This is a genomic window from Pseudorhodoferax sp. LjRoot39, from assembly GCF_964253035.1.
Classification (GTDB): Bacteria; Pseudomonadota; Gammaproteobacteria; order Burkholderiales; family Burkholderiaceae_C; genus Pseudorhodoferax.
Window position 1 is genome coordinate 6,110,052 of record NZ_CAXUQL020000001.1, and the last position, 54,740, is coordinate 6,164,791.

56 protein-coding genes, 1 tRNA gene and 2 pseudogenes (2 of these 59 cut by a window edge) are annotated in these 54,740 nt (G+C 69.5%); 15 read left to right on the plus strand and 44 right to left on the minus strand.

The genetic code is table 11. The features are described 5' to 3' along the window. Together ACSQ4M_RS28500 and galU are read left to right on the plus strand one after the other, a co-directional pair. Positions 1–1,426, plus strand: partial view of a valine--tRNA ligase gene (locus tag ACSQ4M_RS28500; protein ID WP_436192754.1) — the final stretch only. The gene continues 1,454 nt to the left of window position 1, outside the view; 1,426 of the gene's 2,880 nt are visible here — the last part of the coding sequence; the start codon falls outside the window, past its left edge; its stop codon occupies positions 1,424–1,426. A gap of 103 nt (positions 1,427–1,529) precedes the next feature. Continuing rightward, positions 1,530–2,432 (plus strand): UTP--glucose-1-phosphate uridylyltransferase GalU, encoded by a 903-nt coding sequence (galU, locus tag ACSQ4M_RS28505; RefSeq protein ID WP_436192755.1) that lies wholly within the window; start codon positions 1,530–1,532, stop codon positions 2,430–2,432. Between the two features lie 36 nt (positions 2,433–2,468). On the opposite strand, the gene ACSQ4M_RS28510 is transcribed toward galU, so the two are convergent. The 3 genes from ACSQ4M_RS28510 to cysM all read right to left on the minus strand — a co-directional run bounded on the left by ACSQ4M_RS28510 (position 2,469) and on the right by cysM (position 4,458). Further along, positions 2,469–2,696, minus strand: a complete 228-nt coding sequence (locus tag ACSQ4M_RS28510; RefSeq protein WP_056661115.1) for a sulfurtransferase TusA family protein — start codon at positions 2,694–2,696, stop codon at positions 2,469–2,471. Positions 2,697–2,976: 280 nt separating this feature from the next. Further along, the gene (locus ACSQ4M_RS28515) at positions 2,977–3,492 is read right to left on the minus strand and encodes an NUDIX hydrolase (protein ID WP_056661075.1); all 516 of its coding nucleotides are present in this window, start codon (positions 3,490–3,492) and stop codon (positions 2,977–2,979) included. Between the two features lie 63 nt (positions 3,493–3,555). Next, positions 3,556–4,458 (minus strand): cysteine synthase CysM, encoded by a 903-nt coding sequence (gene cysM, locus ACSQ4M_RS28520; RefSeq protein ID WP_056661079.1) that lies wholly within the window; start codon positions 4,456–4,458, stop codon positions 3,556–3,558. Positions 4,459–4,500: 42 nt separating this feature from the next. Between cysM and ACSQ4M_RS28525 the strand changes: the two genes are divergently transcribed. Beyond that, positions 4,501–4,585 (plus strand) — tRNA-Leu (locus ACSQ4M_RS28525). Between the two features lie 173 nt (positions 4,586–4,758). Next, positions 4,759–4,911, plus strand: a complete 153-nt coding sequence (locus tag ACSQ4M_RS28530; RefSeq protein ID WP_436192756.1) for an Arm DNA-binding domain-containing protein — start codon at positions 4,759–4,761, stop codon at positions 4,909–4,911. Here the strand turns inward: ACSQ4M_RS28530 and ACSQ4M_RS28535 are convergent. Continuing rightward, positions 4,881–4,985: pseudogene (locus ACSQ4M_RS28535) on the minus strand (IS5/IS1182 family transposase); the annotation flags it as partial. The gene ACSQ4M_RS28530 and the pseudogene ACSQ4M_RS28535 sit on opposite strands and share 31 nt — an antisense overlap. Before the next feature lie 114 nt (positions 4,986–5,099). Next, positions 5,100–5,710: pseudogene (locus ACSQ4M_RS28540) on the minus strand (IS3 family transposase); the annotation flags it as partial. 372 nt (positions 5,711–6,082) lie between these two features. Between ACSQ4M_RS28540 and ACSQ4M_RS28545 the strand changes: the two are divergent. Both ACSQ4M_RS28545 and ACSQ4M_RS28550 read left to right on the plus strand, forming a co-directional pair. After that, positions 6,083–6,907 (plus strand): TauD/TfdA dioxygenase family protein, encoded by an 825-nt coding sequence (locus ACSQ4M_RS28545; protein ID WP_436192757.1) that lies wholly within the window; start codon positions 6,083–6,085, stop codon positions 6,905–6,907. A 49-nt stretch (positions 6,908–6,956) separates the two neighbouring features. Beyond that, the gene (locus tag ACSQ4M_RS28550) at positions 6,957–7,718 is read left to right on the plus strand and encodes an IclR family transcriptional regulator (protein WP_436192758.1); all 762 of its coding nucleotides are present in this window, start codon (positions 6,957–6,959) and stop codon (positions 7,716–7,718) included. 2 nt (positions 7,719–7,720) lie between these two features. Here the strand turns inward: ACSQ4M_RS28550 and ACSQ4M_RS28555 are convergent, their stop codons facing one another. The 16 genes from ACSQ4M_RS28555 to ACSQ4M_RS28630 all read right to left on the minus strand — a co-directional run bounded on the left by ACSQ4M_RS28555 (position 7,721) and on the right by ACSQ4M_RS28630 (position 23,088). Next, a complete protein-coding gene (locus ACSQ4M_RS28555; RefSeq protein WP_436192759.1) occupies positions 7,721–8,431 on the minus strand; it encodes an RraA family protein in 711 nt (236 codons plus the stop codon). Positions 8,432–8,612: 181 nt separating this feature from the next. Continuing rightward, on the minus strand, positions 8,613–9,491 hold the full coding sequence (locus ACSQ4M_RS28560) for a TauD/TfdA dioxygenase family protein (protein ID WP_436192760.1): 879 nt from the start codon (positions 9,489–9,491) through the stop codon (positions 8,613–8,615). 35 nt (positions 9,492–9,526) lie between these two features. Beyond that, positions 9,527–10,753, minus strand: a complete 1,227-nt coding sequence (locus ACSQ4M_RS28565) for an alpha-hydroxy acid oxidase (protein ID WP_436192761.1) — start codon at positions 10,751–10,753, stop codon at positions 9,527–9,529. Positions 10,754–10,829: 76 nt separating this feature from the next. Beyond that, complete coding sequence (locus ACSQ4M_RS28570) at positions 10,830–11,645, minus strand: IclR family transcriptional regulator (protein WP_436192762.1); 816 nt, start codon at positions 11,643–11,645, stop codon at positions 10,830–10,832. A 60-nt stretch (positions 11,646–11,705) separates the two neighbouring features. Further along, positions 11,706–12,629 carry an SMP-30/gluconolactonase/LRE family protein gene (locus tag ACSQ4M_RS28575; RefSeq protein ID WP_436192763.1) on the minus strand — a complete coding sequence of 308 codons (924 nt, stop codon included), beginning with the start codon at positions 12,627–12,629 and terminating at the stop codon, positions 11,706–11,708. 12 nt (positions 12,630–12,641) lie between these two features. After that, on the minus strand, positions 12,642–13,943 hold the full coding sequence (locus ACSQ4M_RS28580; protein WP_436192764.1) for a TRAP transporter large permease: 1,302 nt from the start codon (positions 13,941–13,943) through the stop codon (positions 12,642–12,644). Between the two features lies 1 nt (position 13,944). Further along, the gene (locus ACSQ4M_RS28585) at positions 13,945–14,508 is read right to left on the minus strand and encodes a TRAP transporter small permease (protein ID WP_436192765.1); all 564 of its coding nucleotides are present in this window, start codon (positions 14,506–14,508) and stop codon (positions 13,945–13,947) included. Between the two features lie 2 nt (positions 14,509–14,510). After that, positions 14,511–15,506, minus strand: a complete 996-nt coding sequence (gene dctP / locus ACSQ4M_RS28590) for a TRAP transporter substrate-binding protein DctP (protein ID WP_436192766.1) — start codon at positions 15,504–15,506, stop codon at positions 14,511–14,513. 97 nt (positions 15,507–15,603) lie between these two features. After that, on the minus strand, positions 15,604–16,656 hold the full coding sequence (locus ACSQ4M_RS28595; RefSeq protein WP_436192767.1) for a ketopantoate reductase family protein: 1,053 nt from the start codon (positions 16,654–16,656) through the stop codon (positions 15,604–15,606). A gap of 15 nt (positions 16,657–16,671) precedes the next feature. Continuing rightward, positions 16,672–17,475 (minus strand): IclR family transcriptional regulator, encoded by an 804-nt coding sequence (locus ACSQ4M_RS28600; protein WP_436192768.1) that lies wholly within the window; start codon positions 17,473–17,475, stop codon positions 16,672–16,674. After that, on the minus strand, positions 17,472–18,743 hold the full coding sequence (locus ACSQ4M_RS28605) for a TRAP transporter large permease (protein WP_436192769.1): 1,272 nt from the start codon (positions 18,741–18,743) through the stop codon (positions 17,472–17,474). Before ACSQ4M_RS28605 ends, ACSQ4M_RS28600 begins: the two co-directional genes overlap by 4 nt. Continuing rightward, positions 18,740–19,234 carry a TRAP transporter small permease gene (locus tag ACSQ4M_RS28610; RefSeq protein ID WP_436192770.1) on the minus strand — a complete coding sequence of 165 codons (495 nt, stop codon included), beginning with the start codon at positions 19,232–19,234 and terminating at the stop codon, positions 18,740–18,742. The genes ACSQ4M_RS28605 and ACSQ4M_RS28610 overlap by 4 nt, the downstream gene beginning before the upstream one ends. Next, positions 19,231–20,223 carry a TRAP transporter substrate-binding protein gene (locus ACSQ4M_RS28615; protein WP_436192771.1) on the minus strand — a complete coding sequence of 331 codons (993 nt, stop codon included), beginning with the start codon at positions 20,221–20,223 and terminating at the stop codon, positions 19,231–19,233. The genes ACSQ4M_RS28610 and ACSQ4M_RS28615 overlap by 4 nt, the downstream gene beginning before the upstream one ends. A 35-nt stretch (positions 20,224–20,258) precedes the next feature. Then, complete coding sequence (locus ACSQ4M_RS28620) at positions 20,259–21,122, minus strand: amidohydrolase family protein (RefSeq protein ID WP_436192772.1); 864 nt, start codon at positions 21,120–21,122, stop codon at positions 20,259–20,261. A 65-nt stretch (positions 21,123–21,187) separates the two neighbouring features. Beyond that, positions 21,188–22,207 carry a Bug family tripartite tricarboxylate transporter substrate binding protein gene (locus tag ACSQ4M_RS28625; RefSeq protein WP_436192773.1) on the minus strand — a complete coding sequence of 340 codons (1,020 nt, stop codon included), beginning with the start codon at positions 22,205–22,207 and terminating at the stop codon, positions 21,188–21,190. Next, positions 22,204–23,088, minus strand: coding sequence for an alpha/beta hydrolase (locus ACSQ4M_RS28630; RefSeq protein WP_436192774.1), 885 nt, complete (start codon positions 23,086–23,088; stop codon positions 22,204–22,206). The genes ACSQ4M_RS28625 and ACSQ4M_RS28630 overlap by 4 nt, the downstream gene beginning before the upstream one ends. A gap of 222 nt (positions 23,089–23,310) precedes the next feature. Between ACSQ4M_RS28630 and ACSQ4M_RS28635 the strand changes: the two genes are divergently transcribed. Beyond that, positions 23,311–24,087, plus strand: a complete 777-nt coding sequence (locus ACSQ4M_RS28635; RefSeq protein WP_436192775.1) for an IclR family transcriptional regulator — start codon at positions 23,311–23,313, stop codon at positions 24,085–24,087. A gap of 1 nt (position 24,088) precedes the next feature. Here the strand turns inward: ACSQ4M_RS28635 and ACSQ4M_RS28640 are convergent, their stop codons facing one another. From ACSQ4M_RS28640 to ACSQ4M_RS28715, 16 genes are all read right to left on the minus strand, one after another. Further along, positions 24,089–24,670, minus strand: a complete 582-nt coding sequence (locus ACSQ4M_RS28640; RefSeq protein WP_436192776.1) for a cysteine hydrolase — start codon at positions 24,668–24,670, stop codon at positions 24,089–24,091. A gap of 28 nt (positions 24,671–24,698) precedes the next feature. Next, complete coding sequence (locus tag ACSQ4M_RS28645; RefSeq protein ID WP_436192777.1) at positions 24,699–25,691, minus strand: Bug family tripartite tricarboxylate transporter substrate binding protein; 993 nt, start codon at positions 25,689–25,691, stop codon at positions 24,699–24,701. A gap of 112 nt (positions 25,692–25,803) precedes the next feature. Beyond that, a complete protein-coding gene (locus ACSQ4M_RS28650; RefSeq protein WP_436192778.1) occupies positions 25,804–26,439 on the minus strand; it encodes a GntR family transcriptional regulator in 636 nt (211 codons plus the stop codon). A gap of 86 nt (positions 26,440–26,525) precedes the next feature. Next, positions 26,526–27,341, minus strand: a complete 816-nt coding sequence (locus ACSQ4M_RS28655; protein WP_436192779.1) for an HpcH/HpaI aldolase/citrate lyase family protein — start codon at positions 27,339–27,341, stop codon at positions 26,526–26,528. After that, positions 27,338–28,546, minus strand: a complete 1,209-nt coding sequence (locus tag ACSQ4M_RS28660; protein ID WP_436192780.1) for a CaiB/BaiF CoA transferase family protein — start codon at positions 28,544–28,546, stop codon at positions 27,338–27,340. The genes ACSQ4M_RS28655 and ACSQ4M_RS28660 overlap by 4 nt, the downstream gene beginning before the upstream one ends. Next, the gene (locus tag ACSQ4M_RS28665; protein WP_436192781.1) at positions 28,543–29,727 is read right to left on the minus strand and encodes a CoA transferase; all 1,185 of its coding nucleotides are present in this window, start codon (positions 29,725–29,727) and stop codon (positions 28,543–28,545) included. The genes ACSQ4M_RS28660 and ACSQ4M_RS28665 overlap by 4 nt, the downstream gene beginning before the upstream one ends. Positions 29,728–29,739: 12 nt before the next feature. Continuing rightward, positions 29,740–30,981 carry an FAS1-like dehydratase domain-containing protein gene (locus ACSQ4M_RS28670; RefSeq protein ID WP_436192782.1) on the minus strand — a complete coding sequence of 414 codons (1,242 nt, stop codon included), beginning with the start codon at positions 30,979–30,981 and terminating at the stop codon, positions 29,740–29,742. A 115-nt stretch (positions 30,982–31,096) separates the two neighbouring features. Then, complete coding sequence (locus ACSQ4M_RS28675; protein ID WP_436192783.1) at positions 31,097–32,014, minus strand: SMP-30/gluconolactonase/LRE family protein; 918 nt, start codon at positions 32,012–32,014, stop codon at positions 31,097–31,099. Positions 32,015–32,028: 14 nt separating this feature from the next. Then, positions 32,029–32,796 carry an ABC transporter ATP-binding protein gene (locus ACSQ4M_RS28680; protein ID WP_436192784.1) on the minus strand — a complete coding sequence of 256 codons (768 nt, stop codon included), beginning with the start codon at positions 32,794–32,796 and terminating at the stop codon, positions 32,029–32,031. Then, positions 32,789–33,610: an ABC transporter ATP-binding protein gene (locus ACSQ4M_RS28685; RefSeq protein WP_436192785.1), complete on the minus strand. Its 822-nt coding sequence runs from the start codon at positions 33,608–33,610 to the stop codon at positions 32,789–32,791. The genes ACSQ4M_RS28680 and ACSQ4M_RS28685 overlap by 8 nt, the downstream gene beginning before the upstream one ends. After that, entirely contained in the window at positions 33,607–34,602 is a 996-nt protein-coding gene (locus tag ACSQ4M_RS28690) for a branched-chain amino acid ABC transporter permease (RefSeq protein WP_436192786.1), read from the minus strand. The genes ACSQ4M_RS28685 and ACSQ4M_RS28690 overlap by 4 nt, the downstream gene beginning before the upstream one ends. Continuing rightward, entirely contained in the window at positions 34,595–35,473 is an 879-nt protein-coding gene (locus tag ACSQ4M_RS28695) for a branched-chain amino acid ABC transporter permease (protein WP_436192787.1), read from the minus strand. The genes ACSQ4M_RS28690 and ACSQ4M_RS28695 overlap by 8 nt, the downstream gene beginning before the upstream one ends. 4 nt (positions 35,474–35,477) lie before the next feature. Further along, on the minus strand, positions 35,478–36,401 hold the full coding sequence (locus ACSQ4M_RS28700; protein WP_436192788.1) for an NAD(P)-dependent oxidoreductase: 924 nt from the start codon (positions 36,399–36,401) through the stop codon (positions 35,478–35,480). A gap of 35 nt (positions 36,402–36,436) precedes the next feature. Continuing rightward, positions 36,437–37,183 carry an SDR family NAD(P)-dependent oxidoreductase gene (locus tag ACSQ4M_RS28705; RefSeq protein ID WP_436192789.1) on the minus strand — a complete coding sequence of 249 codons (747 nt, stop codon included), beginning with the start codon at positions 37,181–37,183 and terminating at the stop codon, positions 36,437–36,439. 33 nt (positions 37,184–37,216) lie between these two features. Next, a complete protein-coding gene (locus ACSQ4M_RS28710) occupies positions 37,217–38,086 on the minus strand; it encodes an acyl-CoA dehydrogenase (RefSeq protein ID WP_436192790.1) in 870 nt (289 codons plus the stop codon). Continuing rightward, the gene (locus ACSQ4M_RS28715; RefSeq protein WP_436192791.1) at positions 38,070–39,281 is read right to left on the minus strand and encodes an ABC transporter substrate-binding protein; all 1,212 of its coding nucleotides are present in this window, start codon (positions 39,279–39,281) and stop codon (positions 38,070–38,072) included. The genes ACSQ4M_RS28710 and ACSQ4M_RS28715 overlap by 17 nt, the downstream gene beginning before the upstream one ends. Positions 39,282–39,545: 264 nt before the next feature. Between ACSQ4M_RS28715 and ACSQ4M_RS28720 the strand changes: the two genes are divergently transcribed. From ACSQ4M_RS28720 to ACSQ4M_RS28730, 3 genes are all read left to right on the plus strand, one after another. Further along, the gene (locus tag ACSQ4M_RS28720) at positions 39,546–40,775 is read left to right on the plus strand and encodes a CaiB/BaiF CoA transferase family protein (protein WP_436192792.1); all 1,230 of its coding nucleotides are present in this window, start codon (positions 39,546–39,548) and stop codon (positions 40,773–40,775) included. Positions 40,776–40,931: 156 nt separating this feature from the next. Continuing rightward, on the plus strand, positions 40,932–41,264 hold the full coding sequence (locus ACSQ4M_RS28725; protein ID WP_436192793.1) for a hypothetical protein: 333 nt from the start codon (positions 40,932–40,934) through the stop codon (positions 41,262–41,264). After that, a complete protein-coding gene (locus tag ACSQ4M_RS28730; protein ID WP_436192794.1) occupies positions 41,261–42,274 on the plus strand; it encodes a Bug family tripartite tricarboxylate transporter substrate binding protein in 1,014 nt (337 codons plus the stop codon). Before ACSQ4M_RS28725 ends, ACSQ4M_RS28730 begins: the two co-directional genes overlap by 4 nt. Here ACSQ4M_RS28730 and ACSQ4M_RS28735 read toward each other — a convergent pair. The 5 genes from ACSQ4M_RS28735 to ACSQ4M_RS28755 form a co-directional block, all read right to left on the minus strand. After that, positions 42,243–43,382 (minus strand): AraC family transcriptional regulator ligand-binding domain-containing protein, encoded by a 1,140-nt coding sequence (locus tag ACSQ4M_RS28735; RefSeq protein WP_436192795.1) that lies wholly within the window; start codon positions 43,380–43,382, stop codon positions 42,243–42,245. The genes ACSQ4M_RS28730 and ACSQ4M_RS28735 overlap by 32 nt on opposite strands. A 6-nt stretch (positions 43,383–43,388) precedes the next feature. Next, positions 43,389–44,348 carry a Bug family tripartite tricarboxylate transporter substrate binding protein gene (locus ACSQ4M_RS28740; RefSeq protein WP_436192796.1) on the minus strand — a complete coding sequence of 320 codons (960 nt, stop codon included), beginning with the start codon at positions 44,346–44,348 and terminating at the stop codon, positions 43,389–43,391. Positions 44,349–44,391: 43 nt separating this feature from the next. Beyond that, positions 44,392–45,615: a CaiB/BaiF CoA transferase family protein gene (locus ACSQ4M_RS28745; protein ID WP_436192797.1), complete on the minus strand. Its 1,224-nt coding sequence runs from the start codon at positions 45,613–45,615 to the stop codon at positions 44,392–44,394. 118 nt (positions 45,616–45,733) lie between these two features. Then, positions 45,734–46,873 carry an FAS1-like dehydratase domain-containing protein gene (locus ACSQ4M_RS28750; RefSeq protein WP_436192798.1) on the minus strand — a complete coding sequence of 380 codons (1,140 nt, stop codon included), beginning with the start codon at positions 46,871–46,873 and terminating at the stop codon, positions 45,734–45,736. 24 nt (positions 46,874–46,897) lie between these two features. Further along, positions 46,898–48,481 (minus strand): acyl-CoA synthetase, encoded by a 1,584-nt coding sequence (locus tag ACSQ4M_RS28755; protein ID WP_436192799.1) that lies wholly within the window; start codon positions 48,479–48,481, stop codon positions 46,898–46,900. 168 nt (positions 48,482–48,649) lie between these two features. Between ACSQ4M_RS28755 and ACSQ4M_RS28760 the strand changes: the two genes are divergently transcribed. Both ACSQ4M_RS28760 and ACSQ4M_RS28765 read left to right on the plus strand, forming a co-directional pair. Beyond that, positions 48,650–49,447: an IclR family transcriptional regulator gene (locus tag ACSQ4M_RS28760; RefSeq protein WP_436192800.1), complete on the plus strand. Its 798-nt coding sequence runs from the start codon at positions 48,650–48,652 to the stop codon at positions 49,445–49,447. Then, a complete protein-coding gene (locus ACSQ4M_RS28765; protein WP_436192801.1) occupies positions 49,444–49,866 on the plus strand; it encodes a PaaI family thioesterase in 423 nt (140 codons plus the stop codon). Before ACSQ4M_RS28760 ends, ACSQ4M_RS28765 begins: the two co-directional genes overlap by 4 nt. A 424-nt stretch (positions 49,867–50,290) precedes the next feature. Here ACSQ4M_RS28765 and ACSQ4M_RS28770 read toward each other — a convergent pair whose 3' ends face one another. Together ACSQ4M_RS28770 and ACSQ4M_RS28775 are read right to left on the minus strand one after the other, a co-directional pair. Continuing rightward, the gene (locus tag ACSQ4M_RS28770; protein ID WP_436192802.1) at positions 50,291–50,773 is read right to left on the minus strand and encodes a hypothetical protein; all 483 of its coding nucleotides are present in this window, start codon (positions 50,771–50,773) and stop codon (positions 50,291–50,293) included. Positions 50,774–51,003: 230 nt separating this feature from the next. Next, a complete protein-coding gene (locus tag ACSQ4M_RS28775; protein WP_436192803.1) occupies positions 51,004–51,201 on the minus strand; it encodes a YgaP family membrane protein in 198 nt (65 codons plus the stop codon). A gap of 208 nt (positions 51,202–51,409) precedes the next feature. On the opposite strand from ACSQ4M_RS28775, the gene ACSQ4M_RS28780 reads away from it, so the two are divergent. The 3 genes in view from ACSQ4M_RS28780 to ACSQ4M_RS28790 are tightly spaced (at most 23 nt apart) and all read left to right on the plus strand, a layout consistent with a single transcriptional unit that may run on beyond the window. Further along, on the plus strand, positions 51,410–52,231 hold the full coding sequence (locus tag ACSQ4M_RS28780; protein WP_436192804.1) for a universal stress protein: 822 nt from the start codon (positions 51,410–51,412) through the stop codon (positions 52,229–52,231). A 23-nt stretch (positions 52,232–52,254) separates the two neighbouring features. Then, positions 52,255–53,607: an MBL fold metallo-hydrolase RNA specificity domain-containing protein gene (locus ACSQ4M_RS28785; protein ID WP_436192805.1), complete on the plus strand. Its 1,353-nt coding sequence runs from the start codon at positions 52,255–52,257 to the stop codon at positions 53,605–53,607. After that, a protein-coding gene (locus ACSQ4M_RS28790) for a cation-translocating P-type ATPase (RefSeq protein ID WP_436192806.1) crosses the window boundary here: on the plus strand, positions 53,604–54,740 show its 5' portion. It continues 1,371 nt past the right edge of the window; the window shows 1,137 of its 2,508 coding nt (coding positions 1–1,137); the start codon lies at positions 53,604–53,606; its stop codon lies off the right edge, out of view. The genes ACSQ4M_RS28785 and ACSQ4M_RS28790 overlap by 4 nt, the downstream gene beginning before the upstream one ends.

Here is a 54,740-nt window from a genome sequence, read left to right on the forward strand (position 1 = left end):
CAGCACCATGGGCTGGCCTGAGCAGACGGACGCGCCGACCGACGACTACAACCTGTACCTGCCCTCCACGGTGCTTGTGACGGGCTACGACATCATCTTCTTCTGGGTCGCCCGGATGATCATGATGACGACCCACTTCACGGGCCGCGTGCCGTTCAAGCACGTCTACATCCACGGCCTGGTGCGCGACGCGCAGGGCAAGAAGATGAGCAAGTCCGAGGGCAACGTGCTCGACCCGGTGGACCTGATCGACGGCATCGCCCTGCCCCCCCTGCTGGACAAGCGCACCACCGGCCTGCGCAAGCCCGAGACCGCACCCCAGGTGCGCAAGAACACCGAGAAGGAGTTCCCCGAGGGCATCCCGGCCTACGGCGCGGACGCGCTGCGCTTCACCTTCGCGGCGCTGGCCTCGCTGGGCCGCAGCATCAACTTCGACAGCAAGCGCTGCGAGGGCTACCGCAACTTCTGCAACAAGCTGTGGAACGCCACCCGCTTCGTGCTGATGCACTGCGAAGGCCGCGACTGCGGCCTGGCGGAGCACACCAAGGAGCAGTGCCAGCCCGGCGGCGAGTTCCACGGCTACATGCACTTCAGCCAGGCCGACCGCTGGATCAGCTCGGTGCTGCAACAGGTCGAGGCCGAGATCGCCAAGGGCTTCGCCGAGTACCGGCTGGACAACGTGGCCAACGCGCTCTACGACTTCGTCTGGAACCAGTTCTGCGACTGGTACCTGGAGATCGCCAAGGTGCAGATCCAGACCGGCGGCGAGGCCGAGCAGCGCGCCACGCGCCGCACGCTGATCCGCACGCTGGAAGCCATCCTGCGGCTCGCGCATCCCATCATCCCGTTCATCACCGAAGAGCTGTGGCAGAAGGTGGCGCCCGTGGCTGGCCTACCCGGCGCGTCGGTGGCCGTGGCGAAGTATCCGCAGGCCCAGCCCGCCAAGATCGACGAGGCGGCCATCGCGCATGTGGCCAAGCTGCGCTCGGTGGTCGACGCCTGCCGCACCTTGCGCGGCGAGATGAACGTCTCGCCGGCCACCAAGCTGCCGCTGTACGTTCTGGGTGATGCCGAATTCATGCGCGGCGCCGCACCGGTGCTGCAGGCCCTGTCCAAGCTGGCCGAGGTCAAGGTGTTCGACGACGAGCCCGCCTGGCAGGCAGCAGCCCAGGGCGCCCCCGTGGCCGTGGTCGGCGAAGCCCGGCTGGCGCTGTATGTGGAGATCGATGTGGCGGCCGAGAAGGCGCGCCTGGGCAAGGAGGTCGCGCGCATCGAGGGCGAAATCGCCAAGGCCAACGGCAAGCTGTCCAACGAGGCCTTCGTGGCCAAGGCACCGCCGGCCGTCATCGAGCAGGAAAAGAAGCGCGTGGCCGACTTCGGCGCCACGTTACAGAGGCTTCAAACACAACTTGTACGATTGGGCTGACAGCAGCGCACCGTTTCGGATGGCATATGCATTGCTAGCCGAACGGTATGCTGCCGCGTTTTTTGTGCTTCCCAATCCTCGATAGAAAGAGAACTGCATCACCATGTCCAGCTACCAGAAGACCGTCACCAAAGCCGTGTTCCCCGTTGCCGGTCTCGGCACGCGCTTCCTGCCTGCCACCAAGGCCCAGCCCAAGGAAATGCTGCCGGTGGTGGACAAGCCGCTGATCCAGTACGCGGTCGAGGAGGCGTATGCGGCCGGCATCCGCCAGATGATCTTCGTGACCGGACGTAACAAGCGTGCCATCGAAGACCACTTCGACACCGCCTACGAACTCGAGAGCGAACTGGAGACCGCGGGCAAGAAGGAACTGCTGGCCCTGGTGCGTTCGGTCGCGCCGGACGACATGAACTGCTCCTTTGTGCGCCAGCCGCGCTCGCTGGGCCTGGGCCATGCCGTGCTGTGCGCCGAGCACCTGGTCGGCAACGAGCCCTTCGGCGTGCTGCTGGCCGACGACCTGATGATCGGCCCGGCCGGCGGCACGCCCGTGCTGGCGCAGATGACGGATGCCTTCAGCCGCCTCGGAACCTCGCTGCTGGCCGTGCAGGAGGTGCCGCTGGAGCAGGTGCGCCGCTACGGCATCGTGGCCGGCGAGAAGATCACCAACATCGAAGGCGGCCGCCTCACGCGTGTGAGCCACATGGTGGAGAAGCCGGCGCCTGAAGCCGCGCCCTCGCGCATGGGCGTGGCCGGCCGCTACATCCTGACACCGGCCGTGTTCGGCCACATCCGCAACCAGGAGCGCGGCGCCGGTGGCGAGATCCAGCTGACCGACGGCATCGCCGGCCTGCTGAACACCGAGATCGTCCATGCCTTCGAGTACGAGGGCAAGCGCTTCGACTGCGGCAGCAAGCACGGCTTCCTGGAAGCCACGGTGGAGCTGGCCCTGCAGCACCCGGAAGTCAGCAAGGGCTTCCGCGAATACCTGAAGACCCTCGCGATCTGAACCCTGCATGCCGGCGCCCTATCCGGGCGCCGTCCTTCAGCGCCGCCGTAGCACGTGGATGAACTCGGTGCCGACGGTGCTTTGCTGCACCAGTTCGTTGCCGGTCTGCTTGGCGAAGGCCTGGAAGTCGCGCATCGAACCCGGATCGGTCGCCACCACGCGCAGGAGCTTGCCGCTGTCCATGTCGCTCAGCGCCTTCTTGGCCTTGAGGATGGGCAGCGGGCAGTTCAGGCCGCGGGTGTCGATTTCCTTGTCGATGCTGATGTCGGTGTCCATGGGGCTCCTCGCAATGCGGCGGATTCTAGTCAGCCTGGATGCGGCAGTTGGATGCACCTGGCGGTGCCGTGATCGGCGTGCCAGGCAAGGCGCGACGACGACGCGCACTCCTGTGCGCGAGGAGGAGCAACGCCGCATGGCGCGGCGAGCGCGGTGCCGGCGGGTGCACAGCGCCCTCCTCCCAGAGAGGATCGCCATCGAAGACGCGTCGTTGGGTGTTCATGCGGCTTGCCCGATGGCTGCGAGCGGTCAACTGCCGAATCCAGGCTCAACGCTCCAGGTACTGCGGCGTGATGCCGCGCGAGAGCAGCCACTTGGCCAAGGCCTGGCCGGTGCCGGCACGCCAGCACTTCACGTCCTCCAGCGCATAGAGCCGGTAGTCCACGAGCTCGGGCGACAGGCGCACCTCGCCGTGCGCCTGCGCGTGGTAGGCGATGATGACCTGGTTCATGCGCTGGAAGTCGTAGACGCCGACCAGGTCCAGCGCGCTGACTTCCAGCGCCGTCTCTTCCTGGATCTCACGCCGGATGCCCTCCTCGGGCGATTCGCCGGCCTCCATGAAGCCCGTGATCAGTGCGTACATCTTGCCGGGCCAGGCAGCGTTGCGCGCCAGCAGCACCTTGCCCTCGTACTCGATGATGGCGGCCAGCACGGGCGTCGGGTTGTTCCAGTGCGTATAGCCGCAGGAGACGCAGCGCAGGCGCTCCTTGGCGCCACCGTCCTCCAGCGAGGTGATCCACTCCAGCGGTGTCGCGCACTGGGGGCAGAACTTGAATGGCTGCATGGTGATCCTTGAATTCTCTGCGCTTGGCGCGACGGCGCCGACCGCCTTCGGACTGCCGGGCGGTCAGGCCGGAAAGACGCCGGTGGACAGGTAGCGGTCGCCGCGGTCGCAGACCACGAACACGATGGTCGCGTTCTGCTCGCGCTGCGCGATCTGCTGCGCGACCCAGCAAGCACCTGCGGCCGAAATGCCTGCGAAGATGCCCTCCTCGCGCGCCAGCCGGCGGCACATCTCCTCTGCGTCATCCTGGCCCACGTTGACCGTTTCGTCGACGCGCGAGGGGTCGTAGATCTTGGGCAGGTACTCCTGCGGCCACTTGCGGATGCCCGGGATGCGCGAGCCTTCGCTGGGCTGGGCGCCGATGACCTGGATCGCCGGGTTCTTCTCCTTGAGGAAGCGCGACACACCCGTGATCGTGCCCGTCGTTCCCATGGCGCTCACGAAGTGCGTGATGCGGCCCTGCGTGGCCTCCCACAGTTCGGGGCCCGTGGTCTCGTAGTGGATGCGCGGGTTGTCGGCGTTGGCGAACTGGTCCAGCACGCGGCCCTTGCCGTCGCGCTGCATCTGCTCGGCCAGATCGCGTGCGTACTCCATGCCGCCGCTCTTGGGCGTCAGCAGCAGTTCGGCGCCGAAGGCCTTCATGGTCTGCGCCCGTTCGATCGACAGGTCCTCCGGCATGATCAGCACCATGCGGTAGCCCTTGATGGCGGCCGCCATGGCCAGCGCGATGCCGGTGTTGCCCGAGGTGGCCTCGATCAGCGTGTCGCCCGGTTGGATGTCGCCGCGCTCCTCGGCACGCCGGATCATGGACACGGCGGGCCGGTCCTTGACCGAGCCGGCCGGGTTGTTGCCCTCGAGCTTGCCCAGCACCACATTGCCGCGGGCCTTGTTGTCCGCAGCGCCGATGCGCTGCAATGCCACGAGCGGGGTGCGGCCGATGGCATCTTCAATCGTCGGGTATTGCATGGCCGCACTGTGCCATAATTTCAGGCTGCCCATGGCGGCTATGCCCGGGTGGTGAAATTGGTAGACGCAGGGGACTCAAAATCCCCCACCGAAAGGTGTGCCGGTTCGATTCCGGCCCCGGGCACCAACCCTCCTTTTCAGGAGGGCTCACCACATCTCAAAAGTCTCTAAAAATCAAGGGCTTAGACGAAAAATGCGGTCAGACGGTCTCATGCCGTTTCATCAAATCCCGCGTTTGCGTGTACCCCAAGGTTTACCCAGAATGAAGTTCTCGAAAACTTCTGCCTCCGGGGTACACCCATGGGATCGCTCACCGACCTAAAGATCAGGACCGCCACCGCCAGTGGCAAAGAGGTACTCATTGCAGACGGCGACGGTCTGTACCTGCGTATCCGCTCCTCAAGCCGAGCCTGGGTCTATCGCTACAAACAGAACGGCATCTGTGGGCGCTGACGCGCCAGGTAGATGTCGGCCAGGCCCAGGGCGACGAACGAGCGTGTGGCGTTCTTGGCCAAGCCGCGGTAGCGTGACCCTGCCTCGTTTCCGCGTACATCAAGTAATGCAGCCAAGCGAGCGGTTTCCCAGGTCACTGGGGGCAAGAAGCCGTTGGCAGAGTGCAGACGCTGGCGGTTGTATCAGCCCTCGATCCAATCGACGATGTCTAGCCTGGCCTGCGCCCGCGTGTCGTAGCGTACTTGATGGACGCGCTCGACCTTCAGCGTTTTGAAGAAGCTTTCCATCGGCGCGTTGTCCCAAGCGTTGGCCCTCCTGCTCATGGACATCGTGATGCCCAGCTCGGCGGCCAATGCTCGGTAGCGCACGCCTGCGTACTGGGTGCCCCTGTCGCTGTGAAAGATCAGCCCGGATGGCGCTTGAACCAGGCCATGCGCAACGCATCGATGACGATGTCCCGCGTCATGTCCTCGCGCAGCGACCAGCCCACCACCTGGCGGCTGAACAGGTCGATTACCACAGCAAGGAACAGCCAGCCCTCGTCGGTGGCGATGTACGTGATGTCGCCCACCCAGACCTTATCGGGCTCGGCCACATCGAACTGCCGATCCAGCAGGTTGGGCGCCACCGGCAGGCCGTGGTTGCTGTCCGTGGTGACCTTGAAGCGGCGCTTGCCCTTGGCCCGGATGCCGTGCAACTGCATGAGCTTGCGCACCCGCTCCTTGCCCACGCGGATGCCCCTGGCCAGCAGTTCTTTCCACGTGCGTGGCCAGCCGTAGCCGCCGCGTGTTTCGGTGTGGATCGTTGGCGCAAAGAGGTGCCATCAGAAGGCACCCGGAACCGGCTGCCGCAGCAGTCGTGCACCGGTCTCGGGCGAGATCAGCATGGCCTGCCGGCTGCACACGTACCGCGACGCCCCAGGCGAACAGCGTCAGCAGCACGAGCAGGACCATGGGCACGACGCGGCCCAGCCACCCGAAGGCGGCGGCGCAATCGGCGCGGCGTCATAGGCTGACCACCCCACTGTCGACCGGCATGGCCAGAAGGGCTGCCACCTCCAGCTGCCTCGTTGACTTTCCATTCAATTTGGCCAGGCTCGTTCAGCCGGCTGAACCTCGTCGGCCACAAGCTGAACAGAATGAGTCTCTTGACATCCACTCCAGGACAGAAGATGAAGATTCAACGGATTGCCGGCGCCCTGGGTGCAGAACTCCAGGACGTGGACCTTGCCAACAGCCTCATGCCGCAGCTCGCCGCCGACATCCGCGCGGCACTGCTCGCGCACCAGGTCATCTTCATCCCCGCGCAGAACCTGACGCCTGCGCAGTTCCTGCGCTTCGGCCAGGCCATGGGCGAGCCCGTGGAGTACCCGTTCGTCAAGGGGCTGGACGGCTTTCCGACCATCATCGAGGTCAAGAAGCTGGAGCACGAGACCGTCAACTTCGGTGGAGTCTGGCATTCGGACACGACCTACCTGGAGCAGCCGCCGATGGGCTCGATGCTGCTGTCGCGCGAAGTGCCACCTTACGGTGGCGACACCTTGTTCGCGAGCCAGTACGCGGCCTACGAAGCGCTTTCGGACACGATGCAGCGGATGCTCGATCCGCTCGTGGGCATCAGCAGCTCGGCCAAGGCCGATGTGAGCAAGACGCGCGAGGACCGCATCAGGAGCGACGGCCGGCAGGAGGCCCCGCGGGAGTACCGGGCCCAGCATCCGGTGGTGCGCACCCACCCCGAGACCGGTCGCAAGGCCTTGTTCGTCAACGTGGCGCACACGTCCGGCATCGTGGGCTTGCGCGACGAGGAAAGCGCGCCGCTGCTCCAGTTCCTTTTCCAGCACCAGATCAAGCCCGAGTTCACCTGCCGTTGGCGCTGGCCGGCGAACGCCATCGCGTTCTGGGACAACCGCTGCGTGCAGCACAATCCGGTCAACGACTACCACGGCCATCGCCGCGTGATGCACCGCATCACACTGCAGGGCGACACGCCGGCATGATCCCGCGGCGGAAGATCGTGCGATGATTTTCGATCTTCCGGGAGAGCGCATGGCAGCAGGCGGAGCGAACGCGGTCGACCGCGTGATCGACATCTTCGAGGCGTTTCACAAAACCCAGGGGCCGCTGTCGCTGACCGAGCTGGCCGCGGCCACCCACATCCCCAAGAGCAGCTGCCACGCGCTGGTGCGCACGCTGGCGGCCCGTGGCTACCTCTACACGCTGGGGCAGCCCCGCACCCTGTATCCCACGCAACGCCTGCTCGGCCTGGCCCACGGCATCACGGCCGGCGACCCGTTCCTCGACCACGTGCGGCCCTTGCTCGAAGCACTGCGCGACCACAGCATGGAGACCGTGATCCTCGGCAAGCGCGAAGGCGAGCGCGTGGTCTACCTGCACGTCCTCGAAGGCCTGCATGCGATCCGCTATTCCGCGCGCGTGGGCGACCTCAAGCCGCTGCATGCCAGCGCCATCGGCAAGGCATTGCTCGGCGCGCAGAAGGAAGACGCCCTGCGCAGCTGGGCCGACGGGCAGGTGCTGGCGCGCATCACACCGGCCACCATCACCGAGCCCGGGCGGCTGGTCGCGGACCTGCTGCAGAGCCGGCTGGCCGGCTACTTCGAGACGCGCGGCGAGAACGTCGAAGACGTCTGGGCCGTGGCCGCGTTCCTGCAGGTCGGCCGCGACACCTTGGCCATCGGCCTGGCGGGACCGCGCCACCGCATGCAGGACAGCATGCGCAACCATGCCCAGCAGCTGGTCGCCACCTGCAGCCAGGCAGCGCTGCGGCTGCAGCGCCGGGCGAACGTCTGAGTTCAGCGCACGTCGTCGAAGGCCGCGTCGTGCTCGACGATGCCGAGCTGGGCGTAGGCCTGGTCGGCACCGCTCAGCTCCCAGACTGCTGCGCCAGCGCGAATGGCCGCCGCGAACTCGGCCTCCTTCTTCATCTTGGCCTGGGCCGCGGCCACCACGCGCGCGGCCTCCGCACGCGGGATGGCGAGCACACCATCGCCGTCGGCCACGATCAGATCGCCCGGCCGCACCAGCACGTCGGCGCAGGGAATCGGGATGTTCACGCCACCGCCCTTGCCCTTGTCGGCGTGGACCGGCCACACGTTGGTGGCCCACACGGAAAAGCCCATGGCCAGCACCTGGTCCACATCGCGCACGCAGCCGTGCACGACCACGCCCGCCAGGCCCTTCTCGACCGCGTAGGTCGTCGCCACGTCGCCCCACTGTGCGGCCGAGGTCTCGCCCAGGCTGTGCACCACCAGCACGTCGCCCGGCTGGGCCAGGCGCAGCGCGCGGTGCATCATGAGGTTGTCACCGGGCTGGCACAGCGCCGTGACGGCCGGGCCCGCGATCTTCGCGCCCGGCGAGATGCGCCGCATGCGCGCCGACATCAGGCCCGTGAAGCCCAGGTGGGCCGTGCTCTCGTGCAGGTCGGCCACGGTGACCTCGCGCGCCTGGGCGCAGAGTTCTGCGGCCACGCGGTTCACGCGCAGGTAGACATTGGATTGCGTCATCGTTTCTCCATGTGCGTGCGGTCATCCGCGTCGCGTAAAAGATCGTCTGCAAGGCACAGTGCCGAAGGCCGCGGAGCAGGCCATGCCAGCGGACGCCGCGGAACTGGCTTTGCCAGGCCGCTGGCGGCGCCCCTGGGGGTATGGGACGGTCGCGCGCAGCGCGGCCGTCCAAACGGGGAGATCATGGTTGGGGAAGACAGTGCTCGGCAGCCGGCACACGGAAGGTGGTGCGCTTCATGAGCCGCGGCTGGGTCAGGTACATCTGGTCGCGCCGGTGCAGCACGCAGCCGTTGTCCCACACCATCACGTCGCCGTTGTGCACCTTGTGGCGGTAGACCAGCGAGGACTCGCCGCCGGTGGCGAACAGGATGGGCAGCACGCGCGCGTTCTGCTCGGCCGTGAGTCCCTCGATCTCCACCAGCGTGGTCTGGTCCGCGTACAGCGCCTTGCGGCCGGTGCGCGGGTGCGTCAGCACCACGGGGTGGCGCGCATCCGGCAGGCTCAGCAGCGCGTTGGCCTTCTCCTTGTCCTTGAGCTCGGCCGTGTTGAGCATGGCGTAGCGCTTGGCGTAGCGGTACACGCCGGTGCGGCCATCGATGAGCTGGCGCACGTCCTCGGGCAGCAGGTCCCAGGCACCGTACTGGTTGGACCAGTAGATGTCGCCGCCGTCGCGCGGCACCTCGGTGCCGTACAGGATGGCGCCCGTGGCCGGCCGCACCTGGAAGGTCTGGTCCGAATGCCAGTCCACGTCCTCGCCGCCCGCGAAGCCACCGACGAAGCGGCCGTCGTGGTACTTGAGCGTACTGAAGTAGATGATCTCCGGGTGGTAGGGCGACTGGATGTCCTTGCGCACCGTGGTCTCGCACTGGCCGAAATGCCCGGTGAAGCGCACGAGCTCGTGCTCGTCCAGCGACTGGCGCCGGAACACCATCACGGGCGTGCGCTGCCACTGGGCCTTGAGCTCGGCGATGGCGGCGGCATCGTCCAGCAGGTCGGGGATGAAGGCATGCACCTGCACGACATAGTCGGAATGCAGTGGTGTGGTGCGGATCGCGGTCATGGGTGGGGTGTCTCCTAACTTCGGTGCCCGCAACCTTAGCCCCAGACCTTCGCCAGGGGCGACTCGGCCGGCACGGCGCTTTCACATGTTGAACTTGCGGTGGCGGCCGACGGCGCCGGCCACAGGTAGCCCGCGTCCAGCGCTTCGAACCGCGCGCAACCGATCTGCGCCAGCACCGCGTCGATCTCGCGGCGCATGATCTGCAGCGCATGCAGCGCCCCGGCCTCGCCGGCCGCGGCCACGCCGTACAGCGTGGGCCGGCCGAAGACCACGGCGTCGGCGCCCAGGCAGCGCGCGATCACGGCGTCCGAGCCGCGCCGCACGCCGCTGTCCAGCAACAGCGGCAGGTCCGGCCCCACGGCCGCGCGGATGGCGGGCAGCATCTCCAGCGGCGACGGTGCCGCATCGAGTTGGCGGCCACCGTGGTTGGAGACCACCAGCCCGTCCACGCCCAGCGCCACGGCCGCGCGCGCGTCCTCCGGGTGCAGCAGGCCCTTGACAAGCAGCGGCCCGGGCCAGCCCGCGCGGATGCGCCGCAGATGCTCCCAATCGACCATGGGCGCCGGCGTCAGCGTGCCGTACAGGTCGGCCACCTGGCCGGCGTCGGCACCGGCCGGCGCATAGGGCAGCCAGTTGCGCATCATCGGAATGCCGCCCGTGCGCAGGTAGCGCAGCACCCACATCGGATGGCCCAGCGCCTCCAGCGCCACGCCCGGCGTCATGCGGAACGGGCGCGAGAAGCCGTTGCGCCGGTTGCGCTCGCGGTTCGAGTTCACGGGCACGTCCACCGAGACCACGAGCACGCGCACCTGGGCTTGGCGTGCGCGCGCCACGAGGTCGGCGTTGATGGCCGGGTCGCTCGTGCAGTACATCTGGAACCAGACGTGCTCGGGCGCCACGGGCAGGGCGTCCTCCAGCGCCGCGTTGGCCGCGCTGGAGAGCAGGAAGGGCACGTCGGCCGCGCGCGCGGCCGCAGCCAGCATCCGGTCGGCATCGGGCCGGAACAGCCCGGCCAGGCCAGTCGGAGAGATACCGATCGGGCTCGCATAGCGGCGCCCGAACAGCGTCACGGACTGCTCGCGCTGGCGCACATCGCGCAGGTAACGCGGCAGCAGCCGGTGCTGCGCGAAGGCGGCGCGGTTGCGTGCCAGGCACAGCTCGTCGTCGGCCCCGCCCTCGATGAAATCGAAGGCGATGCGCGGCAGCTTGCGGCGCGCCATGCGGCGCAGGTCGTCCAGGTTGATGACGGATGAGAGCTTCATGGCGTGGCATGGAAGGACATGGCCACGACCTTAAGCGCTGGCCGGCCCCGTGCCATGCACGGGCGCGGCGCCCGTTTTACATGTTGAACTTGCGCGCGTCGGCCGCCAGCAGCGCCGCCGCGGCCTGCAGTTCGCCCTGCAGCGCGGCCAGCCGTTCCTCGCCGTAGAGCTCGGGCGTGCCGATCAGGCACAGCGCCGCGAAGGCATCGCCCGCGCTGTCGCACACGGGCACGGCCAGGGCGTGCACGCCCGGCACCACGTCGCCCAGGTTCACGCCGAAGCCATGGCGGTCCGAACGCTCGCGCATCTTCTGCAGCGACTCGAGGCGGCCGGTGCCGCGCCGGCCGATCTCCTGCGCCACGTTGTCCAGCAGCACGGCACGCACCTCGGCGGCAGGCCGGGTCTGCAGCATGGCCACGCCACCGACCGAGGTGAACAGCGGGCGGCGCGTGCCGGGGTAGACCATCAGGCCCGACAGCACCAGGCTGCCGGCACGCTGGGCGCAGACGTACTCGTTGCCGCTGCGCAGCAACAGCAGCGCGATGCCGGCCATGCGCCGCGCGAACGCCGCCACCTGCGGCTCGGCCGCCCGCAAAAACTGCGTGCGGTCGGGCAGTGCCAGGCCCAGCTCGCACATCAGCGGGCCGGGCAGGTAGTGGCGGTCGCTGGCACGCTGCAGCACCAGCCGCTCCTCCACCAGGCAGGCGAGCATGCGGTGCACGGTGGCCTTGTCCTGGCCGCACGCGGCCGCGAGATCGGACAGGCGCCAGCCGAAACCGGGCCGCGTGGCCACCATGCGCAGGAGCTTGATGCCACGCGCGAGGCTTTGCGTGCCGCTGCGCTCCGGGCCGTGGGGCGCGGCGGCTTCCAGGACGAGGTCTGCGAGCTTCATGGGGCCGGCATTCTGGGCGCCCGCGCGGCGCCGCGCAGTGCTTTGCGCGTCAAACCAGGGTTAGTCCCGAGTCTGGCCGTACATGGCACGGCCTGGCACCGGCACGCGCGCCGTGAACACGCAGCCGCTGCGCGACTCCAGCATGTACAGCGTGCGGCCGTCCGCGCCACCGTAAGCGCAGTTGGTGGTGTAGGTGCCGCCGTCGGGCGCGTCGATGCGGTAGAGCGGCTCGCCGCGCGGGCTGAACACCCAGACCGCGCCGAAGCCTACTTGGCAGACCGCGAGCCCGCCCTGGTCATCCAGCGCGATGCCGTCGGGGCCGCCGCCGCCGCTCATGCGTATGTAGGCGCCAACCTTGGTGGCCGTGCCGTCGGCGAGGAGCGGCACGCGCCAGATCGCGTTGTCGCGCGTGACGGCCAGGTACACGGCCGTCTCGTCCAGGTTCATGACCAGGCCGTTGGGGCTGGGAATGCCTTGCAGCACCAGGTCCAGCTGGCCCGAGGCGCGCAGCCGGAACAACCGGCCGCTCGCGTCGTGCAGCCCGGTCTGGCCCTGGTCGGTGAAGTACAGGTCGCCGTTGGACGCGAAGAACAGGTCGTTGCAGCCCTTGAAACGCTCCAGCCGCGCGCGTTCCAGGTAGGGCTCCACGCGGCCCGTGCGCGGGTCCAGCACCATGATGCCGCGCCGGTAGTCGGCGATGAAGGCGCGGCCGTCGGGGTGGAACTTCAGGCCGTTGGGCTCGCCATCGTATGCGGCCGCGAGCTCCACGCCGCCCTGCGGGTCGATGCGGAAGATGCGCCCCCAGGGGATGTCGACCACCCACAGGTTGCCGGCGCGGTCGAACGATGGACCTTCGAGGAATACCGGCGCCGGCGCACCATGGAGCTGCGTACGGGCCCATTCGCTTTGGCGGTCCGTGACGTGGAAGCGCGCGGGAATGCGTGTGAAGACCTCGGCCTTCAGCTTTTCGGGAGGGGCGAACATCGGAGGTCTCCTTCACTTGCCGGAGAGTTGGCCCGGCAGCCACAACGCGATCTCGGGCCAGGCCACCAGCATGCCCAGCAGCACGAACATGAGCAGGTGGAACGGCACCGTTCCCATGACCACATCGGACAGCTTGCCGCGCGCGATGCTCTGGATCACGAACAGGTTGATGCCGATGGGCGGCGTGATCTGGCCCATCTCGATGAACAGCACCACGATGATGCCGAACCACACCGGGTCGATGCCGTAGTTGGCCAGCAGCGGGTACAGCAGCGGCACCGTGATCACGATCATCCCGAGGCTCTCCACCAATGCGCCCAGGGCGGTGAACAGCACCAGCAGCGCGAGGAAGAACTCCAGTTTGCCCAGCTTCAGCGCGACGATGAACTCCGTGATCTGCTCGCCCACGCCCGCATAGCTCATCGCGTACGAGAAGATGAAGGCCGCATAGGTGATCAGCAGGATGTTGGCCACCATCAGCGTCGAGCGCTTGAGGCAGTCGGCGAACGCGCGCCACGACAGCTCGCCGAACACCAGCGCGATGGCCAGGGCGAAGATGCAGCCGGCCGCCGCCGCCTCGGTCGGCGTGGCGATGCCGCTGTAGATCGCGCCCATGATGCCGACGATCAGCAGCATGAAGGGCACGATGTCGACCAGCGCGCGCAGCACCGTGGCCCGCGTGAGCTCGCCGCGCTCAGGCGGCGCGATGCCGGGGCGCAGCACTGCGGCCACCGCCACATAGCCCATGAACATCAGCGTCAGCACGATGCCTGGCACCACACCCGCCATGAACAGCCGGGCGACCGAGGTGTCGGTGAAGGTGGCGTAGACGATCATCGCGATCGACGGCGGGATCAGGATGCCCAGCGTGCCGCCGGCCGCAAGCGAGCCCGGCGCCAGCCTGGGGTCGTAGCCGCGCGCCTGGAGTTGCGGCAGCGCCACCTGGCCGATCGAGGCCGCCGTGGCGATGCTGGAGCCGCTGACCGCGGCAAACACCGCGCAGCCCGCGATGTTGGTCTGCAGCAGCCCACCCGGCACCTTGCGCACCAGGCTGGACAGCCCGCGGTACACGCGCATGCCCAGGCCGCTGCCCTGCAGGATCTCGGCCATCAGCACGAACAGCGGGATCGAGGTCAGCGTGTAGCTGTCCATGCTGCCCCAGCTGACCAGGCCCAGGCTGTGCAGGGCGCCGATACCGCCCTGCAGGTACAGATAGAGCACGCCAGGCAGCAGGATGGCGAAGGGCACGGCCATGCCCGCGGCCAGCAGGCCGATGAACAACCCGAAGATGAGGACGATCTGGTACTCGGCCATGTCAAGCCCTCGGCATGCCGTGGGCCGCCCGCAGCCGGCGCCAGTCGCCGGCCAGCGTGCGCAGCAGCGCCCAGCACAGCGCCAGCGCGCCCAGCGGCATGACCAGGCGAGGCAGCCACAGCGGTGTCATGAGGCTGGTGGCCGCGACATCGCCGGACTGCCAGGTCAGCCATTCGAAGCGCACCAGTTCGGCCGCCAGCACCGCGGCCACCCCGGCCGTGGCCAGGTCGAAGACCAGCCGAAGCCGCGCGCGGCCGACCGGGGCAAGTCGCTGGTCCAGGAAATGCACGCGGTGGTAGGCGTGCAGCAGTTGGCCGGAGGCCAGCGACAGGAAGGTGACCGCCACCAGCGCATAGCCGCCGATCTCGTTGCTGAACTGGATCGACCAGCCGAAGGCCGAGCGCACCAGCATCTCCAGCCCCATCATCACGACCAGGCCCAGCACGATGGCCTGCGTGGCCCAGCGGCCCAGCCGCGCGGGCAGGTCCTCGCCGGGACTGAACACGTCGGCATCCAGGCTGCTGCCTTCGACATCGACGACCGGCAGGGTATCGGGCGCACCCATGCTCAGCGCCCCGCCGCCGCACGCGCCTTGCGCAGCGCTTCCTGCGCGGCCGGCCGCTTCTCGCCCCACTCCGTCCAGTACGGCGTGATGCGCTTCTCGGCCTCGGCCAGGTCGGCCGCCGTGGGCTCGGTCACGACCATGCCGGCGGCCGCGAGCTTCTTGGTGAGCTCCTCGTCCTCGGCCGCCATGGCCGCCGTCATGCGCGCGGTGTGTTCGTCCACGAGCGCCTGCACCTTGCTGCGCGTGGCCGGGGCGAGCTTGTCCCAGGCCCCCTTGTTCACGAGCACGAGCGAGTCGACGAAGCTCACGTTGAGCCGCCAGCTGTACTTGAGCAGGTCGCGCCAGACGTAGCCGTAGCCCGAGCTGGCCGTCAGCGCGCCGTCGATGACGCCGCGGTCGATGCCGGCCGCGACCTCGGAGGTTCCCAGCGTGACCGGGATGCCGCCCAGGCGCTGGATGAACTCCGCCTGCTCGGGCGAGACCACGCGGATCTTCTGGCCCGCGATGTCGGCCAGCGAGGTCAGCTTCTTGCGCGACCAGAACACGTTCTCGGGGAAGATGTAGCGGCCCAGCAGCACCACGCCCTTCCTGTCGTAGTCGGCGCGCAGGAACGGCGCCTCGGCGTCCCAGGCCTTCTCGAACTGCGCGCGCTCTGGAAACAGCATGGGCAGGCGCACCACGCCGCCGACGGGCACGCTGCCGACGAAGAAGGCGTCGTCGCCCATCTGCACCACGTTGTCGGCCACGGCCTGCGTGATGTTGGTGGCCGTGATGGGCAGCGTGCCGCCCAGGTGCAGGCGCACCTTGAGCGCGCCCTCGGTCTCCTTGTCGACCGCCTCGAGCAGCGCGTTGAGGCCCTTGACGGCCGTGACCGTGGCCACGGCGTTGTAGGTGTAGGCGCGCCAGCGCTCGTTGGCCTGGGCCGGCAGTGCGGCGAAGGCCGCGGCCAGCAGGCCGGCAGCGCCCCAGCGCCGGACCATGCGCTCGATGATCGACATGCTTGTCTCCTTGTCTTGTGGTGGCGGCAACCTTACGTGGCGGACCTGCACCGGAGAAGAACCGCGCCGGCAGCGGTTCCACATGTTGAACTTCGGGTCAGGCGAGGATCTGCGCGAGATGCTCGGGGCTGGGGGCGGCCTCGCCGCGCTCGATGCGCAGGATCACCTCGTTGACGCGGCGGTGCAGTCGCACGTCCACGCCGACCTCCTCGCCGCGCCGCGCCACCAGGCCGTTGATGGCCTCGGTCTCGGTGCGCCGGCCTTTCTGGATGTCCTGTCCCATGGAGGGGCGCTGCGCGTCGCTGCGCGAATAGGCCACGTCCATGATCTGCTGCGTGACCGCGTCGTAGGCGGCGCGGTCCTCCTCGGCGCGCGCGAGCACTTCCAGGTCCAGGCCGCCGACCGGCTCCAGCGCCAGGCCCAGCGCGTGGCCGACGCGGATGCAGGAGCTGCCCAGACGTACCGTGAGGTCGCGCGCCACGTCGTTCAGGTCGCGCTGGCGCCCGGTCAGGCCCGTCAGCGCGCAGACGCCGTTGCGCATGGCGTTGATCGTGAGCTTGGACCAGCGCTCGCCCCACAGGTTGCTCGTCAGCTTGCAGCTGTCGCCATGGGCCAGCAGGCTGGCCAGCCGCTGCGCGCGCGGCGTGACCTGGCCGTGCATCTCACCCACGCGCATGCCGGCCTTCTTCTCATCGCCCAGCGGCGAGTTGCGCACGATCTGCCCCGGTGCAACCAACTCGGCCGCCAGCGCGCTGACCGACACGCCCAGCACGCGGCCGAAGCCGGCCACGCTGGCGATGACATCCTCGTGGATGCCGTTCTGCAGCGAGACCAGGCAGGCCGTGGGCGCGAGGTAGGGCAGCACCAGTTCGGTGGCCCAGCGCGTGTCGTAGGACTTGACTGCGATGAACGCCACGTCGAAGGGCTGCTCGCGCACGCGGCGCTGCAGCTCGCCCACGTGCAGCGCGCGCACCGGCGTCTGCACGGCACCGGCGCCGTCCATGCCCTGCACGCGCAGGCCTTCGCGGCGCATGGCCTCCACATGCTCCGGCCAGGCGTCGACCAGCGTCACGTCCACCCCGGCCTTGGCCATGTGGGCGCCCACGTAGCCGCCCACCGCCCCCGCTCCCACGATGCATACCCTCGTCATGTCGGTCTCCTTGTGTCAAAAACCCCAGCGCTGCGCCTCGGTGGCCAGCTTGTCCTGCGCGGCCAGCAGCTCGGCGTGGATGGCCGGCAGCCGCTCCTCGCCGTACAGCCCCGGCGGTCCCAGCAGGCACAGCGCCGCGAAGGCCTCGCCGCCACTGCCGCGCAGCGGCACGGCGATGGCGTGCACGCCCGGCAACACATCGCCCAGGTTCACGCCGAAGCCATGGCGGTCCGAGCGCTCGCGCATGCGTTGCAGCGCGGCCAGCCGTTCGGTGCCGCAGCGCGCGATCTCCTGTGCCACGTTGTCCAGCAGCACGGCGCGCTGCGCGGGCGCGTCCAGCGTCTGCAGGATGGCCACGCCGGCCGCCGTCGTGAACAGCGGCCTGCGGTTGCCCGGATACAGCACCGAGCCCGTGAGCGGCAGGCTGCCCGCGCGCAGGCAGCAGACGTACTCGTTGCCGCTGCGCAGCACCAGCACGGCCACGCCGGCCATGCGCCGCGCCAAGGCCGCCAGCTGCGTCTCGGCACGGCGCTGGAACTGCTGGTGGTCGGGCAGCGCCAGGCCGAGTTCGAACAGCAGCGGCCCGGGCAGGTAGTGCCGGTCGCCCGCGCGCTGCGCCACCAGCCGCTCCTCCACCAGGCAGGCCAGCATGCGGTGCACGGTGCCGCGGTCGATGCCGCTGGCCGCGGCCAGGTCCGACAGCCGCCAGCCGAACTGCGGCCGCGCCGCCACCAGGCGCAGCAGCCTGATGCCGCGGCCCAGGCTGCGAGTGCCCTGGCGTTCCGTGCCGGCTTCGGTGGACGATGCGCGCGCCGTCACCGCACGAAGGCCAGCGAGAAGGCCGGCACATAGGTCACGAGCAACAGCACCACGACCATCATGAACACGAAGGGCACGATGGCGCGCGCCACCTGCCAGAGCTTGAGCTTGGCGATCGCCATGCCGACGAACAGGCAGTAGCCGATCGGCGGCGCCGCCATGCCGATGGCGACGTTGGTCACGATCATGCTGCCGAAGTGGATGGGATCCACGCCGTACTGACGCGCGATGGCGATCAGCATCGGCCCCAGGATGACCATGATGGCCACTTCGTCCATCACCGCCGCGAGCAGGAAGAAGCCGATGTTGAGCACCGCCAGCATCAGCCACCTGGTGTGGATGTGCGCGGCCAGCCAGCCCGTCAGCGCGGGGGCCAGCTGCTCCTGCGCGACCAGCACGCCGAAGCCCTGCGAGAAGCCCACGATGGCCAGCACCATGGCGGTGGTGGAGATCGCGCGCGTGATGGCGCCGCCCAGCTGGCTGAGCTTGAGCGAGCGCTCGATGCACAGCGCGACGAACAGCGCGTAGAGGCAGGCCACGACGGCCGCCTCCGTCGGCGTGAAGATGCCCAGGTAGATGCCGCCCAGCACGATGGTGGGTGCCAGCAGCACCCACACGCCCTCGCGCAGCGCCGTGCCGATCTCGCGCAGGCTGGCCCGGGGGCTGCGCGCCACCCCGCTCTTGCGCGCCTGCAGCAGCACCAGCGCCACCATGCCCACGGACATCAGCAGCCCCGGCAGCAGGCCCGACAGGAACAGCTTGGCGATGGACTGCTCGGCGATCACGCCCCAGATCACGAACGCGATGGACGGCGGGATCAGCGGCGCCAGCACGCCGGCCGACACACACAACGCCGTGGCATAGGCCTTGGAATAGCCGCGCTCGGCCATGGCCGGGATCATCACCGCGCCGATGGCGGCCGTGGTGGCGGGCGCCGAGCCGCTGACCGCCGCGAAGATCAGCGCGGCCAGGATGGCCACCAGGCCCATGCCGCCGGGCAGGTGGCGCACGAACACGTCGGCCACCTGCACGAGCCGGCGCGACAGCCCGCCCGCGGACATGATCTCGCCGGCCAGCATGAAGAACGGGATGGCCAGCAGGCTGAAGCTCTGCGTGCCGGCCACCAGGGTCTGCGGCAGCAGCATCGGGTCCATGCCGGTCACGGCAATGGCACCGACCACGCAGAGCGCCAACGCGAACGCGAACGGCACGCCCAGCAGCACCAGCGCGGCAAAACCCAGCGAGAGGATGGTGGCGACCGCGCTCATGGGGCCGCATCGGCTTCGCCGCCGACCGGCAGGCCGCGCAGCAGGCGTTCGGTCCCGAACACGGCGACCAGCACGCCGCACACCACGCAGCTGGCGTAGAGCAGCGGCATCGGGTAGCCGATGGCGGCCGAACTGGTGCCGACCGCGCTCTGGGTGTAGTGCCAGCCGGCCACCGCCAGGTACAGGCCGATGCTGGCCACCGCGGCCAGCACCAGGCGCTCGGCCCAGCGGCGCAGCGCCTGCGGCAATGCATCGAGCAGCATGTCCATGCGCACATGGATGCCCTCGCGCACGCCATAGGCCAGGCCCAGCAGCGCGGTCCAGCTGAAGGCCAACAAGGCGACTTCCTCGGACCAGGAGGGCGGCGCATTGAAGGCCGAGCGCATCAGCACCTGGAGCGCCAGCGCGGCCAGCATCAGCAAGGTGAGCGCCTGCACGGTCCAGCGCGTGGCGCGCGCCAGGGCGTCCACCACGTTCGCCAGCGCTCTCATTTCGCGGCGGCCAGCACGGCGTCGATCAGCGCGCCCTGCCCGGCCTTGCGGGCCTTGTCGTAGACCGGCGCCACGGCCTGGCGGAAGCTGGCCACGTTGCCGATGGCATTGACCTGCATGCCCGCCTTCTGCAGGCTGGCCAGCGCCTGGGGCGCCTGGCCGGCCATGGCGCGGCGCTGCTCCAGCACTGCCTCCTTGGCGGCGGCCTGCACCCAGGCATGCTGCTGGGCCGGCAGCCGGTCCAGCAGGCGCTTGCCGATCAGCAGCTCGTAGGCCGTGAAGGTGTGCTGGGTCAGCGACAGGTACTTGGCGAACTCGTTGACCTTGAGCGGCTCGATCAGCGCAATCGGCAGCTCCAGCCCGTCGATCGTGCCCTGCTGGATGGCCGTGATGGTCTCGCCCCAGGCCATGGGCACGGCCGCACCACCCAGTGCGTTGACGAGGTCGATGTAGATGGGGTTCTGCATCACGCGGACCTTGACGCCGCCCATGTCCGCGGGCTGCGCCACCGGGCGCTTGTTGTTGATGAGGCTGCGGAACCCGCCCTCGAAGTAGCCCAGCACCACCGCGCCCTTGGCGGCCAGGCGCTTGGCCAGGTCGGCGCCGACCGCGCCGTCCAGCACGCGCTGCACATGGGCCTCGTTCTCGAACAGAAAGGGCAGCTCCAGCACGCCGAAGGCCGGCTCGGTCTGCGCCGTCACGGCGTTGGTGACCACGGCCGCGTCCACGGTGCCGAAACGCACGCCCTCGACGAGCTGCTTGTCGTCGCCGATCTGGCGGTTCGGGTACAGCTGCACCTGCATGGCGCCGCCGGACTGCTTCTCCAGCGCCTGCTTGAACGCACGCGCGCCGATGGCCAGCGGGTCGCTGGCGCCGTCCGAGGTCGGCCAGCCGAGCTTGAGCGTGGTGGGCTGCTGGGCCTGGGCGGCGCCGATGGCCGCGCAGCACAGGGCCAACGCGACGGCCTGGAGGAAATGTCTGGTGCGCATGCTTGTCTCCGGTAGGTGGTCTGGTGGAGGGGTCGTCAAAAGCCGTACAGCCGCGCCGGGTTGTCCGCCAGGATGCGCTCGAAGGTTCGCGCATCCGGTGTCCAGGCACGCAGCGCGGCCAGCACCTGCGCGGAGTCCACCGCGAACGGCGGGCTGATGTCGTGCGGATGGGGCCGGCTGCCGGGCTGCGGGTGCGGCCAGTCGCTGCCCCAGAGCATGCGATCGGGCCCGGCCGCGATGAAGGCGCGCGCGATCGGCGCCATGTCGGCATGGCCGGCCGCCGCGGACAAGCGGTACGGCGCGGACAGCTTCACGTAGGCGCGGCCCTCGGCCACCAGCGCCAGTACCGCGTGCAGGCCCGGCTGCTCCAGGCCGCCCGATGCGTGGGCGCCGGCGTAGTGGTCCAGCACCACGGGCACGGGCAGCGCCCGCAGCACCGACTGGCAGGCCGCCAGCAGCGGCAGGTTGGCGTAGACCTGCACATGCCAGCCCAGCGGTGCCACGCGCGCGGCGGTCTCGCGCAGCTGGGCGGTGGCCTCGGCCGCATCGCTGGCGCGGTCGATCTCCAGGTTCACGCGCACGCCGCGCACGCCCAGCGCGTGCATGGCCTGCAGATCCGCATCCGTCGCCGTGGCGTCGAGCACGGCCACGCCGCGCGCGCGCTCGGGGCCCAGCACACGCAGCGCCTGCAAGGTGGCGGCGTTGTCGGCCGCGTAGACGCTGGGCTGCACGACGACCACGCGCGCGATGCCCAGCGCGTCGTGCCAGGCCACCAGCGCCTCGATGGGGGCCGGCGGCGGGGTGTAGCGCCGCGCCGGCGACCAGGGGTAGGCGCGCGGGTCGAGGAAGACATGGGTATGGCAGTCGCAGGCGCCCGCGGGCAGCGATGGCTCGGTCATGCGGAGACTCTCCAAGGGGGGAGCGCCGGGCTGCCGGCGCGGTGCGAAGGGGCGGTGCGGCGCGGCTATTCCATCTTGATGTGGGCCGTCTTGACGATGTCGCGCCACTTGCGCGTCTCGGCCGCCTGGAACGCGCGCAAGGCCTGGGGCGAGCCATTGCCGGCCTGGCCGCCCTGCTTCTCGATCCAGCCCTTGATCTCCGGGCTGGCCAGCGCCGCCGCCACGTCGGCGCTGACCTTGGCCACGATGGCCGGCGGCGTGCCGGCCGGCACGTACAGCCCCCACCAGGCGCTGACCTCGAAGCCGGGCAGCTTGCCGGCCTCCGCCACGGTGGGCACTTCGGGCAGCGTCGGCGAACGCTCGGCGCTCGTGATGCCCATCACCCGCGCAGCGCCCGCCTGCACGTGCGGCAGCAGCACCGAGCTGTTGTGGAACAGCACCTCGTAGTGGCCGGCCAGAAGGTCGGTCGTCATCTGCGAGCTGGCCTTGTAGGGGATGCCCTCCATGGCGATGCCCGCGCTCTGGTTCAGCAGCACGGCCGACAAATGCGGCGTGGTGCCGCCGCCAGGGTGGCCGTAGCGCAGCTTGCCCGGGTTCTGTCTGGCATAGGCGATCAGCTCCTGCAGGTTCTTCGCCGGCACGCTGGGATGCACGACGAGCAGATTGGGCAGCTGCATCAGCAGGGCGATCGGCTCGAAGTCCTTCACGGGGTCGTAGGGCAGCTTGTCCATGATGCTGGAGCCCACCGCCATGCCGGCGCTGGTGCTCAGCACCAGCGTGTAGCCGTCGGCCGGCTGCCGCGCGCCGCGCTCGGTGCCCGTGATGCCGCCCAGGCCCGGCACGTTCTCGACCACGACGGACTGCTTCCAGGCCGCGCCGAGCTGGCTGGCCAGCAGGCGTGCGATGGCATCGGGACTGCTTGCGGTACCGGCCGCCACCATCAGCTTGACCGGCTTGGTGGGATAGGCCGCGCCCTGCGCGGCGGCGCCCAGGCAGGCGGCCGCCAATGCGGCGCCGATCCAGGCCTGGCAGGCCTGGCGAAGAATGGTCTTGAGCATGGTGTTGGTCTCCGTTGTCGTTCTCATGGCGCGGCCACCGCCGTGCCGCTGTGCGCGTGCGCGAAGCGCGCGATCTCATCGATGGCGCGTGCCGTGCTCGGCGCATCCGGCTTCTTGTTGACGAAGCCCTCGGCCTCGCCCTCGAACCAGCGCAGCGTCAGCGCGCCGCCGGCCTGGCGGTAGCCCTGAACGAAGCGCTCCAGTTGCGCGCGCGGGTGCACCACGTCCTGGTCGCCCTGCAGGTAGAGCACCGGCGGCGTGGCAACGGCCTCGCCACGCTCCAGTGCACGCACCGGGCTGCCTTCGGCCATGGCGTCTTCGTCGCCCCAGAACTTCAGGTGGTCCGGCAGCACGCGGGAGATGGTCTCGGGGTAGGGCTTGCCGCTGGCCTCCCACTCCCGCGCATAGCGGTAGCGCCCGAGAGGGTCGATCACGGGCCAGCACAGCACCGCGAACGCGGCCCGCGCATCGATGCCTTCGCCGCCTTCGAGCGCCAGGGCCGCATAGCGCGGGTCGTGCGGGCGCATGGCCGTGAGGATGGCCTGGTGCGCGCCGCTGGACAAGCCCATGAGGCCCAGCCGGTCGGGGTCACAGCCCCAGGACACGGCGCGTGCCTTGAGCCAGCGCACACCGTGGTGGATGTCGGCCAAAGAAGCCGGATAGGCCGCCTGAGGCGGCATGCGGAAGTCCAGCGCCGCCACGACGATGCCGCGCCGGGCCAGCGCGCGGTTCAGCAGGTCTTCGTCGAGCCGGCTGCCGCGGCACCAGGCGCCGCCGTGCACTTCGGCCAGCAGCGGGAATGGCCCCGCCCCGCGCGGCCGGTACAGCCGCAGCAGCAGTGGCACGCCACCGTGCTCCAGATAGGCCATGTCGTCGACCAGGATGTCGTCAGAAGCTTGCGACGCCAAGTTTGTCTCCATGCGTTGTGGTTTGGCTGCGGCAACCATAGTCCGGCAGGCGCTCCGCCCGTGTGATCGCGGCAAGGGTTTTTTCAACCTGTGAACTTCCGTGTTGAAATTCCGGGGCGGCGGCAGGCATGCTCTGCACCCGTCGGCCCAGGCCCTTGCAGCGATCGAGACAACGTTTTGGACGAAGAAGCCACAGACCCGCGCGCCCACGCGAGCGAGACGATGCCGGGCACCCGCAGCGTCGAGCGGACGCTCGCGTTGCTGCGCGAGCTGAGCCACCGCGGCGACTTCGGCTGGCGCCTGACCGATCTGGCCGAGCAGGTGGGCCTGGACCGCGGTACCTGCCACCGGCTGCTGGCCTGCTTCGTGCGCGAAGGCTTTGCGAGCCGCCATCCGGGCGACGTGAAGTACTACCCCGGGCAGCAGCTGTTCGAACTCGGCCTCGGGATGCCGACCTACCACGCGTTCCGCGACCGGATCGAACCGCGCATGGACCGCCTGAGCCGCGCCACCAACGGTGTCGCGAGCTTCCTGCTGCGCAGTGGCGACGAGATGGTCTGCGCCTTCCAGAAGCAGGGCGACCTGGAGCTGCCCGGCATGCTGATCCGCATCGGCTCGCGGCGGCCCCTGTTTTCGGCCGTGGCCGGCCTGGTCATGCTGCAACGCATGCCGGCGGACGAAGCCCGGCAGATTCTCGAACGCAACCGGCGCGAGGAGGTGGCGCGCCGCGGCACGCGCCGGCTCGAGGACCTGGACCGCATGCGCGAGCGCAGCGCGCAGGCGGGCTACGGCCTGACGCGCGGCGACCTGGCACCCGGCATCTGGGCCATGGCCGAGGCCGTGCTGGACACCGCCGGCCAGCCCATGGGTGCGCTGACCTTGGCCGGCAGCGAGAGCACGCTGACCGAAGGCTGGCTGTCGCAGGCCCATGCCCAGCTGGCCGAGACCGTGCAGGACATCGCGGCCGATGCGGCGCTGTGCTTCAGGGCACCGGGCTGAATCAGGAGAACGCCACCTCGCCGGAGCTGCTCAGCTGGCAGAAGCGCTTGAGGCCCTGGATGGCGTTCGCATGCTCCTCGGCTGTCGGCGCGCAGCAGCAGTCCTCGAGCAGCACTATCTCGAAGTCGCGGTCGTGGCCTTCGCGCACCATGGCCTGCACGACGGCGTTGGTCGACACACCCGAGCAGTAGATGCGCGTGGTGCCCTGCGCGCGCAGGATGGCCTCCAGGCTGGTGGCGTAGAACGGGCTCACGCGGTGCTTGACGATGTCGAAGTCGCCCGCCTGCTGGCCCAGGTCGGGGTGCGTCTGCGTGCCCCAGGTGCCGAGCTGGAACACGCCGCGCGTGCGGGCGGCCGAGAAGATCGGCGAGTTCGGCGGGCACTCGCGGTAGTCGGCCGAGAAGCCCACGCGCACGAAGCCGATGCGCAGGCCCGCCGCGCGCGCCTTGGCGATGGCGACGCGCGTGTTCGGCACGATGCGGCGCGCCTCGACCTGCTCGGCGTAGGCCGCCTTGTAGTTGGCCCCGTCGGCGTGCACGAGGTCGTTTTCCATGTCGAGCACGAGGTAGATCGAAGTGGTCACGGCAGGCTCCTTGTCTGAGTGGTTCGGGTCAATCCGCACGGATGCCGGCGGCCTTGATGATGTCGCCCCAGCGCTGGCGCTCGGACGCCACGAAGGTGTGCAGCTCGGTGGGCCCCATGAAGCGCGGCTCCAACCCCGTGTCGAGCAGCTTGCGGCGCAGCTCGGGCTGCTCCATTGCGCGCTGTACATGCTCGGCGAACTTCTGCGCCACCGCGCCAGGCGTGCCGCGCGGCGCAAAGAACGCGTCCCAGGGCACGAACTCGAAGCCCTGGACGCCCTGCTCGGCGAGCGACTTCACGCCGGGCAGCACCTCGGTCTCCTTGAGCGTGGTCACGCCCAGGGCCTTGAGCTTGCCGGACGCCAGATGCGGCCGCGCCGCGATCACGGTGTCGATGACGAGCGGGATCTGCCCGCCCAGCACGTCGGTCATGGACTGGGCCGAGGCCTTGTACTTGACGCCGAACAGCGGCGCATTCGCGGTCTTGACGAAGTGCGCAAAGATCACCGCCGACGAGGTGCTGGGCAGGCCCACGTTGAGGCTGTCGGGCTTGGCGCGCGCCTTGTCCACGAGCTGCGCGATGCCGTTGGCCGGCAGGTCCGGGGCCGAGCTGCAGACCACCATGGGCAACAGGCCCAGCATGGCCACGGCATCGAAGTCGGTCGCGGCATCGAAGCCCGGGCTCGCGTACAGGAAGCCATTGGCCGCATTGGTCGCGTTGGTGCCCAGCAGGAAGGTATAGCCGTCGGCCGGCGCCTTGGCCGCCAGTGCCGTACCGATGTTGCCGCCCGCGCCGGCCTTGTTCTCCACATAGACGGTCTGGCCCAGCGACTTCGTGAGTTCCTGCGCCATCACGCGCGCCAGGATGTCGGCGCCCTGCCCTGCGCCATAGGGCACGAGGATGCGGATGGGCTTGTCGGGCCAGGCCGGCGTGGCCTGGGCCGGGCACAGCGCGCCCAGGCTGGCGATGGCCAGGGCGGCCAACAGGCTGCGCCGAACGCGCAGCAGCGAACGAATGCTCATGCTTGTCTCCTTGTGAAATGGTGCAGGCGCGCGGCTGCGCCGGCCGTCGCCAGCGCGACGCCGAGGTCTGTTGGAAGCACTGCCGCCGTGCGCGGCGGCGAGGGCGCTAGCCCTAGTTCGGTTGCACGGCCTTGAGCACCGTCCAGCCCGATTCGATGTGCCGGCGCATGGCCAGCATGGCGCCCGCGCTGTCGCCCGTGGTCAGGGCCTGCAGGATCTCTTCGTGCTCCTCGACCGCGCCCTGGCCCCGGTTCTGGGCCGCGTTGATCAGGTCGAACGGGTAGCGTGCCCACAGGATCTGCACGAAGTGCAGGGTCTGCGGCAGCTGCGCGATGTCGTACATGCGCCGGTGCAGCCGGTAGTTGATGCCGCGCGCGGTGGCCCGGTCGCCCGCGCGGAAGGCCGCGGCGAATTCGTCGGCCAGCTGGCGCAGCTCGGCGATGTCGCGGGCCGTCACCCGCTCGGCGCAGGCGCGCACGAGCTGCGTCTCCAGCAGCAGGCGCAGCTGCAGGATCTCGCCCGTGGCCGCGGCATCGAAGTCCGCCACGCGCGCACCGCGGTAGGAGTCGCCACCGATGTAGCCCTCGGCCACGAGCAGCTTGAGCGCCTCGCGCACGGGCGTGATGCTCAGGTGCAGCTGCTCCGCGATCTCGGCCTGCTTGAGCCGCGAGCCGCGCGGGTAGACGCCGGACAGGATGCGCTCGCGCAGGTAGTCGGCGACCTGTTCTTCCTTGGTTCGGTAATCCATGTGCCGTCGCCTGTGGTCTGGCCGGCGACACCCTGCACGGGTGTGGCAGGACGCCCTGGGGATGGGCCGGCCGCTGCGCGCGCATTCTAGAGGGCCGCTGCCGCGGGTTCGGCCAGCAGCCGGCGCGCACGCTCGACCACGGGCTTGTCGACCATCTTGCCGTCCACGGCCGTCGCGGCGCCGCCGCTGGCCTCGAAGGCAGCCAGCACGCGCGCGGCCCAGGCCTGCTCCGCGGCCGTCGGCGCGAAGGCCGCGTGCACAGCAGCCAGCTGCGCGGGATGGATGCAGAGCTTGCCGCCGAAGCCCAGCGCGCGCGAGCGCCGCGCCTCGGCCAGCAGGGCTTCTGCGTCGGTGAAGCCCAGGCTCACGCTGTCGATGGGCGGTGCCAGGCCCGCCGCCAGCGACTGCAGCACGATCTGCGTGCGCACGGCCGTCAGCGCCTCGCCCTCGTCGGCGATGCCGGTCTCGGCCGCGAAATCCACGCTGCCGAAGGCGATGCGCTCCAGGCCGGGCACGGCCGCCAGCCAGGCCAGCTCCTGGTAGCCGGCCACACTTTCGAGCAGCGCGATCGCGCGCCGGCCCGGCAGCGCCTGCAGCACCGCGGCCATGTGCGCCGCGTCGGCCTTGGGCAGCATCACGCCGGCCTTGGGGGCCGCGGCCAGCATGCGCAGGTCGTCGGCATGCCAGGGCGTGTCGGCCGCGTTGACGCGCACGAAGGCGACGCGGCCGGCCGCGAGCCAGGCAGCCACCTCCGTGCGGGCCTGGAGTTTGTCGTCGGGCGCCACCGCGTCTTCCAGGTCCAGCACGAGCGCATGGGCGCCGCTGGCTGCGGCTTTGTCGAAGCGATCGGGGCGGTGGCCCGGCACGAACAGCAGGCTGCGGTCGGTGCGCGCGGCCTTCACAGGATCACCTCGCGCTGCTCCAGATCGTCACGCTCGCGCCGGCTGAGGCCCAGCAACTCGCCGAACACATAGTCCTCGTCTTGGCCCAGCGCCGGGGTCAGCCGCCGGATGCCGACGTCGCTGGTGCGGCCGAAGCGGGCCGGTGCGCCGACAGCGAGGCGCGGGGCGATTCCAGGACCCTCGACCGGCGTCAGCGCACGCCGTGCGTTCAGATGCGGATCGTCCGCGATGTCCTGCATGTTCCAGGACACATGGGCGCTGACGCCGGCCTGTTGCAGGCGCACGGCCAAGGCATCGCCGTCCTGCACGGACAGCCAGGCACCGAGTTGCAGGTCCAGCGCCTCGCGGTGCTGCCGGCGGCCAGCAGCGCTGGAAAAACGCGCGTCTTCGTCCAACTGGCCCAGCACGCCCAGCAAGGCGCGCCACTGCGCGTCGTCGCGCACCGCCAGCGTGAGCCAGCGGTCTGGCTGCGCCGTGGCATAGACGCCATGCGGCGCGAGCAGCGCATCGGCATTGCCGGGCCGCGGCGGCACCAGGCCGGCGCCCGCGAGCACGAGCGCATCGCCGACCATGGCCGAGGCGACCTCGCGCGCCGCCAGGTCCACATGCTGGGCCTGCCCGGTGCGGCGCCGCTGGTGCAGTGCGGCGATGGTGGCCAGCGCCGCGTGCAGGCCCGCGGAATGGTCCATCACGTGGCGCATCTCCACAGGCGGCCCATCGTTGTAGCCGCTCATCCAGCCCAGACCGCCCCAAGCGCCGAACAGCGGCGCGTAGCCGGCGAAGTGCGAATCCGGCCCGCTCTGGCCGCAGGACGACAGCGACAGCAGCACGACGTCGGGCTTGGCCGCCCGCAGTGCGTCGAAGTCCAGCCCGAGGCGCTGCATGACACCGGGGCGAAAGCTCTCGGCCGCCACGTCGGTCGCCACGACCAGGCGCTTGGCCAGCGCCACGGCCTCGGGGTGCTTGAGGTTCAGCCGCACCGACAGCTTGTTGGCCGAGACCTGGTCGAAGGTGGCGGCCTGCATGCGGCCGTAGACCGCGTGCGGCTTGCGGAACGCGTCGGGCCGCGTGCGGCTCTCGACCTTGATGCACTCGGCGCCCAGCTGCGAGAGCAGGTGCGTGCAGAACGGGCCGGCCGCGTGGATCGTGAAGTCGGCGATGCGCACGCCGGCCAGGGGCGCGCGCGCGGGTGTGGTGGTGGTCATGCCGCGGCCTCCCCGGCCATCTCGTCGAGCGCCGGCACGGACACCTGGTCGGCCAGCGGCGTGCAGCGGAACTGGAAGGGTACGCGCAGCACAGGCACCGCGCGGCCGTCGGCCAGCTGTGCCTGGGCGAACAGGCCGCGCTCGCGCTCGTGCGCACCGGCCGCGACCTCGGCCGGCGTGCGGTACTTGCCGGCCGGCACGCCCAGGGACTGGGCCCGGCGCACGATGTCGTCGACCGCGTGCCGCGCCATCCAGGCACGGATGTGGCCATTGATCTCGTCGCCGCGCCGGCTGCGTTCGAGCGGGTCGGCCAGTGCTGGCTCCAGGGCCCAGGCCGGGCGGTCCAGCATCTCGACCAGTGCATGCCATTGCCGGTCTTCCAGCGTCAACAGTTCCAGGTAGCCGTCGGCCGCCTGGAACACACCGCCGTAGCGAAAGCTGCGCGTGGCGCGGTGCTCGAGCGAGCCATCGCCCAGGCGTTGCAGCGCGAAGGAGCCGACGCACAGGTTGGCGTCCTGCACCGACACGTCGACGAACTGCCCGCCCGTCACAGGCTGCGTCCACCAGGCGGCCAGCGCGGCCATGGTGGCCATGGCGCCGCCCTGGTAGCCGGCAAAGTGGCCGTAGATCTTGAGCGGTGGCCGGTCGGGAAACAGTTCGTGTGAAAGGCCGTTGGGCAGCAGGAAGCCCTCACCGCTCGCATGCAGCAGATTCACCTCCTCGCCGTCCCAGTCGGCCTTGGGCCCGCTGGCACCGAAGGGCAGCACGCTGACGTGCACGAGGTGCGGATGGCGCGCGGCCACGGCATCCGCATCCAGGCCCAGCGCTGCGCGCGCGCGCAGCGGTGTGTCGTCGATCAGGATGTCCGCACGCGCCAGCTCCGCCTCCAGGCTTGCACGCCCTCCTTCGCTCGCCAGGTCGCAGACCAGGCTGCGCTTGCCCGCGCCCAGGTGGACGAACAGCGCGCTGGTGCCGCCGTCGTCCAGCCAGGGCGGCGCCGCGCGCAGCGGCGAGCCGCCGGCCGGCTCGGCCATGACGACCTGGGCGCCCATGGACGCCAGCAGCCGGCCCGCGTAGGCGGCGGCCACGGTGCGTGCGCGTTCGACGACGCGGCAGCCCGCGAGCGGCAGGCTGGCACCGGCCGGCGGCGGCTGGTTTGCGGAGGAAGGGTGCAAAGGCATGGTGTCGGCTTCTCAGCGGGTGACCGGCAGCTCCAGGTCGATGGCGGCGCCATCGATGAAGGCGGGCAGCTTGACGTTGCGCGAGGGCAGCGCGACCGTGGCCAGGCCCGGCGTCGTGACCTCGCCGCGCTGGTTCTCGGCCGCGATCTCGATGTCGACAAGGCCGACCTGGTCCTTCACGTACTTGCGCACGACCTTGGCCTTGCAGAAGGTGGTGTCGCCGACGATGTTGAAGCGCCGCATCTCGGTGCGCACGCGCTTGAGCACACCGGCATCGCCCATCCAGTTGGTGACGAGCGTGGCCATCCACGACGAGCGCTGCGGGCCGTAGTCGTAGGTGCCTGGCACGCCGACTTCCTTGGCCACCGATTCGCGGTGGTGGCCGATGCCGGTGTACTCCACACCGCCGCCCGCCTCGGGGTTGCGGAAGAAGTGGCCCGGGTGCTTGACGGCCGCCTGCAACACCACGCCGTGCGTGTGGCCGCGGCCGCAACCGACCAGAAAGCCCATGGTGTCCATCAGCGACAGCGGGCCGCGCGCGATGGTCGGCAGTTCCTCGCCCTCCTGCACCTCTTCCCAGTAGCGCACGTTGGCGCCGCGGATGTTCTTCGGCTCGTTCAGCACGATCTCGTCGATGCGGTCGTGCTCCTCGTTGCTGTACTGGTACTGCTCGATCTCCTTGTACTTGCCGGTGTCGCGCGCAGCCTTGCGCTCGTGCCGCGTGCAGGTGCCCAGGGCACGGGCGACCAGCTCGCTGCGCTGGTTGTAGTAGCAGGCCTCGACGTACTGCAGCACCAGGCGGCCGGAGAACTTGCTCTCCTTCTCCTCCACGCCGACCACGCGTTCGATGGCCGTCAGGCGATCGCCGGGGCGCACATGGCGGAACAGCTCCCAGTCGTTGCCGGCATAGAAGCCGTGCACGCCGGGCAGGCCCCAGCGCGTGCGGCCCAGCCAGCCGAAAGCCATCGGGAACATCGGGTGGCCCAGCACCGAGCCGTAGCGCGTGCCGGCGCCGTAGCCGACCTCGCGGTACAGCGGGTTCAGATCGCCGATGCCGTTGCACCAGTTGCGCAGCGTGTCGGCGGTGGCGTCTTGCAGGTAGGGGCCTTCGGGGCGCAGGTGCAGGCCGATCATGGCGCGCGCATCGGCGATGGCCTGGTCGGTGATGCGGCCTTCGGCCGGGGCGTGGCCGACTTCGCCTTGCGGCGCGGCTTGGGTCTTCACGGGTGCTTCGGTCAGGGTGGCAGTGCTCAAGGTCAACTCTCCAGGGGTGGTGAAACGAACAACAATGCAGAATGCATTCTTTTGAGAAATCCACTGGCCCATTGCAGGCGGCCTCGTCAGCCGCGCGCGGGTCGGTGGGACGGAATCAGTGCATCAAGGCCAGGCCGGGTCGTGGCCAGCGCACGGCCAGCAGCTGGCCGGTGCCCGACAGGGTGATGAAGGCGGTGCGGCGGTCGGGGCCGCCGAAGCAGATGTTGGTGCAGTAGCCCTCGGGCGCCTCGTGGAACTCCAGCAGTTCGCCAGCGGGCGAGAACACGTGGATGCCACCGCGTACCAGCGTGGCGACGCAGATGTTGCCGCCCTCTTCCACCGCCAGCGAATCGAAGCGCTGGTAGCCCGGCAGGCCGTGCAGCAGGCGCCCGCCGTTCGGCGAGGGCCAGGCCTCCAGGCCGACCTGCCCTGGCCCCTCGACCGGGTACGACCACAGGCGGCTGGTCTCAGTTTCGGCCACGTACAGCGTGCGCCCGTCCGGCGACAGGCCGATGCCGTTCGGCGTCAGCACCGGATGGGCCGCGCGCCGGACCAGGCTGCCATCGGTGCGGGCATAGAAGACTCCGCCGCGCAGGTAGCGGTCCTCGAAGAACTTGCCGAAGTCGGTGAACCAGAAGCCGCCCTGCCCGTCGAACACGATGTCGTTGGGGCCGTGCAGCGGCTCGCCGTCGCAGTGCGTGTAGAGCGTCTCGACCGCGCCGCTGGCCAGGTCGACACGCTGGATGGCACCGCCCGCGTAGCCCGCCTGGGGCCCCGTGGGCCGCGTGAAGCCCGCGTCGGTGCGCCAGCTGAAGCCGCCGTTGTTGCACACATAGCAGTGGCCGTCGGGGCCGAGCGCCGCGCCGTTCGGCCCGCCGCCGAGTTCGGCCACGACATGCGGCGTGCGGCCGGCCTGGATGCGCAGCAGCCGTGCGCCTTCGATCTCGACGACCAGCACACTGCCGTCGGGCAACGCCACCGGGCCTTCCGGAAAGCGCAGCCCGGCCGCGATCACTTCACCTTGCAGCTTCATGGTGTTCTCCTTGTTCATGCCGCCTGGGGCGTGGCATGGCGCGCGCCCAGGTAGGCGTCGATGGCCTGCTGGCGGCCTTCGCGGCTGTGCAGCGCTTCTGCGTCGAGCGCACCGACCAGATGGCCATGGCGCATGACCCAGGCGCGCGAGGCCAGCTTGGCCGCCGCGTGGAAGCTCTGCTCGACCAGCAGCGCGGCCAGCTTCTGCTCGCGCTGGATGCGCGCCAGGCGTTCGTAGACCCGGGCCACCAGCAAGGGGGCCAGGCCCAGCGAGGGCTCGTCCAGCAGCAGCAGGCGCGGACCGGACATGAGGCCGCGGCCGATGGCCAGCATCTGCTGCTCGCCGCCGCTGAGCAGGCCGGCCGGCGCGCGCAGCCGGTTCGCGATCTCGGGGAAGAAGTCCAGCACCATGGTCTGGCGCTGCGCCCGCGTGGCGGCATCGACGAAGTAGCCGCCCAGCGTGAGGTTCTCCTCCACGCTGAGGTCACTCACGATGGCGCGGCCTTCGGGCACATAGACGATGCCGGCGCGAAAGCGCTGCGCGGCCGACAGGCGCGTGATGTCGTGGCCGTCGAAGCGCAACCGACCCTGCGCCGACTCCAGGCCTGCGATGGCACGCAGTGTGCTGGACTTGCCGGCGCCGTTGGCGCCCAACAGCGCAGCCACCGTGCCATCCGGCACCGCCAGCCCGATGCCATGGACGACCGGTCCGGCGCCGTAGCGGACGGTCAGGCCCTCCACCTGCAGCAGATCGGTCGCACCGGCGGATGCAAACTCATTCATCGTCGTCTCCCAGGTAGACACGCACCACCTCGGGGTTCGCCTGGATCTGCGCTGGGCTGCCCGTGGCCAGCATACGGCCGCTGTTGAGCACATGGATCACATCGCAGACGTCCATGATCAGGTCCATGTCGTGCTCCACGACCACCAGCACGAGGCCGGGTGCACGCAGGCGCTTGAGCGCGGCGGAAAGTTCCGCCGTCTCGACCGAGTTCAGGCCGGCCGCCGGTTCGTCGAGCAGCAGCACGCGCGGCGACCCGGCGATCGCGCGGGCGATCTCGGCCAGGCGCAGCACGCCGGGTGGCAGCTCCGCCGGCGCCTGCTCTGCCACCTGGGCGATGCCGAGCCGGGTCAACGCCGTCAAGGCCTGTGCGCGGTGCGCGGCGCGCTCCTGCCGGCCGCGGCCCAGCGGCAGGAAGGCGTCCAGCCAGCCCGCGTGCGCCTGGCGGTCCAGGCCGATCATCACGTTCTCGACGATGCTCAGCTCGGGGCACAGCGCCACATGCTGGAAGCTGCGGGAGAAGCCCAGCGCGGCGCGGCCCGTGGGCGGCACGCCCTCCAGCCGGCGTTCTCCGAGCTGGATGCTGCCCTGCTGCGGCGTGTACAGGCCTGTCAGGCAGTTGAAGAAGCTGGTCTTGCCGGCGCCGTTGGGGCCGATCAGTCCCGTGATCTCGCCCGCACGCAGGCGCACGCTGATGTCCTGCAGCACCTGGATGCCGCCGAAGGACAGGGCCAGGTTCTGCACGTCCAGCGAATCGCCACGGCCGGCGGCTGCCACCGGCGGCATGGCCAGCGTGGGAGACAGCACCGCGCTCACGACTTGCCCCCTTGCAGCCGGGCCTGCAGATGCGGCGGCAAGGCGTTGAAGACCAGCACCACGGCCAGCAATGCAGCCCCGTACAGGATCGGCACCCAGTCGCCCGCGCCAGCCAGCAGCAGCGGCATCAGTGTCAGGAACATGCCGCCCAGCACCGCGCCGACGAGCGACAGCGAATACAGGCTCACCACCGATCCGACCAGCAGGAAGATCGAGGTCCACAGCGTGAAGCTGTTCGGCGAGACCGTGGACGAGCTGAAGGCCAGCAGCGCGCCGCCGATGGCCGCGACCGCTGCGCTGAGCGCCATGCACGACAGCCGCGCCCAGCTGCGCCGGATGCCGAAGGACTCCGCCGCATGGGCCGAAGTGCGGATCAGCAGCAGGGCCGTGGCCTGGCGCGAACGCCGGAACTGGTTCAACAGCAGCACGACCACGACCAGCCCGGCCAGCGGCAGGTAGTAGCGCTGCATGGACTTGGAGACGCCGGGCAAGGCGTCCAGCTTCACGTACAGGCCTTCGAAGCCACCCGTCACCGTCGGGAAGTGCAGCAGCAGCTCGGGCAGGGCCAGGGCCAGCGCCATGGTCGCCACGGCCAGGTAGATGCCGGCCAGGTTGCGCGAGGGGAACGCGAACGCGATGCCCAGCACGGCGCCCACGACGGCCGCCACCGGCAGGCTGGCCAGCACCGACAGGCCCAGGTACTTCTCGACCAGTGCCACGGTATAGGCCCCGGCCGCGGCAAACACGCCGTGCCCGATCGACACCTCGCCGCCGTAGCGCACGAGAAAGCTCACGCCCAGGATCGCGATCGCATTGGCGAAGCACAGGCCCAGCGCGAACGTCCAGTAGCCGCCGGCCACGAAGGGCAACACGGCCAGCACGGCCAGGCAGAGCGCGCCGCTGGCGCCTTGCTTGCTGGCCAGGCCGGTCGAGGCCTGCGCCTGCGTGCGCGGAGCCGGCAGCACGCCGGAGGAGATGGAGGCCTCAGACACGGGCACCCTTTCGCATGGCCAGCACGCCATTGGGGAACAGGTTGAGCACGAGCAGCATGGTCAGCAGCACATAGGTGTTGGTGAACTCCGCGGCCACGTAGAACGACAGCAGGTTCATGAGCACACCGATGAAGATGCCGCCCAGCACCGCTCCGGCCAGGCTGCTGAAGCCGCCGACCACCGCGCCGGCGAAGGCCTGCAGCATGAAGGACGCGACCGAGGTCGACGACAGAAAGCTGGTCGGCACGATCAGCAGCGCGGCGACCAGGCCGAACAGCCCGGCCACGATCCAGGACAGCAGGTGGATGCGCCGCAGGTTGAGGCCGCAGACCCGGCTCGCGAACGGGTTGGCCGAGACGGCCCGGAACGCGATGCCGACCCGCGTGCGTTCGATCAGCACATACAGCGCACCGACCGACACCGCCGTGGCGGCCAGCACGGCCAGGTCGTAGGAGCCCAGCCGCACCGGGCCCAGCTGGCCCTGCCAGGCCGGCAGCGGCAGATCGAGCGCGACAACGTCCGAGCCGAAGGTCAGCTGCGTGATGCCCTGCGCCACCAGGCCGACGCCCAGCGTGGCGATGGTGCTGGTCAGGTCGGACTTGAAGACCAGCGGCGCGATCAGCAGGTAGCTCACGGCCATCACGGCGACCATGATGGCCAGCGTGAGCAGCACGGAGGGCAGCCAGGCCATCTGCGCGAAGTGCCCGGCCGTGAAGCCGAACACCAGGAAGGCGGCCAGCCCGGCCAGGTTGCCGTGCGCGAAGTTCACCACCATGGAACTCTTGTAGATCAGCACCAGCCCGACCGCGCCCATGGCGTACAGGCAGCCGCTGATGACACCGGCCCAGACCAGGCCCAGGAAGTCGGCCATGGCCTCAGGCCCCCTGCCCTTGCGCCGCTTCGATGCCCAGGTTGCGGTCGACGAGTTCGATCACATTGGGAAAGTAGCGCCCGCCCAGGCCGTGCGCCACGGCCGCGCTGTAGTAGCGCTGGGCGAGTTCAGTCGCGTGCGCGGCCACGCCGGTCTGCTCGGCCAGTTCGAGCACGTAGCCGATGTCCTTGAGCGCGTACTCGGGCGGGAAGCCGCCGGCCGGGAATTCGCGCGGCAGCATGGCGCGGCGCGCGTGGTTGCGCAGCACGAAGCTGTCGCCGGAGCCCTTGGCCACGGCATCGAGCAGCAGCGCGGGTTCGACGCCGGCGCGCTCGCCCAGCACCATCATCTCGGCCACGGCCAGCGTGTTCTCGAACACCAGCGCGTTGTTGATGAGCTTGACGACCTGGCCGCAGCCGACGCCGCCGCACCGGGTGACGTCGGAGCCGATATAGCGCAGGAATGGCTCGATGCGCGCGAACAGCGCCTCGTCCGCACCGACCATGATGGCCAGCTCGCCACGCCGCGCGGCCTCGACCGTGCGGGCCACGGGCGCATCGGCGAAGGCCACACCCAGCGGCGCGAGCCGCGCCGCCACGCTGCGCGCCGTCGCCACAGTGGTGGTGCTGAGGTCGACGATCACCTGGGGCTTGCGCGCGCCGCTGGTGAGTGCGCCTTCGCCCAGGCACACGGCCTCGACCTGCGGGCCGCCGGGCAGCGACATGAACACGATGTCGGCTTCGGCCGCCAGGGCCGCGAGCGACGCGGCCTGCCGCGCCTTCGTGCCGTCGAGCACCGCGTAGGCGGCCGGGTTGCGGTCGAACACCAACACCTCGCCGGTGTGCTTCAAGGCCATGTTGCGGCACATGGGGCCGCCGATGTTGCCGAAGCCGACGAAGCCGAGCGTCGGTGTGTTGGAAGAGGTCATGTCGGTGTCTCCTGTCGTTGTTCTGGTGGGGACCTTCAGTCCATCCACATGCCGCCGCTGATGTCCAGCGAGGTGCCCGTGATCCAGTTGGAGGCCGGCGAGCACAGGAACAGCGCGGCCTGGGCGATGTCCTCGGCGTTGCCGTAGCGGCCCAGCGGCACCGTGGCGTGGGCGGCGGGCGCACCCGCGCTGCCCGTCACGTTGGCCCACATGGCGGTCTCGACCGGGCCGGGGGCCAGCGTGTTGGCGTAGACGCCGTGCGGCGCGCCGGCCTTGGCGATCCAGCGCATGAGGCCGTGCACCGCCGCCTTGGCCGAGACGTAGGCCGGGCCCGAGGCCACGCCGCCGTTCTTGGCCGCGATGGAGCCGGCGGCCAGGATCTTGCCGAAGCCCTGGGCGCACATCAGCGGGAACAGCTTGCGCGTGGGATTGACGACGCCGCGCACGTTGACATCGAGGATGGCGTCCCACTCCTCGTCGGTGCTCTCGGCCAGCGGCGTGCGCGCGATGGTGCCGGCACACAGCACGAGGATGTCGACCTTGCCGTGCGTGGCGATGACGGCGTCGACGAGCCTGTCGGTCTGCGCCCGCGAGGTCACGTCGTAGGGGCGGTAGGCGATGCCCTCGCCGATGTCTTCGTGCTCGGCCCGGTCGGTCGCGACGACCTGCGCACCTACGGCGCGGAAGGCGCGTGAGATCGCGCGGCCCATGCCGCCGGCGCCGCCCGTGATCAAGGCCACCTGGCCTTGCAGGTTGGCCGGGCCGCTCAGGTGCTGTGCCATGTCAAAAGTCTCCTGGTGATGCTTGAAGGAAATTCAGCGGAACGCGGCCGTGGCGGACATCGCGAGTTCGCCGTCCGGTCCGCGCGCCCACAGGGCGAGCGAGCCATCGGCCTGCGGCCTGCCCTCCAGCCGGAACTCGCGGCCCACGAACAGCGGGTTGACGCCGCGGAAGTCGAAGCGCGCCAGCGGCCGCCCAGCGCCCTGCGCGAGCGCGAACTGCTGCAGCAGCGTCGCCGTCAGCGGGCCGTGCACGACGAGGTCGGGGTAGCCCTCTTCGCCCTGCGCATAGGCCTGGTCGTAGTGGATGCGGTGGCCGTTGAAGGTCAGCGCCGAGTAGCGGAACAGCAGCGTGGTGTCGGGGTGCACGCGCTGGCTCCAGCGCGCCTCGTCCGGGTGCGGCTTGGCCTTGGGCTGCGGCGTGCCGACGGGGCTGGCTTCGCGGTAGACGATGTCCTGCTCCTCGACGATGCAGGCGGTGTCGCCATGGCCGATGCGGTGCTGCACGGTCACGAACCACAGCGATCCGCGCTTGCCCACCTTTTGCTCGACCTTCTGGATCAGGCTGCGGCGCGTGGCCACGGCATCGACGGGCAGGTCGGCCAGGTACTGGATGCGGCTGCCGGCCCACATGCGGCGCGGCAAGGCGATCGGTGGCAGGAATCCGCCGCGCTGCGGGTGGCCGTCCACGCCCAGCTGGCTGCGGCGCGCGGCCGGGTTGAAGAACAGCCATTGCCAGCCGGGCGGCAAGGCGGTGCCGGCAGCAGGCGCGGTCTCCAGGTCCAGCGTGGCCGCCATGCTTTGCGCGACGGACAGGTGCAGCCGCTCGCTGCGCTCTTCCTCGCGGCCGATCCAGGCCTCGTAGTGTTCGGTGCCCACCGTGGCGGCCTCAGGCGAGCTTGGCATCGAACACCTCCGACGGGAAGGCCTTGAAATCGCGTTCGAGCCTGAAGGCGTCCGCGGTCGCCTGGATGATGCATTCCTGCCGTGTGCCGCGGTGGTCGCCCGGCTTGAAGCCCACGTTGCGCGCGCCGCCGAAGTTCTGGTTGTGCATGGTCTCCATGACCTCCACCAGGCTCTCGCGGGTCAGGGGCTTGCCGCTGGCCAGCAGCATCTGGAAGCTCTTGACGAACAGCGCGCCATTGGTCCAGCCGTTCAGGCCCAGCACGCCGACGGGATCGTTCGGCCAATACCTGGCCACGCTCGCGCGGTAGGCCTTGACCTCGGCGTCGTCGGCATCCACGGGCAGCAGCCAGGACGAGAAGTACACGCCGTTCAGCAGCGGCCCGGCCAGCTTGCGCGTGGTGGGATCGGCCGTGTAGAAGGGCGCGAGCCACTTGGTCGTGAAGCCGATGCGTTCGGCGGTCTTCAGCGCCGCCGCGAGGTTGGCGTTGGAGCCGAAGAACACCACGGCGTCCGACTTGGCATTCGCCAGCCGGCGCACCTGGGCCGTGAAGTCGGTGGTGCGGATCTCGAACGGGATGGACTCGGCGGCCTCCTTCTTGAGCGAGGCGCAGTGCATGTCGAAGCCGCGCTTGGCCGAGCGGCCGACCTCGTCGTTCTGCCAAAGGAGGCTGACGCGCGCCGCATTGACGGGCGCAGCGGCCACGTAGTCCAGCGTCGAGGCGGCCGACCAGCCGTAGTCGGGCAGCAGCGGGAACACCAGGCGCTCGGAAAACAGTGCCGTGGCGCCGCCGATGGGCGCGATCATCGGCAGGCCGACCTCCTTGGCGTAGGGGATCACGGCCACCGACTGGGCCGTGCCGATCGGCGCGGCCAGCGCGAACACCTTGCTCTCTTCCACGAGCCGGCGCGTGACGGCCACGCTGCGTGCGGGCTCGTAGCCGTCGTCGTAGGTGACGTAGTTGATCTTCCAGCCGTTCAGCGCGTTGGTCTCGTTGGCCCACTTGAAGTAGGCGTCAGCGCCATGCGTGAGGATGGCGTAGAACGGTACCGGCCCCGTGATCGGCGTGAAGGCCCCTACGGTGACGGTCTTGCCCGCGAGGTCGATGCCCGGCGCCGCCTGCTGCGCGCGGCCCCAGCCGGGCACGGCCACGGCGGCTGCCGCTGCGGTGTGAGAAAGGAAGCTACGTCTGCGCATGGTGTCTCCAGTCTGGTAAATAAAATGCATTCTTTTGACCGATGCATGGGCGCCTTGGGCGGGCATCTCACCCGCACTTCGTGGTGTTGCCGTGCCAGAAATCCGAGCGCCGCAACACCTACAGCCCCAACGTTAGCGGGATGTGCACTGCAAAAGAGCCACGGCCGCGCCAAGGTTTTCATCCCATGAACAAAAGGCCAGGACCGAAGCGCCGGGCCCGCCGGCCCTCATAAGAATGCAACATGCATTCTTTGAAAGGGTTCCATGCGCAATTCCCCACTGCACGGGCTGCGGGTCGTCGAGATCGGCACCATGCTCGCCGCACCGTTCGCCACGCACATCCTGTCCCAGCTCGGTGCCGAGGTCATCAAGGTCGAGCCGCCGGCCGGTGATCCCACGCGCAGCCTGGTGCGCGGCGGCCCGAGCGGCACCTTCATCGCCTACAGCCACGGCAAGAAGAGCGCGTGCATCGACCTGTCCACGCCAGGCGGCCGTGCCGCGCTGCACAAGCTTCTGGCGCAGTCGCATGCGCTGGTCCACAACCTGGCGCCCAAGGCCGCGCGCAAGCTCGGCGTCGGCCGCGAGGAATGCGCGGCACTGAATCCCGAGCTGGTGTACTGCCACATCCGTGGCTACGCCGCGGGCCCGCAGCAGGACGATCTGGCGTCCAATCCCGTCGCCGAGGCCGCGACCGGCGTCATGGAGGGCAACCGCATCAACGGCAGGCCGAGCCGGCTCGGCCCCTCCTACCACGACCAGTTCGCCGGCGCCTATGCCGTGATCGGCATGCTTGCCGCGCTGCTGCAAGCCAAGACCGGTGCGGCAGACCGGCATGTGGAGGTGGGCTTGTACGAGACCGGCCTGCATGTCGCGGCGCGCGACCTGGTGGGCGTGCAGCTCAAGACCCAGCTGCTCGGACGGGCCGAGCGCGAGCCGCACGGCGAGTTCGCCATGCCGGGCTACGGCGCCTACCTGACCGCGGACGAACGCTGGCTCTACCTGCTGATGCTGACGGACGGGCACTGGCTCAAGTTCTGCCAGGCACTCGACCTGCCCCAGGCCGCCGACCCGGGGCTCGCGCGGCTCAAGGACCGCAAGAAGGCGCGCGAGCAGGTGGAGGAACTGGTGGGTCGCGCCATCGGCGCCCTGCCCTTTGACGCAGCGGTGGCCAGGCTCAAGGCGGCCGGCGTGGGCTGCACGGAGGTGCTGCCGCTGGAGCGCGTGCTGGAGGCGCCGCAGGCCCAGTCGCCCGGCAAGCTGCGCGAGGTCGCGTTCCGCGGCCTGCAGTTCCAGGTGCCGGAGTTTCCGCGGCACCCCGATGCCGACGACGCCCCGGCCACCCTGCCCCCGGCCGCGCTCGGCCAGCACACGCGCGAGGTGCTGGAACAGGCAGGGCTGTCGGCCGCCGAATGCGCGGCGCTCCTGGACAGCGGCGCGGTGCGTGCGGTCGATCCCGCCGGCTTCGCCTGGGCGCCGGTGCGCGCCACCAGCTGACCGGATCCGACAGCGAAGCCCAGCCGGCGCCGCCAAGGTCGACAGATGCCCCACCGCAGGAAACTTTCAAGCCATAAAAAGCGGCGGGGTTAACCCGGCCCGTTGCGCACCATGCCGGTTTTAGAAATGCGTCCTCCATCTGCATTCGGAGGCGCCATGGTCGGGGAGACGAAGCGGTTCGGCGGTGTGCTCGCCATGCTGGCAGGCCGCTGGCGTCATGCCGGGCCGGTTCTGCTCTGCGCGGCACTGGGAGGTGCACCCGCGCCAGCCCACGCGCAGGCCGACCCCGCCTGCTACGTGGTGAACCGGCTGCTGCTCTGGCTCAAGCCGCAGTCCCTTGCCATCGACTGCGCCCCTCCGCGCGCCATCTCGGCATCCAGCGAAAGCCATGCCGCCAGCGCAGCACTCGACGGCACAGGCCGCGCGGCACGCGAACCAGCGCCGGCAGCACCGCACCCGACCACAACAACGACCCGGAGACGACCATGACCGAGAACGCATACCCCCAGCCCGCTGTTGTCCACCTGCCCCGTTCGCGCCGCATGTTCCTGCAGTGCGCGCTGGCGTCCATCGGCACCGCCAACGGCGCGGCCTGGGCGGCCGACAACTACCCCAGCCGCCCCATCAGGATCGTGGTCCCCGTCGCGGCCGGAGGCGGCACCGACTTCACGGCGCGGCTGCTGGCCGACCGCCTCGGCAGCGCCATGGGGCAAGCCGTGGTCGTCGAGAACCGGCCTGGCGGCGCCGGCAACCTGGGTGTTCAGCATGTCGTGGATGCGGCGCCGGACGGCTACACGCTCGTGATGCCGATCACCTCCTTGCCCATCAACCCGAGCCTGTACAAGCTCGGCTTCGACACGGCCAAGGATCTCGCGCCCGTGCTGCTGGTGGGCACCCTGCCGCTGGTCCTGGTGGTCCATCCGAAGGTGGCGGCCACGAACGTGAAGGAGCTGATCCAGCTGGCCAACACCGCGTCGTCGCCGGTGACCTTTGCCAACTCGGGCACCGGCACCACGGCGCACCTGGCCGGCGAGTTGTTCAACCACATGGCCGGCACCCGCATGCTCGGCGTGCCCTACAAGGGCGGCGGGCCGGCCCTGTCCGACCTGCTGGGCGGCCATGTGCAGGCCTACTTCGCCACCATTCCTGCGGCGCTGCCGCACATCGAGAGCGGCAAGGTCCGCGCGCTGGCGGTCACCTCGACCAGCCGTGTGCCGGAGCTGCCCCAGGTCGCAACGGTCGACGAGTCGGGCTTGGCGGGCTTCGAGGTGACCGCGTGGTTCGGGCTGTTCGCGCCGGCCAGAACGCCACCGGCCGTCATCGCGCGCCTGCACGCCGAGTCGAGCAGGGTCCTCGCGACACCGGAGGTTCGCCAGCGCCTGGCCCACCATGGGGTCATGCCGGGCGGGGGCACGTCGGATGGCCTGCGCGACTACCTCGCGGCCGACATGGCGAAGTGGCGGCGCATCATCCAGGTCGCGGGGATTCGGCTGGATTGATGCTGCCCGATCCGGTCCGGAAAGACGTCGCCGAAGCGTCCTGCCGAACATGGCGGTGGGCCGACGCCGCAGTTCCGTGCAAGCCGCGCCGGTACTCCGCCGGCGTCTGGCCCGTCCACTCCCGAAAGGCGCGGTTGAAGCTTGCCTCGTTCTGGAAGCCCACCGCTCCCGCAACCTGCTTGATCGGTCGGTCTCTGCGCGCCAGGGATGCGATCGCCGCTTCGCGCCGCACCTCGTTCTTGATGTCCTGAAGCGAGAGGCCCTCCTCGGCCAGGTGCCTGTGCAGGCTCCGCACGGACAGGTTGAGCCTGGACGCCAGTGCGGGCGCCACCAGGGACTTGGCAGCATGGGCCCTGAGCAGATCGCGCACCTGCTTTCCCACCCGGTGCGCACGCGGGTACTGTTGCACCAGCAGCGGCAGTGGCCGCTGGAGCATCTGGCGAAGATCCCGGTCGTCCCGCAGCACCGGCATGTCGGCAAAGTGCGCGTCGAAACGGATGGACGCGCGCGCCTGGCCAAAGCACAGGCCGGTGCGGAACATCCACCCGTAGGCCCCGGCGTGGTCCGGTGCCGCGTACGGAAACGTCGCGCCGCGCAGCGGGATGCGTGCGTCCACCAGCCAGCACGCGATGCCATGCACATGGCGCAGCGTGCTCACCAGCGCGAACTCGCGCTGCTCCTGCAGGTCCCTTCGCTCATCGATCTCGATGCGGAGCTGAGCCTGCCCGGCACAGAGATGGATCTCGATGTCGTCAACGAGCAGACCGTGGTGCCGGCACCAGCGTTTCAGCGCCACACCCAGGGTGGCCGATGGCAGCGATGCCCTGCACAGCATGCCGTTCGTGCCCCATGGCAACGCCCTGCCGAACCACCCGAGCGCCTCGTCATCAAGCTCTCGCATCGCAAAGAGGCAGATGGACTCCATCTGCTCGGCCGTGATGCGACCCGCCGGATCCTCGACATCGGCCCGCGCCAGCCCGCCAGCACGCAAGGCGCCGGCCGCATCCCTTCCCGCCTTGGCGTAAGCGCGCAGGATCGCACGGATGAAGGCCATCGGCGTCTGCGCGCGGGCGTTGCCGGCGTGCGTGCAGCGTGGTGCGTGCAGCATCTCGGGCTAGTCGATCTTCAGGCCGACGCTCTTCACCAAAGGCCCCAACTTTCTGCGCTCCGCCGCCGCAAACGTCGCCAGATGTTCTGGCGTCCCGCCTGCGACTTCGTGGCCGAGCTCCAGCAGGCGGCGCTGCGACTCGGGCTGTGCCAGGATCTTGACCACCTCCGCATTGATCCGCTGGACGATGGCGGCCGGCGTGCCACGCGGGGCATAGAGCCCATTCCAGGCCAGCACCTCGAAGTCGCTCAGCCCGGACGCGGCAACGCTCTTCGCCCCCGGCAACAGTGCCGAGTCGCCCCTGGAAGTCACGGCCAGGGCCTTGAGCCGTCCGTTGGCGACGAAGGGCCGCGCCGCGCTGGCCGTGTCGATGCCGACGAGCACCTGCCCCCCGATCAGATCGGTCATGGACGTGCCGGAGCCTTTGTAGGGCACGGCGCGCAGATGGGTTCCGCTCTGCTGCTGCAGCAGTTCGAGCACCAGGCGCGCCGTGGTACTCGGCAAGGCCACGTTGACCGTGTCCGGGCGGGCCTTGGCCTCGGCCAGGAACTCGGTGAAGCTGCTGTAGGGCACGCTGGTGTTCGCCAGGATCACCATCGGGAAGGTGCTCACGAGCGCCACCGGCTCGAAGTCCTTCTCGCTGTCGTACGGCATCGAGGGGTAGAGGAACTGGTTCAGCACGTGGGTACCGTTGGTTCCCATCACGAAGGTGTAGCCATCGCCGGGCGCGCGGGCGGCCTCGGCGGCGCCGATGTTGCCGCCCGCGCCTGCCTTGTTCTCCACGACCACGGCCTGGCCGAGGCTCTTGCTCAGTTGGTCCGCGATGTAGCGCGTGGCCACATCGGTCCCCTGCCCTGCCTGGTACGGCACGATGATGCGGATCGGCTTGGAAGGGTAGTTGGCGGCGCAGGCGGCAGCGCTCAGCCATGCGAGCGCCCAGGCCATCAGGATCCGAAATAGTGTCATGTCCTTGTCTCCTTGAATTGTGGGAATGGAACGAAGCGGCGTGCTAGGGCGGTGAGGCCTGGTGGAGGACGCCCCGCTCCACCAGTTGTTGGATATCAAGCTCCGCCATGCCGACCTCGCCGAGGATCTGGCCGGCATGTTCCCCGAACCGTGGCGGCTCGCCCTGCGGTGCGCCCGGTGTGCGCGACAACACGGCTGGCAGTCCGATACCGCGGTAGGCGCCGATCTCGATGCAGGCGCTCCGATGCGCTGCATGTGGCTGTGCGAACGCCTCAGGCACCGTGTTCACCGGACCGATCGGCACCCCGATGCGCATCAACTGCGCACACAGGATCTCGCGGCTCCAACCCGAAAGCGCGGCTTCGATCTCGCTGCGCAGCGCGGCCCGGTGGGACAAGCGGTCGGCGTTCGTAACGAAGCGCGGATCTTCGGCAAGGCGGTCGATGCCCACGAAGTGGCAGAACTTCGCGAACTGCCGGTCGTTGAGGATGCCGAGAAAGACGAGCCCGTCTGCACACGCGAACTTGTCGTAGGGCGCGATGTTCGGATGGGCGCTGCCCAGAAGGCCCGGCACTGTCCCGGAATACATCCAGTTGGCCGCGTGCGGGACCAGCAGGCTCATGGCCGTGTCGAACAGCGTGGCCTCCACACGCTGGCCCTGCCCGGAGCGGTGCCGCTCGTGCAGCGCCATCAGGATGCCGGACAAGGCCACGTAGGCCGTCAGGTGGTCGACGATGGGAATGCCGAGCCGCGTGGGCCCGCACGCCGCATCGCCGTTCACGCTCATGAGCCCACACATGGCTTGCAGCACAGCGTCGTATCCAGGCAGGCCGCCAAGCGGTCCATCGGCGCCGAAGCCGGTCACGGAACAATAGATCAGCCGGGGAAACCGCGGCTGCAGCGATGCCTCGTAGTCCAGGCCCCAGCGCGCCATCGTGCCGGGCACGAAGTTCTCGATGAGCACGTCGGCGTCCTCGATCAGGCGGAACAAGGTATCGCGCCCCGCGGGATCGGCCAGGTTCATGGCCATGCCGCGCTTGCCACGGTTCACGGCCGTGAAGTACGCGGCATCGCCATGCCTGTCGAACGGAGGCCCCAGGCCACGCGTCTCGTCGCCGCTGGGGGGCTCGATCTTGATGACGTCCGCACCGTGGTCGGACAGCATCTGGGTGCACAGCGGGCCCGCCAGCACCCTGGAGAGGTCGATGACGCGCAGCCCGGCAAGAGCACCTCGGGCGTGCGCGCCGGCGTGTGTGGGACGTTCCATGGCGGGTCTCGTGAAGGCATGGCTCCGCCAGCCGGCTGCCGAGCCGGCCGCGGGTCCATGCAGGAAAAGAGATCGGCGGCCTGTTGAAGAAAGGCCGCTTCAGGTCGCCCGAGCGAGGTCAGCCGCGCGAAGGCAGTTCGACGACGCCGGAGGCGAGCACCGAGAGTTCGTCGTCCTGGTTGTGCGCCTCCTGCGAGATCTCCACCAGATGGCGGCCGTCCTCCACGAACTTGCGCTTGACCATGCCCTTGATGAAGAGCATGTCGCCCTCGGGGTTGTGGCGGCGGATCTTGCAGTGCGAGCGCCGCAGGAAGCCGGCGTCGCCCGCCCAGTTGGTCAGGTGGTGCGTCATCCAGGAGGTGCGCTCGGGGCCGTAGTCGTAGGCGCCAGGCGCGCCCACCTCCAGCGCGAAGTCTTCTTCCCAGTGCACGCGCTCGGGCACGTCCGGGATGCCGAAGCGGTTGGTGATGCCCACGCCCGGATGCGCGTCGATCAGGCGCCAGGCCAGCTTGTTGGCACGGATGTACAGGCCGCCCCAGCCCTGGGCATAGGCGATGAAGCCGGTCACCGTCATCGGGCCCTTGAACATCACGGGCAGGGCCTCGCCTTCCTTGACGTCTTCCCAGTACCGCGGCGTGCTGCCCCGCACTTCCTCCTGGGCATACAGCTTGTAGGCCTCCTGGATCTCCTCGGGCGAGTAGCGGCGGGGCGCGCGCGCGCGCACCTCCTTGTACTTGCTGCCCTGCTCGCGTGCATGGTCACGCTCGGTCCGGAAGCACCAGCTGTCCGCTTCCGCGACCTTGTCGCCATCCTGGTTGAAGAAGTCGACGTGGTAGATCTGCTGCACGGCGCGGCCGGCAAAACGCGTCTGGTGCTCGACCAGGTCCTTCAGATAGGCCTCGGTGGAAATGGTGTCGTTGCGCTTGACCGGCTTGTGCCACTGCCAGTCCGCGCCGGACCACATGGCGTGCACGCCCGGCAGGCCGCCAACGTAGCCGGAGACGATGCGGCTGGTCGAGAACAGGAAGCTCGGCAAGGCGATGATGCCGCCGTACCGGGTCTTGGCCGCGTACTCGGGGTCGCACCACAGCGGGTTGTCGTCGCCGATGCCGTGGGCGTAGTGGCGGATGTTGTCGCGCGTGGCCTCGTAGCACCAGGGCTCGGCGGTGGCGCCGATCTTCAGGCCGATGCGCTTGCGCAGGTCCTCCAGGCCCTCGTCGGTGATCTTGGGGAACGTGCGCTCGGTGGTCGTAGACATGCTGTCTCCTTGTGGTGAAACGGTTCAGGGTTGGGGTGCGAGCGAGGCCTGCTCGGCCAGCTCGGCGTTGGCCGCTTCCTGCTCGCGCAGCTTCTTGCGGTGGATCTTTCCGGCCGGCGTCTTCGGGAGCTCCGCGACGAAGGCGACCTGCCGGGGGTATTCGTGCTGGCTCAGCCGGGCGCGCACGCTGTCCTGGATCTCCTGGACGAAGGCATCGCTGCCCGGCCGGTTCGACACGACGAAGGCCTTGACGACGAGGCCGCGCAATGCATCGGGCACGCCGATGGCCGCGGCTTCCTGCACGTCCGGATGCTTGAGGATGGCGTCCTCGACCTCGACGGCGCCGATGGTCCAGCCCGCGGAGATGATCACGTCGTCGGCACGGCCGCCGTGCCAGAAGTAGCCGTCCTCGTCCACGCGGCCGAGGTCCTTGGTGGCGATCCACTCGCCCTTGCGCCACAGCTTCAGTTCGCCCGTGGCGCCCGGAGCACAGGGCCGGCCCTCGGCGTCCTGCACTTGCACGCGCAGCCCCGGCACGGGCTTGCCAAGCGAACCGGACTTGACCGGGAAGTCTTTCGCACCCGGGTAGCTCACGAGGCAGACACCGATCTCCGTCGTGCCGTACATGCTGCAGGCGGTGTGGCCGAACGTGGCCTCGACGAACGCGGCCGTCTCGCTGTCGATCGGCTCACCGGTGAACGAGACCTTGTCGAGCACGTAGCCGTGGCGTGCCGCCGCGCCGGAGTTGCGCATCATGCGGTAATGCGTGGCCGCCGCAGAAAGATTGTTGAAGCGGTGGCTGCTCAGGGCCTGCAGCAGCCTTTCGCCGCTGAACTTGCCGGCATACGCGCCCACGGTCACGCCCATGGCCAAGGGCGCCAAGGTGCCATGCCACAGCCCGTGTCCCCAGGCCGGTGACGACGGGCACATGAAGCGGTCGCCGGGGCGCACGCCGGTGCCATACAGCGCCGCGAGCATCAGCGTCACCAGCGCGCGGTGCGTGTGCTTGACGGCATCCGGCAGCTCGCGGGTGGTGCCCGATGTGTACTGGAAGATCGCCAGGTCGTCGGCACGGGTGTTCACCGTGTACGACGCGGGGTAGCGCTGCAGGTCGCCAAGGAATGCGGCGTCGGCAATCACCACTTCGAGCCCGTCTTGGGAAGGGACGGCAGAGGCCTTCTCGGGGTTCGTGACCACGATGCGCGGCTTGCAATCGGCCACCCGCAGACGCACGCCATCGGGGCCGAACAGCGTGAACAGCGGCACGGCGATGGCGCCCATCTTGATCGCGCCGAAGATCGCGGCGTAGAAGGCAAGCGATGGCTCCAGCATGACCGCCACACGGTCACCGGCTTGAACGCCGCGGTCTGCCAGGAAGTTCGCAAACCGCGCCGACTCCTGCGAGATGGCCTCGAAGCTCAGCGCCTCGTCCTGCCCATCCGCGCGCACCAGCACCACCGCATCGCGGCCCGTTCCAACGTGCCTGTCGATGCATTCGTAGGCAATGTTGAGGTGCTCGCGGTCTCCGTCGAACAAGTCCCACAGGGCAGCCGAACTGCAGTGCGCCTGTGCGTCTGCGTACGAACTGAATTGCGTCAACTGCGTCATGTGCATGTCTCCGTTTTGATGGAGACATTTTTTTGCCTGGGCCCTAAAATTGTCAAATACAACTACTGATTGTCTATAGACAATTTCAACGGCATGGCTTCAACACCTTTCGACGGACTGCTGACGAGACAAAGAGACGTATCCTCGGGACGCTTTCAACACGCCCCCATGGCCTCCACGTCCTCCCCTTCGCAGCGCTCTCCAACGGCCCGTGTGCGGCCGGTTCCGGCCGTCTCCCGCGCCTTGGCCATCCTTCGGTTCCTGGCGCAGCAGGCCGAACCCTCGACGCTCAAGACCATCTCGCAGGAGCTGGAGATGGTCACGAGCACCTGCCTGCACATCCTGCGTGCCCTGGTCGAGGAGCAGATGGTCCAGGTGGACGCGGCCACGAAGCGCTACACGCTCGGCGTCGGCGTCCTCTCGCTGGCGCGCAGCGTGGCCGAGAACAATCCCTTCCACACGCTGGCCCAGCCGGTGCTGGACAAGATCGCCGAGGACTGGAACGTCACGACGATCGGCGTGAAGGTGGCCGGCATCGAGGATCTCGTGGTCCTTGCCCTGGCGCGCTCACGCTCGCCGTTCAGCTTCTATGTCGAAGTGGGAAGCCGCTTCCCGGCGCTGACCAGCGCGACGGGCCGCCTGGTGGCCGCGCACTCGGCGCTGTCCGATGCCGACCTCCTGAAGCAGTTCAAGCAGCTGCGCTGGGACAACCCGCCCGACTTCGCGCAGTGGCACAAGGAGGTCCAGGCGGCGAGCCGCCAGGGCTTCGGCATCGACCACGGCAACTACATGAGCGGGATCACGGTCATCGCGGTCCCCGTCACGACGGCGCAGGCACGCATGACACACGCGCTGGTCGCCGTGGGGGTGACCGACCAGCTGACCAGGGGCACCACACAGGCGCTTGCGAAGGCGTTGCGGGAAGAGGCACAGACCCTGTCCCAGACGCTGGGAGGACGCCCGTGACGGCCGGATCCGAGAGCCTCCGAGCATTGGGCTGGAAGCAACGCGAACTGCCAGGGTTCGCGGGCAGGTTTGGTCCTCTGTGGACCTTGAAGGAAGAGCACGGCTGGGCCTACGGTGTCTTGGCCCAGGAAGAGCACCTGAACCCTGCCGGGGCCGTGCATGGCGGCGCGCTGACGTCCTTGCTCGACCATGCGCTCAGCGCCGTGGCATGGCAACTTCTCGACCGCAGGCCGTGCGTGACGGTGCAACTCGACGCGCAGTTTCTCGACGCTGCGGCCTCGGGCGACTTCCTGGTTGCACGAGGGCAATTGATCCACGCCACAGGGTCGCTCGCCTTCCTGCGCGGCAACGTGTCGGTGAACGACAAGCTTGTCGTGAATGGCTCTGCCGTGATGAAGATACGGACGCCCAAAAACTAGTTGTGAAGCATCAAGGCGTTGTTTCGTGAAGAGCTGAGTCTGGAGACCGACGCGACGCCCCCAATGCCACTGTGCGGCCGATGGCAGTTGTGGTGATGCTGCCAGTGGGCCAGCGCAGCAGTGCGCTGGCAGGTGCAGCTTGTCGATGCGTCAGGACTGCGTTGCAAAGGACCAACATTGCAAAAGTATTTCTGGAGTGTCCCCTCGGGAGTCCCCTGGTCGGCGCACGTCCCCGCAATTTCAAGCGCAGCGCAGGATCTACCGACTTTTTCGATTCCGGCCCCGGGCACCATTAGACAGCCGCTATATATCTACTAGCACGTTCCGCGCGACGTTCCGCATTTCTCCGAAAGAAAAGGCCCCGGACCTTCCCGCCCGGGGCCTGTCAAGCTGGTGAACCGCCTGGAGACACACCGCGAAGAAACTAGCTCAATGGCGCCGGCCCGGTGTCGTACTGCCTGGGTTTCGAGCGCCGCTCGGCGTGGATCACCTCGACGCCGTATCGCGCCCGCAGCAAACCGGCCTGCTCTTCGAAGTCCCCTTTGCTGAGTAGCCCCTGTTCGGGGTCGTTGCGCATGCCGCGGAGGTAGGCGACCTTCCCCAGGATCTGGACCGTCGCAATGGTGGCGTACCTGTCCCGGTTCTCGGTCAGCTTGGCGCGCATCCCGGCCGCCAGTGCAATGGTCTGGCTCAGGGTGTCATGGTCGCGGTAGGAAACGCGCCGCCGCATCTCCTCTTGCGCGGTGCGCGGGGAGCCGACTCCGCGACGCAGAAGGTCGCCGGCTGACCAGATGAAGCAGCAACAACGGCCATTCCCCGTGGCAGCGCTGCCAACGCTGGCTCCAGGCGTCATCGCCGACTCAGGGTCGCGTTCTCCGCGCCGCCGCTGCAAGGGCGGGATCTGCAAAGGGTTGCTCCACAGTCCACCGCGCTTTGACCTCGCCTGCTGTTCGGCAGCCTCTTCCAGACCGACGTCCGATCATCAATCTAGTCGAGCGTGACCCACACCACGTAAAGCCGTACGCCGATCCAGACCGCGCTTGCGGCAGCGGCAACCCAGGCAACGCGTCGCCATGTCATGCGAACACACTGTTGCCGCACCTCGGCCATCGACCGCAACCTCATCGCCTGCCCGCACTAACGCCTGGCACAGGTGTTCAGCCCGAGAACCGAGTACAGCGGACAAATGCCCGCGAGCCCCGTGAACAGCGGCACCACCCCCACGTAGCCCCACGACCCGATCGTCCCTGCCCCCGCCAGGGCGACCAGCAATGCACCGCCAACGATGCGCAGGCCGCGGTCGATGGTTCCGATGTTGCGAGAGAAGAATGACATCTGCGCCTCCTTGGAGTGGACAGCGGCATCTTGCGACAGCGCACGACCCAGACCCTGCGCTGGATCAAGGAAGTGGCATGCGCCGGCCAGTGCGCTGGCACAGGCCGACAGCGGCGGGGAAAGGACCGCAGGCTTGACGCCGCGCAAGGGCAAGACGCACAGCCCGGCTTACCGTTTCGCCACCCAACCCTTTGCGAAAGCCGCTGCCATGCCCACGCCCCACACGATCTTGATGCACATGGATGAAACCGCGCGCATGGGCGAGCGCATCCGCTTCGCGCGCATGCTGTCCGAATCGCTCGACGCCGACATCGTCTGCCGCCCCTGTTCGATGCCGGGCCTCATGCCGTACCCGCTCGCCCTCGGTGCCGCAGCGCCCGCCGTGCAGGCCATGCGCGCAGCGCAGGAGGCGAGCCGGGACAAGCTGTACCGGCTGTTCACGGAGTACGGTGGCGGCTCGCCCCGCCTGCACTGGATCGAGCCCGACAGCGCCGCGCCATGGGATTTCGCGCGGCATGCGTTCTATGCAGACCTGATGCTGCTCGGCCAGCGCGACCGGCACGACCCGATGGACCCGCTGCTGCCGGCCGACTTTCTGCCCAACCTGCTCATGCAGAGTGGCCGCCCTGCCGTGGTCTTTCCCTATGCGGGCAAGGCGGGGCCGATCGGACGCACCGTCCTGGTGGCCTGGAACGAAAGCCGCGAGTCCGCGCGCGCGCTGAGTGCCGCGCTGCCATGGCTGCGCACCGCAGCCAGCGTCCACGCGGTGACCTACGGCGGTGACGTCCAGCAGCCACTGGAGCGGCTGCGTGCCTTCCTGCATGCCCATGGCGTCGCCGACCCGCGCCTGCACGCCAGTGGCCACGACGGGGACGTGGGGAACCAGTTGCTGTCCCTTGGCGCCGACCTGGGCGCGGACTTGCTGGTCATGGGTTGTTACGGCCACAGCCGGGCGCGCGAATGGGTGCTTGGCGGCGCCACGCGCACCGTCCTGGAGAGCATGACGCTGCCGGTCCTGCTGTCGCACTGAACACGCATCAACGGAGCAGAGCCATGCGCATCGACTTTCTGGGTGCCACCAGCACCGTCACCGGATCGAAGTACCTGCTGACCCACGCGGGTCGACGGCTGCTGGTCGACTGCGGCCTGTTCCAGGGCCTCAAGCAGCTGCGGCTGCGCAACTGGGACACGCTGCCGTTCGATGCCGCCAGCATCGACGCGGTGCTGCTGACGCACGCCCACATGGACCACAGCGGCTTCGTGCCACGGCTGATCCGCCAGGGGTTCCAGGGCCCTGTGTACGCCAGCCAGGCCACGCGCGAGCTGTGCGAACTGCTGCTGCCCGACTCCGGCCGGCTGCAGGAAGAGGATGCCGACTTCCTGAACCGGCACGGCCAGACCAAGCACAAGCCCGCCTTGCCGCTGTACACCGAGCAGGAAGCGCGCACCGCGCTGAAGCACTTCCACGAACTGCCGTTCGGACGTGAATGCGCGCCCTGGGAGGGCTGGTCATGGCGGCTCTCGCGCGCGGGCCACATCCTCGGGGCGGCCAGCGTGCGCATCGGCTGGGCGCAATCGAGCCTGCTGTTTTCGGGCGACCTGGGCCGCAGCGACGACCTGCTGATGCGCCCGCCAGAAGCGGCCGAGCCGGCCGACTACGTGGTGGTGGAATCGACCTACGGCGACCGCATGCACCGTGTCACCGATCCGCTGGCCGACCTGGCCGGCGTGGTCAACCGCACGGCGGCACGCGGTGGCGTCGTGGTGGTCCCGGCCTTCGCGGTGGGCCGCGCGCAGACGCTGCTGCACGCGCTGCATGAGCTCAAGCAGGCACGGCGCATCCCCGAGATGCCGGTGTACCTGAACAGCCCGATGGCGGCGGATGCCACGCGGCTCTACCAGCACCATGCCGACGAACACCGGCTCAGCGCGGCGCAATGCGCGGCCATGCAGCGCGACACCATCATCGTCAACACCGTGGAGGAGTCGCGGCGCCTGAACGATCTGCGCTACCCCTCCGTCATCGTCTCGGCCAGCGGCATGGCCACCGGCGGCCGGGTTCTGCACCACCTGAAGGCCTATGCGCCGGATGCGCGCAACACCATCCTGTTCACCGGCTTCCAGGCCACCGGCACGCGCGGCGCCACGCTGTTGGGCGGCGCGGATGCGGTGAAGATCCATGGCGCCTACATTCCGGTGCGCGCGGAGGTGGCCAATTTGGACAGCCTGTCGGCCCACGCGGACCGCGAACAGCTGCTCGCCTGGCTGGGCACGCAGCATGCGCCGCGCCGCGTGTTCGTCACGCATGGCGACCCGGCCGCCGCCGACGCGCTGCGGCTGGCCATCGAAGAGCGCTACGGCTGGCCTTGCACCGTGCCGGAGTACCGCGAGGCCGCGGAGCTGTGAGCGATGCCCGCCCGGTCGCGCCGATGCGCGATGCCACGGACCAGGGCCTGAGCGATGCACAGGCCGCTCTGCGCCTGCGCCGCGACGGGCCGAACGTGCTCCCGTCGGCCTCCCGGCGCGGCCTGCTCGGCATCGCCTGGGGTGCGCTGACGCAGCCGATGTTCCTGCTGCTGCTCGCGACGGCGGCGCTGTACGCCCTGCTGGGCGAGCTGGCCGATGCCGGCCTGCTGGCGTTGTCGGTGCTGGCCGTGGGCGGCCTGTCGATCTACCAGGAGCAACGGACCGAGCGCGTGCTGGAAACCTTGAACGAACTGTCCAGCCCGCGCAGCAAGGTGGTGCGCGGTGGCCGTTCATTGCGCATTGCCAGCCGCGAGCTCGTGCGCGGCGACCGGCTGCTCGTGCACGAGGGCGATCGCCTGTCCGCCGACGCCAGCCTGCTGCAGGCCACCGGGCTGCAGATCGATGAGTCGCAGCGCACCGGCGAGTCGGCCCCGTTGTCCAAGGTCGCCGGCGCCGCCGACGACACCGGCCAACTGTTCGCCGGCAGCCTGGTGGTGCGCGGCGACGGCGTGGCGCTGGTGACCCGGACGGGCGCGGACACGGCCATCGGCGCGATCCACCGCTCCCTCACCCAGTTGGTGCCGCGCCCCAGCCGACTGCAGCAGGAGCTGCGCACGCTGGTGCGCCGGGTGGCCTGGCTGGCGGCGTTCACCTGCATCGCCGCTTCCACGGTCTTCGCCCTGCGCGACGGGTCCTGGTCCCAGGGCCTGCTCGTCGGACTGACCCTGGCGATGGCACTGATCCCCGAGGAGTTCGCCGTGGTCTGGAGCGTGATGCTGGCCCTGGGCAGCTGGCGTCTGACGCGCGCCCACGTGCTGACCCGCCAGCCCCAGGCCATCGAGGCGCTGGGCACGACCACCGTGCTGTGCGTGGACAAGACCGGCACGTTGACCCACAACCGCATGGCACTGGTCGCGGTGGGCGATGCAGACAGCGCTTGGCGCAGCGCGGACAGCCCAGCGCCCCTGCCCCACCTGCACGCTCTGCTGCGCGCAGCGCTGCAAGCCAGCAGCGCGGCGGGCATCGAACCCATGGACGACGCCGTGCGCACCATGGCCCGGACGGCAGGCGTC

Coding starts and splice junctions, on each gene's coding strand:
- ACSQ4M_RS28720 (WP_436192792.1), top strand. CDS start 39,546: ATGCGCAATTCCCCACTGCACGGGCTGCGGGTCGTCGAGATCGGCACC.
- ACSQ4M_RS28675 (WP_436192783.1), bottom strand. CDS start 32,014: ATGAAGCTGCAAGGTGAAGTGATCGCGGCCGGGCTGCGCTTTCCGGAA.
- ACSQ4M_RS28775 (WP_436192803.1), bottom strand. CDS start 51,201: ATGTCATTCTTCTCTCGCAACATCGGAACCATCGACCGCGGCCTGCGC.
- ACSQ4M_RS28625 (WP_436192773.1), bottom strand. CDS start 22,207: ATGAGAACGACAACGGAGACCAACACCATGCTCAAGACCATTCTTCGC.
- ACSQ4M_RS28515 (WP_056661075.1), bottom strand. CDS start 3,492: ATGCAGCCATTCAAGTTCTGCCCCCAGTGCGCGACACCGCTGGAGTGG.
- ACSQ4M_RS28645 (WP_436192777.1), bottom strand. CDS start 25,691: ATGAGCATTCGTTCGCTGCTGCGCGTTCGGCGCAGCCTGTTGGCCGCC.
- ACSQ4M_RS28705 (WP_436192789.1), bottom strand. CDS start 37,183: ATGGCACAGCACCTGAGCGGCCCGGCCAACCTGCAAGGCCAGGTGGCC.
- ACSQ4M_RS28550 (WP_436192758.1), top strand. CDS start 6,957: ATGGCAGCAGGCGGAGCGAACGCGGTCGACCGCGTGATCGACATCTTC.
- ACSQ4M_RS28695 (WP_436192787.1), bottom strand. CDS start 35,473: ATGGCCGACTTCCTGGGCCTGGTCTGGGCCGGTGTCATCAGCGGCTGC.
- ACSQ4M_RS28745 (WP_436192797.1), bottom strand. CDS start 45,615: ATGGAACGTCCCACACACGCCGGCGCGCACGCCCGAGGTGCTCTTGCC.
- ACSQ4M_RS28780 (WP_436192804.1), top strand. CDS start 51,410: ATGCCCACGCCCCACACGATCTTGATGCACATGGATGAAACCGCGCGC.
- dctP (WP_436192766.1), bottom strand. CDS start 15,506: ATGTCGATCATCGAGCGCATGGTCCGGCGCTGGGGCGCTGCCGGCCTG.
- ACSQ4M_RS28725 (WP_436192793.1), top strand. CDS start 40,932: ATGGTCGGGGAGACGAAGCGGTTCGGCGGTGTGCTCGCCATGCTGGCA.
- ACSQ4M_RS28575 (WP_436192763.1), bottom strand. CDS start 12,629: ATGTTCGCCCCTCCCGAAAAGCTGAAGGCCGAGGTCTTCACACGCATT.
- ACSQ4M_RS28650 (WP_436192778.1), bottom strand. CDS start 26,439: ATGGATTACCGAACCAAGGAAGAACAGGTCGCCGACTACCTGCGCGAG.
- ACSQ4M_RS28665 (WP_436192781.1), bottom strand. CDS start 29,727: ATGCCTTTGCACCCTTCCTCCGCAAACCAGCCGCCGCCGGCCGGTGCC.
- ACSQ4M_RS28605 (WP_436192769.1), bottom strand. CDS start 18,743: ATGAGCGCGGTCGCCACCATCCTCTCGCTGGGTTTTGCCGCGCTGGTG.
- ACSQ4M_RS28700 (WP_436192788.1), bottom strand. CDS start 36,401: ATGACCTCTTCCAACACACCGACGCTCGGCTTCGTCGGCTTCGGCAAC.
- ACSQ4M_RS28610 (WP_436192770.1), bottom strand. CDS start 19,234: ATGAGAGCGCTGGCGAACGTGGTGGACGCCCTGGCGCGCGCCACGCGC.
- ACSQ4M_RS28555 (WP_436192759.1), bottom strand. CDS start 8,431: ATGACGCAATCCAATGTCTACCTGCGCGTGAACCGCGTGGCCGCAGAA.
- ACSQ4M_RS28585 (WP_436192765.1), bottom strand. CDS start 14,508: ATGGGTGCGCCCGATACCCTGCCGGTCGTCGATGTCGAAGGCAGCAGC.
- ACSQ4M_RS28560 (WP_436192760.1), bottom strand. CDS start 9,491: ATGACCGCGATCCGCACCACACCACTGCATTCCGACTATGTCGTGCAG.
- ACSQ4M_RS28785 (WP_436192805.1), top strand. CDS start 52,255: ATGCGCATCGACTTTCTGGGTGCCACCAGCACCGTCACCGGATCGAAG.
- ACSQ4M_RS28760 (WP_436192800.1), top strand. CDS start 48,650: ATGGCCTCCACGTCCTCCCCTTCGCAGCGCTCTCCAACGGCCCGTGTG.
- ACSQ4M_RS28635 (WP_436192775.1), top strand. CDS start 23,311: ATGCCGGGCACCCGCAGCGTCGAGCGGACGCTCGCGTTGCTGCGCGAG.
- ACSQ4M_RS28595 (WP_436192767.1), bottom strand. CDS start 16,656: ATGACGAGGGTATGCATCGTGGGAGCGGGGGCGGTGGGCGGCTACGTG.
- ACSQ4M_RS28680 (WP_436192784.1), bottom strand. CDS start 32,796: ATGAATGAGTTTGCATCCGCCGGTGCGACCGATCTGCTGCAGGTGGAG.
- ACSQ4M_RS28615 (WP_436192771.1), bottom strand. CDS start 20,223: ATGCGCACCAGACATTTCCTCCAGGCCGTCGCGTTGGCCCTGTGCTGC.
- ACSQ4M_RS28730 (WP_436192794.1), top strand. CDS start 41,261: ATGACCGAGAACGCATACCCCCAGCCCGCTGTTGTCCACCTGCCCCGT.
- ACSQ4M_RS28580 (WP_436192764.1), bottom strand. CDS start 13,943: ATGGCCGAGTACCAGATCGTCCTCATCTTCGGGTTGTTCATCGGCCTG.
- ACSQ4M_RS28660 (WP_436192780.1), bottom strand. CDS start 28,546: ATGACCACCACCACACCCGCGCGCGCGCCCCTGGCCGGCGTGCGCATC.
- ACSQ4M_RS28755 (WP_436192799.1), bottom strand. CDS start 48,481: ATGACGCAGTTGACGCAATTCAGTTCGTACGCAGACGCACAGGCGCAC.
- ACSQ4M_RS28565 (WP_436192761.1), bottom strand. CDS start 10,753: ATGAAGCTCTCATCCGTCATCAACCTGGACGACCTGCGCCGCATGGCG.
- ACSQ4M_RS28740 (WP_436192796.1), bottom strand. CDS start 44,348: ATGACACTATTTCGGATCCTGATGGCCTGGGCGCTCGCATGGCTGAGC.
- ACSQ4M_RS28545 (WP_436192757.1), top strand. CDS start 6,083: ATGAAGATTCAACGGATTGCCGGCGCCCTGGGTGCAGAACTCCAGGAC.
- ACSQ4M_RS28715 (WP_436192791.1), bottom strand. CDS start 39,281: ATGCGCAGACGTAGCTTCCTTTCTCACACCGCAGCGGCAGCCGCCGTG.
- ACSQ4M_RS28620 (WP_436192772.1), bottom strand. CDS start 21,122: ATGACCGAGCCATCGCTGCCCGCGGGCGCCTGCGACTGCCATACCCAT.
- cysM (WP_056661079.1), bottom strand. CDS start 4,458: ATGCAATACCCGACGATTGAAGATGCCATCGGCCGCACCCCGCTCGTG.
- ACSQ4M_RS28570 (WP_436192762.1), bottom strand. CDS start 11,645: ATGAAGCTCGCAGACCTCGTCCTGGAAGCCGCCGCGCCCCACGGCCCG.
- galU (WP_436192755.1), top strand. CDS start 1,530: ATGTCCAGCTACCAGAAGACCGTCACCAAAGCCGTGTTCCCCGTTGCC.
- ACSQ4M_RS28710 (WP_436192790.1), bottom strand. CDS start 38,086: ATGCCAAGCTCGCCTGAGGCCGCCACGGTGGGCACCGAACACTACGAG.
- ACSQ4M_RS28750 (WP_436192798.1), bottom strand. CDS start 46,873: ATGTCTACGACCACCGAGCGCACGTTCCCCAAGATCACCGACGAGGGC.
- ACSQ4M_RS28735 (WP_436192795.1), bottom strand. CDS start 43,382: ATGCTGCACGCACCACGCTGCACGCACGCCGGCAACGCCCGCGCGCAG.
- ACSQ4M_RS28530 (WP_436192756.1), top strand. CDS start 4,759: ATGGGATCGCTCACCGACCTAAAGATCAGGACCGCCACCGCCAGTGGC.